Annotated in this window: 51 protein-coding genes, 3 pseudogenes and 1 riboswitch (2 of these 55 running past the window's edge); of the genes and pseudogenes, 23 read left to right on the forward strand and 31 right to left on the reverse strand. The window is 73.1% G+C overall.

What is annotated here, in order from left to right; genetic code table 11:
* The 6 genes from UO65_RS07035 to UO65_RS35620 all read right to left on the reverse strand — a co-directional run.
* Positions 1–418: the 5' portion of a DsbA family oxidoreductase gene (locus UO65_RS07035; RefSeq protein ID WP_035279884.1), read on the reverse strand. 272 nt of this gene lie to the left of the window's left edge; 418 of the gene's 690 nt are visible here — the first part of the coding sequence; it begins with the start codon at positions 416–418; its stop codon lies beyond the left edge, outside the window.
* Between the two features lie 177 nt (positions 419–595).
* Positions 596–1,351: a hypothetical protein gene (locus UO65_RS07040; protein WP_052020848.1), complete on the reverse strand. Its 756-nt coding sequence runs from the start codon at positions 1,349–1,351 to the stop codon at positions 596–598.
* A gap of 189 nt (positions 1,352–1,540) precedes the next feature.
* Positions 1,541–1,963 (reverse strand): anti-sigma factor antagonist, encoded by a 423-nt coding sequence (locus tag UO65_RS33125; protein WP_084175362.1) that lies wholly within the window; start codon positions 1,961–1,963, stop codon positions 1,541–1,543.
* A gap of 229 nt (positions 1,964–2,192) precedes the next feature.
* Complete coding sequence (locus UO65_RS07050) at positions 2,193–2,498, reverse strand: hypothetical protein (RefSeq protein ID WP_152552004.1); 306 nt, start codon at positions 2,496–2,498, stop codon at positions 2,193–2,195.
* 406 nt (positions 2,499–2,904) lie between these two features.
* Entirely contained in the window at positions 2,905–3,087 is a 183-nt protein-coding gene (locus UO65_RS07055; RefSeq protein ID WP_035279886.1) for a hypothetical protein, read from the reverse strand.
* Between the two features lie 175 nt (positions 3,088–3,262).
* Positions 3,263–3,406, reverse strand: a riboswitch (cobalamin riboswitch).
* Positions 3,407–3,774: 368 nt separating this feature from the next.
* Positions 3,775–3,975, reverse strand: coding sequence for a hypothetical protein (locus UO65_RS35620; protein WP_146241041.1), 201 nt, complete (start codon positions 3,973–3,975; stop codon positions 3,775–3,777).
* A gap of 386 nt (positions 3,976–4,361) precedes the next feature.
* Between UO65_RS35620 and UO65_RS07060 the strand changes: the two genes are divergently transcribed.
* Entirely contained in the window at positions 4,362–4,769 is a 408-nt protein-coding gene (locus tag UO65_RS07060; protein ID WP_152552005.1) for an STAS domain-containing protein, read from the forward strand.
* A 91-nt stretch (positions 4,770–4,860) separates the two neighbouring features.
* On the opposite strand, the gene UO65_RS38560 is transcribed toward UO65_RS07060, so the two are convergent.
* The gene (locus UO65_RS38560) at positions 4,861–4,995 is read right to left on the reverse strand and encodes a hypothetical protein (RefSeq protein WP_267880588.1); all 135 of its coding nucleotides are present in this window, start codon (positions 4,993–4,995) and stop codon (positions 4,861–4,863) included.
* A gap of 268 nt (positions 4,996–5,263) precedes the next feature.
* Between UO65_RS38560 and UO65_RS36625 the strand changes: the two genes are divergently transcribed.
* Complete coding sequence (locus UO65_RS36625) at positions 5,264–5,632, forward strand: DUF2238 domain-containing protein (RefSeq protein ID WP_110078611.1); 369 nt, start codon at positions 5,264–5,266, stop codon at positions 5,630–5,632.
* Positions 5,633–5,767: 135 nt separating this feature from the next.
* Here the strand turns inward: UO65_RS36625 and UO65_RS07065 are convergent, their stop codons facing one another.
* Positions 5,768–5,998: a hypothetical protein gene (locus UO65_RS07065; protein ID WP_035279888.1), complete on the reverse strand. Its 231-nt coding sequence runs from the start codon at positions 5,996–5,998 to the stop codon at positions 5,768–5,770.
* A 162-nt stretch (positions 5,999–6,160) separates the two neighbouring features.
* On the opposite strand from UO65_RS07065, the gene UO65_RS07070 reads away from it, so the two are divergent.
* Positions 6,161–7,441, forward strand: coding sequence for an erythromycin esterase family protein (locus tag UO65_RS07070; protein ID WP_052020850.1), 1,281 nt, complete (start codon positions 6,161–6,163; stop codon positions 7,439–7,441).
* A gap of 680 nt (positions 7,442–8,121) precedes the next feature.
* Entirely contained in the window at positions 8,122–8,334 is a 213-nt protein-coding gene (locus tag UO65_RS07075) for a hypothetical protein (RefSeq protein ID WP_035279889.1), read from the forward strand.
* A gap of 105 nt (positions 8,335–8,439) precedes the next feature.
* On the opposite strand, the pseudogene UO65_RS07080 reads toward UO65_RS07075, so the two are convergent.
* A pseudogene (locus tag UO65_RS07080) lies at positions 8,440–8,796 on the reverse strand (FAD-binding oxidoreductase); the annotation flags it as partial.
* 353 nt (positions 8,797–9,149) lie between these two features.
* On the opposite strand from UO65_RS07080, the gene UO65_RS37245 reads away from it, so the two are divergent.
* Positions 9,150–9,293: a hypothetical protein gene (locus UO65_RS37245; RefSeq protein ID WP_181399834.1), complete on the forward strand. Its 144-nt coding sequence runs from the start codon at positions 9,150–9,152 to the stop codon at positions 9,291–9,293.
* Between the two features lie 11 nt (positions 9,294–9,304).
* On the opposite strand, the gene UO65_RS07085 is transcribed toward UO65_RS37245, so the two are convergent.
* Complete coding sequence (locus UO65_RS07085; RefSeq protein WP_084175365.1) at positions 9,305–10,270, reverse strand: right-handed parallel beta-helix repeat-containing protein; 966 nt, start codon at positions 10,268–10,270, stop codon at positions 9,305–9,307.
* A gap of 114 nt (positions 10,271–10,384) precedes the next feature.
* On the opposite strand from UO65_RS07085, the gene UO65_RS07090 reads away from it, so the two are divergent.
* Positions 10,385–11,731: a Dyp-type peroxidase gene (locus UO65_RS07090; RefSeq protein ID WP_233427463.1), complete on the forward strand. Its 1,347-nt coding sequence runs from the start codon at positions 10,385–10,387 to the stop codon at positions 11,729–11,731.
* A 282-nt stretch (positions 11,732–12,013) separates the two neighbouring features.
* Entirely contained in the window at positions 12,014–13,156 is a 1,143-nt protein-coding gene (locus UO65_RS33130; RefSeq protein ID WP_146241039.1) for a cytochrome P450, read from the forward strand.
* 132 nt (positions 13,157–13,288) lie between these two features.
* Here the strand turns inward: UO65_RS33130 and UO65_RS07105 are convergent, their stop codons facing one another.
* From UO65_RS07105 to UO65_RS07140, 8 genes and pseudogenes are all read right to left on the reverse strand, one after another.
* Positions 13,289–14,455, reverse strand: a complete 1,167-nt coding sequence (locus tag UO65_RS07105; RefSeq protein ID WP_035279892.1) for a hypothetical protein — start codon at positions 14,453–14,455, stop codon at positions 13,289–13,291.
* 763 nt (positions 14,456–15,218) lie between these two features.
* The gene (locus UO65_RS07110) at positions 15,219–17,675 is read right to left on the reverse strand and encodes an ATP-binding protein (RefSeq protein ID WP_035279893.1); all 2,457 of its coding nucleotides are present in this window, start codon (positions 17,673–17,675) and stop codon (positions 15,219–15,221) included.
* Positions 17,676–18,371: 696 nt separating this feature from the next.
* Positions 18,372–18,614 (reverse strand): annotated as a pseudogene (locus tag UO65_RS07115) (transposase family protein); the annotation flags it as partial.
* Positions 18,615–18,849: 235 nt separating this feature from the next.
* The gene (locus UO65_RS07120; RefSeq protein ID WP_035279894.1) at positions 18,850–20,103 is read right to left on the reverse strand and encodes a UDP-glucose dehydrogenase family protein; all 1,254 of its coding nucleotides are present in this window, start codon (positions 20,101–20,103) and stop codon (positions 18,850–18,852) included.
* Positions 20,061–20,978, reverse strand: coding sequence for a glycosyltransferase family 9 protein (locus UO65_RS07125; protein WP_035279895.1), 918 nt, complete (start codon positions 20,976–20,978; stop codon positions 20,061–20,063). Before UO65_RS07125 ends, UO65_RS07120 begins: the two co-directional genes overlap by 43 nt.
* Positions 20,966–21,964: a glycosyltransferase gene (locus UO65_RS07130; RefSeq protein WP_324608956.1), complete on the reverse strand. Its 999-nt coding sequence runs from the start codon at positions 21,962–21,964 to the stop codon at positions 20,966–20,968. Before UO65_RS07130 ends, UO65_RS07125 begins: the two co-directional genes overlap by 13 nt.
* Positions 21,961–23,574, reverse strand: coding sequence for a carbamoyltransferase family protein (locus UO65_RS07135; protein WP_035279896.1), 1,614 nt, complete (start codon positions 23,572–23,574; stop codon positions 21,961–21,963). The genes UO65_RS07130 and UO65_RS07135 overlap by 4 nt, the downstream gene beginning before the upstream one ends.
* Before the next feature lie 58 nt (positions 23,575–23,632).
* Positions 23,633–24,544: an NAD-dependent epimerase/dehydratase family protein gene (locus UO65_RS07140; protein WP_035279897.1), complete on the reverse strand. Its 912-nt coding sequence runs from the start codon at positions 24,542–24,544 to the stop codon at positions 23,633–23,635.
* Between the two features lie 149 nt (positions 24,545–24,693).
* Here UO65_RS07140 and UO65_RS07145 point away from each other — a divergent pair, with 149 nt between their 5' ends.
* Complete coding sequence (locus UO65_RS07145) at positions 24,694–25,488, forward strand: STAS domain-containing protein (RefSeq protein WP_052020852.1); 795 nt, start codon at positions 24,694–24,696, stop codon at positions 25,486–25,488.
* Positions 25,489–25,548: 60 nt separating this feature from the next.
* Here the strand turns inward: UO65_RS07145 and UO65_RS07150 are convergent, their stop codons facing one another.
* The 6 genes from UO65_RS07150 to UO65_RS38565 all read right to left on the reverse strand — a co-directional run bounded on the left by UO65_RS07150 (position 25,549) and on the right by UO65_RS38565 (position 35,103).
* A complete protein-coding gene (locus UO65_RS07150; RefSeq protein WP_035279962.1) occupies positions 25,549–27,387 on the reverse strand; it encodes a CheR family methyltransferase in 1,839 nt (612 codons plus the stop codon).
* Between the two features lie 23 nt (positions 27,388–27,410).
* Complete coding sequence (locus tag UO65_RS07155) at positions 27,411–28,415, reverse strand: chemotaxis protein CheB (protein ID WP_035279898.1); 1,005 nt, start codon at positions 28,413–28,415, stop codon at positions 27,411–27,413.
* A 53-nt stretch (positions 28,416–28,468) separates the two neighbouring features.
* Entirely contained in the window at positions 28,469–29,605 is a 1,137-nt protein-coding gene (locus tag UO65_RS07160; RefSeq protein ID WP_035279899.1) for an AI-2E family transporter, read from the reverse strand.
* 103 nt (positions 29,606–29,708) lie between these two features.
* Entirely contained in the window at positions 29,709–31,952 is a 2,244-nt protein-coding gene (locus tag UO65_RS07165) for a hypothetical protein (RefSeq protein WP_035279900.1), read from the reverse strand.
* A complete protein-coding gene (locus UO65_RS07170; RefSeq protein ID WP_035279963.1) occupies positions 31,949–32,914 on the reverse strand; it encodes a nucleoside hydrolase in 966 nt (321 codons plus the stop codon). The genes UO65_RS07165 and UO65_RS07170 overlap by 4 nt, the downstream gene beginning before the upstream one ends.
* Complete coding sequence (locus tag UO65_RS38565; RefSeq protein ID WP_035279901.1) at positions 32,911–35,103, reverse strand: scabin-related ADP-ribosyltransferase; 2,193 nt, start codon at positions 35,101–35,103, stop codon at positions 32,911–32,913. Before UO65_RS38565 ends, UO65_RS07170 begins: the two co-directional genes overlap by 4 nt.
* Before the next feature lie 54 nt (positions 35,104–35,157).
* Here UO65_RS38565 and UO65_RS35625 point away from each other — a divergent pair, with 54 nt between their 5' ends.
* From UO65_RS35625 to UO65_RS36630, 3 genes are all read left to right on the forward strand, one after another.
* Positions 35,158–35,577 carry a hypothetical protein gene (locus UO65_RS35625; RefSeq protein WP_035279902.1) on the forward strand — a complete coding sequence of 140 codons (420 nt, stop codon included), beginning with the start codon at positions 35,158–35,160 and terminating at the stop codon, positions 35,575–35,577.
* A 15-nt stretch (positions 35,578–35,592) separates the two neighbouring features.
* Positions 35,593–35,973, forward strand: coding sequence for a hypothetical protein (locus UO65_RS35630; RefSeq protein ID WP_035279903.1), 381 nt, complete (start codon positions 35,593–35,595; stop codon positions 35,971–35,973).
* An 829-nt stretch (positions 35,974–36,802) separates the two neighbouring features.
* Positions 36,803–37,369, forward strand: a complete 567-nt coding sequence (locus UO65_RS36630; protein WP_161784436.1) for a hypothetical protein — start codon at positions 36,803–36,805, stop codon at positions 37,367–37,369.
* Here UO65_RS36630 and UO65_RS36635 read toward each other — a convergent pair.
* Positions 37,350–37,505 carry a hypothetical protein gene (locus UO65_RS36635; RefSeq protein ID WP_161784437.1) on the reverse strand — a complete coding sequence of 52 codons (156 nt, stop codon included), beginning with the start codon at positions 37,503–37,505 and terminating at the stop codon, positions 37,350–37,352. The two genes, UO65_RS36630 and UO65_RS36635, sit on opposite strands and share 20 nt — an antisense overlap.
* Positions 37,506–37,646: 141 nt before the next feature.
* On the opposite strand from UO65_RS36635, the gene UO65_RS07195 reads away from it, so the two are divergent.
* Positions 37,647–39,113: a protein adenylyltransferase SelO gene (locus UO65_RS07195; RefSeq protein WP_035279905.1), complete on the forward strand. Its 1,467-nt coding sequence runs from the start codon at positions 37,647–37,649 to the stop codon at positions 39,111–39,113.
* Between the two features lie 283 nt (positions 39,114–39,396).
* On the forward strand, positions 39,397–39,849 hold the full coding sequence (locus tag UO65_RS07200; RefSeq protein ID WP_052020853.1) for a CAP family protein: 453 nt from the start codon (positions 39,397–39,399) through the stop codon (positions 39,847–39,849).
* Between the two features lie 91 nt (positions 39,850–39,940).
* On the opposite strand, the pseudogene UO65_RS34405 reads toward UO65_RS07200, so the two are convergent.
* Positions 39,941–40,857: pseudogene (locus UO65_RS34405) on the reverse strand (TauD/TfdA dioxygenase family protein).
* Positions 40,858–41,118: 261 nt separating this feature from the next.
* Here UO65_RS34405 and UO65_RS07215 point away from each other — a divergent pair.
* From UO65_RS07215 to UO65_RS07250, 8 genes are all read left to right on the forward strand, one after another.
* Positions 41,119–42,294 (forward strand): ROK family transcriptional regulator, encoded by a 1,176-nt coding sequence (locus UO65_RS07215; protein ID WP_035279965.1) that lies wholly within the window; start codon positions 41,119–41,121, stop codon positions 42,292–42,294.
* Positions 42,295–42,302: 8 nt separating this feature from the next.
* Entirely contained in the window at positions 42,303–43,853 is a 1,551-nt protein-coding gene (locus UO65_RS07220) for an ABC transporter substrate-binding protein (protein WP_035279967.1), read from the forward strand.
* The gene (locus UO65_RS07225; RefSeq protein WP_035279908.1) at positions 43,850–44,809 is read left to right on the forward strand and encodes an ABC transporter permease; all 960 of its coding nucleotides are present in this window, start codon (positions 43,850–43,852) and stop codon (positions 44,807–44,809) included. The genes UO65_RS07220 and UO65_RS07225 overlap by 4 nt, the downstream gene beginning before the upstream one ends.
* Positions 44,806–45,609: an ABC transporter permease gene (locus tag UO65_RS07230; RefSeq protein ID WP_052020855.1), complete on the forward strand. Its 804-nt coding sequence runs from the start codon at positions 44,806–44,808 to the stop codon at positions 45,607–45,609. The genes UO65_RS07225 and UO65_RS07230 overlap by 4 nt, the downstream gene beginning before the upstream one ends.
* Positions 45,606–47,918 (forward strand): arylsulfatase, encoded by a 2,313-nt coding sequence (locus UO65_RS07235; RefSeq protein WP_233427464.1) that lies wholly within the window; start codon positions 45,606–45,608, stop codon positions 47,916–47,918. Before UO65_RS07230 ends, UO65_RS07235 begins: the two co-directional genes overlap by 4 nt.
* A gap of 10 nt (positions 47,919–47,928) precedes the next feature.
* A complete protein-coding gene (locus UO65_RS07240) occupies positions 47,929–49,524 on the forward strand; it encodes a dipeptide ABC transporter ATP-binding protein (RefSeq protein WP_035279909.1) in 1,596 nt (531 codons plus the stop codon).
* Positions 49,525–49,621: 97 nt separating this feature from the next.
* The gene (locus UO65_RS07245) at positions 49,622–50,797 is read left to right on the forward strand and encodes a vWA domain-containing protein (RefSeq protein ID WP_035279910.1); all 1,176 of its coding nucleotides are present in this window, start codon (positions 49,622–49,624) and stop codon (positions 50,795–50,797) included.
* Positions 50,797–51,384 (forward strand): class F sortase, encoded by a 588-nt coding sequence (locus UO65_RS07250; RefSeq protein ID WP_035279912.1) that lies wholly within the window; start codon positions 50,797–50,799, stop codon positions 51,382–51,384. The genes UO65_RS07245 and UO65_RS07250 overlap by 1 nt, the downstream gene beginning before the upstream one ends.
* Positions 51,385–51,495: 111 nt before the next feature.
* Here UO65_RS07250 and UO65_RS07255 read toward each other — a convergent pair whose 3' ends face one another.
* Positions 51,496–51,993: a MarR family winged helix-turn-helix transcriptional regulator gene (locus UO65_RS07255; protein WP_035279913.1), complete on the reverse strand. Its 498-nt coding sequence runs from the start codon at positions 51,991–51,993 to the stop codon at positions 51,496–51,498.
* 91 nt (positions 51,994–52,084) lie between these two features.
* Here UO65_RS07255 and UO65_RS07260 point away from each other — a divergent pair, with 91 nt between their 5' ends.
* Both UO65_RS07260 and UO65_RS07265 read left to right on the forward strand, forming a co-directional pair.
* Positions 52,085–53,005 carry an EamA family transporter gene (locus UO65_RS07260; protein ID WP_052020856.1) on the forward strand — a complete coding sequence of 307 codons (921 nt, stop codon included), beginning with the start codon at positions 52,085–52,087 and terminating at the stop codon, positions 53,003–53,005.
* Positions 53,002–53,646: an NAD(P)-dependent oxidoreductase gene (locus UO65_RS07265; RefSeq protein ID WP_035279914.1), complete on the forward strand. Its 645-nt coding sequence runs from the start codon at positions 53,002–53,004 to the stop codon at positions 53,644–53,646. Before UO65_RS07260 ends, UO65_RS07265 begins: the two co-directional genes overlap by 4 nt.
* On the opposite strand, the gene UO65_RS07270 is transcribed toward UO65_RS07265, so the two are convergent.
* The 4 genes in view from UO65_RS07270 to UO65_RS07285 are tightly spaced (at most 55 nt apart) and all read right to left on the reverse strand, a layout consistent with a single transcriptional unit that may run on beyond the window.
* Positions 53,647–54,174, reverse strand: coding sequence for an SRPBCC family protein (locus tag UO65_RS07270; RefSeq protein ID WP_035279915.1), 528 nt, complete (start codon positions 54,172–54,174; stop codon positions 53,647–53,649).
* Positions 54,171–54,533 carry a metalloregulator ArsR/SmtB family transcription factor gene (locus tag UO65_RS07275; protein WP_035279916.1) on the reverse strand — a complete coding sequence of 121 codons (363 nt, stop codon included), beginning with the start codon at positions 54,531–54,533 and terminating at the stop codon, positions 54,171–54,173. The genes UO65_RS07270 and UO65_RS07275 overlap by 4 nt, the downstream gene beginning before the upstream one ends.
* Before the next feature lie 55 nt (positions 54,534–54,588).
* The gene (locus tag UO65_RS07280; RefSeq protein WP_035279917.1) at positions 54,589–56,673 is read right to left on the reverse strand and encodes a tetratricopeptide repeat protein; all 2,085 of its coding nucleotides are present in this window, start codon (positions 56,671–56,673) and stop codon (positions 54,589–54,591) included.
* Positions 56,674–56,691: 18 nt separating this feature from the next.
* Positions 56,692–57,671: the 3' portion of a hypothetical protein gene (locus tag UO65_RS07285; RefSeq protein ID WP_035279918.1), read on the reverse strand. 211 nt of this gene lie beyond the right edge of the window; the window shows 980 of its 1,191 coding nt (coding positions 212–1,191); its start codon lies off the right edge, out of view; its stop codon occupies positions 56,692–56,694.

The raw sequence follows: 57,671 nt of genomic DNA on the forward strand, positions 1-57,671 counted from the left end.
CGATGTCGACGATCTCGTGCCGCAGCGAGACGCACCGGCTGTCGCGGAACAGCGCCAGCCGCAGCGCCATGTCCAACTCCTCTGCCGCCCGCGGGGACTGCTCCTTCGCCGCGTGCACGGCCTCGTTGGCGGGCGCGGTGGTCACCGGCCAGTCCGCCGGGTCGCCCTGCCAGTTCTTCCACCCCAGGTCCGGCTCCAGCGCACCCACCACCGGGATCTCCGAATCCAGGAACTTCTTCGGGATCGGGAAGGCGTTGACGTCCTCCAGCAGGAAGCACCGGTGGTCCAGGTGCACCCGGTCGACCAGGTCCAACTCGTCCCGGGCCCGCAACAACCTGACGATCGCCACCGTCGACCACGCGCACGCGACATCGGTGTAGACCACGATCGTCCCCGGTCGCACTTCAGGTCGTGGCATTGCCCCACCTTCCTCTCGAGCGTCCTCGGCGAGTACCCAGGTCGGCCGGGAAGGAACGCGAGTACCCCACATCGGGACTGGGCCCGCATCGAACCTGAGAGCCCGGGTAGTCGATCCTTCGGGGTGTGGTCCTGGTGGTGGGGCTGGGCCCGCGGTTGACGACCGCCCCGGGCATGCTCAGTCGGCCGCGGTCGTCGAGGTGCGCAGCGTGGCCCAGACCACCTTCCCCCCGGAGGGGGTCGCCGAGGTGCCCCAGGCCGCCGCGAGGTTCGCCACCAGGCCCAGCCCGTGGAGTGCCCGCGAACGCGCCTGCTCGACCGAACGTGGTTCCGGGTGGGCCGGGTCCTCGTCGTACACGGCGACGGAGAGGACGCCGCGGCGGTGCTCCAAGCGGACAGCGGGCGCCGACAAGGTGTGCTGGATGGTGTTCTGGACCAGTTCGGAGGCCAGCAACACGCCTTCGTGCAGGAACTCGTCCAGCCCCCAGCCTGCGAGCGTCTCGCGGACGAAGACGCGACCGATGCGCAGCGCGGAGTGGTCGTTGGGCAACTCGACCCCGGCCACCCGGCGTATGGGAGCGGAAACGGCGGCGAGTGCCTCGTCCGTGGTGGCGTGCACGTCGAGGAATCGGCGCAGGTGGCTGTCGGCGGCCACGGCGCCGCTGTCGGCCCCGCAGACCAGCCGCAGCACCACACCGGGCCAGTGCGCGAGCTGGTGCGCGACCGTCACGAACACCGACAGCGCGATCGGGTCCGCGCACTGCACCGCACACAGCTCGACCACCAGGGCGGTGGGCGCCTCCGCCGCGCACTTGAGCAGGTAGCCCTTGACCCGGGGATACTGCGCACGGTCGAGGCGCCCGCGCACAGCCACCACGATGGCGTCGCCCACAGCGCGGTGGCTCAGCTCCAACGGGACCGGACTGATTGCCATCCGGCCTCCTTCGGCTCACGGAATCGAACATCAACCACACGGTCGGAGCCAGTCGCCACCGCAGGCACTCCGGGGACATCGAGGGGAGTCGTCCGGCATCGACGCCCACCGCGCGGACCATGGCACCCGGCCGGACAACGCGGTCACACGAGCGGCAGCGTGACTCGGGTCAGGACGTCGTTCCGGCGCTCATCCACCCGGTCGTGGTTTCGTTCGACCGTTGACGTACCCACCCATGCCTGTCCGTCGAACACCTGCCGTCACGGTTTCCTCAACACACATGACCGGGAAGAGGCCGGTCACTTCCAAAGCCCGTCGAGGAGGGCTGCCCGAGGGGGACACCACCGCGAATCCCCTGCCGTTGTCCACGCAGCGTTGCCTGGTCTCCAGCAACATGGCCAGGCCGGTGGAACCCATGAACGACAGGGCGGTCAGGTCGATGACCAGCGCGCGGTCCCCGCTCGTGGCCGTGGCGGTGTCCAACGCCGTGTTCACCACCGGGGCGGTCACCATGTCCAACTCCCCGCTGATGTGCACCACCACGTGCGACGTCGTCTTGTCGACCCGAACATCGATCAGGTTCCCGTGCACCCCGGTCCTCTCTCGGCGCATTCGGCACTCACTCCGGTTCCCGCGCGGCTTCGTCGAACCCGCGAAGCCGCCGCGGTGTCCAGGAGCACCGCCGGGCACCCGTCCACGATCGGGCTACCCGCGCACAGGCGCGGGGAAACCGACGGAGCCCGAGACGTCCGACGATCCGCGTGAACCCTCTGCCCAGGTCCGCTGTCGCGGACACTCGACGGGGGAACGGTCGGTCACCGGGGTCGGCGCGCGCCGGGGCTCACCCGACGCCGTGGTCGGTGGCCTGCCGCCCCAACTCCCGCTCACCCATCTCCCGGACCGCGTCGGACAACGAGGGAAAGGTCGGGATACAGGTGTGCGCGCCGCTCAGCCGCACCACCCGCAGGGCCAGCCCGTCCGCGGCGACCAAGGCCAGCGCGTACCCCCTCGCACCGCGCGCGGCCGCGTCCTCGACGATCAGACCGAGACAGGACGCCGACAGGATTTCCACCGCCGACAGGTCCAGGATGGCGACCGGCTCCGGCAACGCCGCGAAGACGTCGCGCAGCCCCCTCTCAGCGGTCAAGTCCAACGCCCCGCGCAGCACCGCCACGCCGATGTCCGAACGGTAGGAGACCAGACGGGCGAGCGGCGCCGCGCCCGCCGCGAGGTCACGACCAAGGGGTGAACTGTGCTCCCCTCGCACAGCCGAGTGCGCCACATGCGGTCCGGCCCCGCGGCGGTCACCGGGTCCCGCCCCGGCGACGTGTCCTCGCGCGGCCTCATTGTCACTCTTTCGTGCATCCACGGCCGGGGCATACCCGCTCACCCGGAATCCACGTCTGTTGGGCCCAGACGGTCCATCCGTTCGGCACCAGCGCGCGGGGTCGCCCACCTGTGCGGACCGCAACGCTGGAACAGAACTCGCCGAGTACCAGGTGGGCGGGGTCGATCGTGAACGTCGAGCAGGACACGGCCGCTGCACCTGTTCTTCATGCTGGGCGGCGGTGGGGTGCCGGGAAGGCGGCGGCGACCCGGCCGACGAGGCAGGTGGCGAGTGCGCGGACGGCGTCGACGTCGGTGGAGCGGTCCAGTGCGGTGATGACGTGGTGGCTGCGGCTTCCGACTCGCAGTTCGTCCGTCCCGTCCTGAGAACGCAGGTCCACCTGGACCACGTGGGCACCCCTGTCCGAGATTACCGGTCGCGCGGGATCACCCCCACCACGGGCAAAGGCTCACCTCCGGCCTGGATGCCCTCGGCCCGCACGTCGGCGAGCGCGGCGCCTGGCCCATCTGGGTTGGGAACCGCCGGGCAAGGCCTCCTTCACCGAGGCCGTCGCCGGACTGACCGCCATCCGGATGAGGTGCGGAACGACCAAGCCCGCGAAGCCGGTACCATGCGGAACGCCTTCCCAGGCCGCTCGGTCCTGTGGCGCGTTGTTCCGCTGATCACCCTCACCACTGCGCGGCAGTTCCGAACTCGCACCGGATTCCCTCCGACCGCCGGAGGTCGAGCGGCCGAAGCTCCGCCACAGACACTTGCGGGCAGGATCGTCGACAATGCGGCCACAGCGACAGCGCGCACCGAGTTCTCCTTTGCACTCGCAGGGGCCCGACGCCAACGCCATCCCCACCTCGAGCGTGCCCGTTGACCATCGCGTAGCCGCGCCGCTGTTCAGAAGGGGACCCAACAGGTGATGTCCATGTCTCGGTCGGCCAACCGGGTGTGGGTCCGCCGCAGGGTCAGTTCGCGCTGGTGGATCGCCGCCCGCAGCACGTCGGCGGGACCGGGTCACCCAGGATCACCGAAACACCACGCCACCGGATGGAGCACGCCTTGCGTTCGACACCAAAGGGTAAGATCACACCAACGGGTTCGGCACAAGTGAGAATCGGCCAAATCCACGTGTGTTGAACCCGGGGCCGGCTTGGTGAATGCCGATGGGTACGGGCGTGCACGTCAGCGCGAGGCGTTCCGCGCGACGGCGCAGCAGAACCCAACCGTCGCTGGCGCTTTCGACGTCGAAGCCTTGCTCGAAGTACTCGTCGAGTGCACGGCGCATCGCCGCGCCTGCGGCAACGTACAAAACAGGGCAGGGTGCCCTCGGGGCAGGCCCGCTCAGCGCGGGAACCGCTCCGGGGGCCGACGAGGTCTGGGAAAGAGCGTCGCTCACGTCACCGACCATGACCCCTTGTTCCCACCGCGGGGCGCGGTGAAACCTGGATCGTCCGGACAACGGTGGCAGGGCGGCCGTGCAGCCGGACCAGCCCGCCCGGGCCCGAACCACGGCACACCCACAGCACATCAACGACCCGCGCTCCCCATAGACGCTGCGCCCTGCTGCCGTTGAGGTCGCCACGCGGATGCACCTCGAACAGGTGGGGTGAACAACGGCCCCCGCAGTGGACGAAGAAAGATTCATGTCTACGGTGACTCTCGAACGGGCGGTTGAGCAGACAGCCGTCGCCGTCGATGGCTTCCTCAACCGGAGAACTCCAGGTGAACGATTGTCTGCTCGACACAACGGTTGCACGGACCGCAGGATGGACCACCGTGCAGGTCAAGGGCGAGGTCGACCTCCTGACCGCGCCCGCCCTGCGGGCGGCCGTCTCCGACGGCCTCACCCGGTTGCCCTCACCCGCCGTCGTCGTGGTGGATCTGACCGGGGTCACTTTCCTGGGGTGCACGGGCATCGGGGTGTTGGTCGACGCTGGGCTGCGCGCCCGCGAACGCGGTGGTGCCATGGTCGTGTCCTGCCCCGGGGGAACCGCGTCTCGTCGGATCTTCACGCTCCTCGGACTCGATGGCGTTCTGACCTTGATCGAGAACCTCGATGACCTGGACGGGGTGATCTGAGCCACCGAGAGCAACCGGGCACCGCTCCTCTCACCCGGTGGCCGCTGCTTCCGATGTCGCAGCACCACCTGCGGGGCGACAGGTACGCCGACTACAACGTCGAGGAGGACCGGCGGGCGGTCGCGGTGACCTGCGGCCCCACCCGGCTGGTGATCAGGTCACGGGCGGCCTCGTCGCTGCCCGTGACCGCGCCGCCACCCTGGCGGTCACCGGCGCCGCCGTCCATGGAACTCGTCAGCCCCGCCGACCGGTCAGCACCGGTTCCCGGCCACATCTTCGAAGGGCGAGAGGCACTTCACCACAGGCGGCCGGTTCGGTTCAGGCGGGGAGGGTGGGTCGTCGAGTTTACGTTCCATGTCCAGGGCCAGGCGTTGCACTGCCCTCTCCCGATTTCCGCCGGTGGCATCGGCGGGGGATCGCAGCCCGCCTGCGCGCCACCGGGATGCCCGTGGCACCGGCGCCGCTGCGGCACTGAGGGGGCAAGGCTCTCGCTCATGCCGTTCGTACTGGCTTCGTACTGGCATGGAGGGATGCCGTTAGGGGTGTGCACGGACATGCCGACCACGAAGGTGTCCGCGCCAAGGCAGTGGTTCGGCCTTGAACGCAACCACTATGACCGCGTCGATCACGTCGTGCAGGGAGCGGTGTCCGCCGTCGTGGTGCGCGAGTTGTCGATCCGGTGCATTCGTCCCCTCGGTGTGGTGCGATCCGGGGCTGATCGCCCGACGACTCCGATGTGGACCGTACCCGTGGTGCTGCGTGCGCCGGGTGTCTGCCTGCTCAGCCACGAGGTGGTGGCCACCGACGGCATCGGTGGCACCACCTCGCAGACCGTCGAGCGGTACGGTGTCCCGACACTGTGAGGCGCCTGGTCGGCGCCACACCCGAGTGAACACCACCCGGCAAGGTGAGCATCGTCGCGGGCGCATCCGGCCGTCGTCCGCACCTTGTGCCCGCGGTCCATGTGGGCGGGACCGCGGGCACAAGGTGCGTCGCGGTCAGCCGTTGAGTCGTCGGGCGAGCAGTTCCTTGCCCTCTTCGGCGCCCTTGTGGCTCGCGCCCTGGGCGCGGCGGAAGAAGTCCGCCAGTTCGCTGTCGCCCGCGCGGTCGGCGTCGGCGATGTAGGTCTCCAGGCGCAGCGCGTTGCTCAGGCACGCCTCGACGAACCAGATGATGTTGTAGTCCTTGTCCTGCGTACCCGTCACCTGACCGCTCTCGTTGCCGGACATCCGTTCCTCCTCGTGGTCGGGGTTTCCTGCCCTGCGTGGTACCCGTCGGAGACGGGTTGACACCCATGCGCACGGGAGGAAGTGGGGCATCCGGCTGGTTTCCGCCGGAACGGTGCGGGTATGCGGTTCGGACACCGGCCGACGACCGCGAGGAGGACACCCATGTCCCGATACGGGGATGAGGTGGCGGCGCTGGCCGCGCCGCTGACCGATGCGGGCGATCTCGACGTGCTGCTGGATCGGGTCGGCGACGCGCGGGTGGTGATGGTCGGTGAGGCCAGCCACGGCACGCACGAGTTCTACCGGTGGCGTGAGGCGCTGACCCGGCGGCTGATCACCGAGAAGGGCTTCTCCTTCGTGGCGGTGGAGGGCGACTGGCCCGACTGCGGCCGGGTGGACCGGGCGGTGCGGTGCTCGCGGCACGCCCCCGAGGACCCGCGTGCGGCACTGGCGGCGTTCGAGCGGTGGCCGACGTGGATGTGGGCCAACGAGGAGGTCGTCGACTTCTGCCGGTGGTTGCGCACGCACAACAGCGGGCTCGACATCCACCGGAGGGTGGGCTTCCACGGCTTGGACGTGTATTCGCTGTGGGAATCGCTGCGCGAGATCCTGACCCACCTGCGCGAGCACGACCCCGCCGAGGTGCCCGCGGCCTTGGCCGCCTACCGGTGCTTCGAACCCTACGGCGAGAACGCGCGGTACTACGCGTCGGCCACCCGCCTGGTGCCCACCGGCTGCGAGAACGAGGTGGTCGACCTGCTGGTGCGGCTGCGGGGGCGGGCCGCGGGCGGCGGCGCGTTCGGGGCGTGGCAGAACGCCGAGGTCGTCGCGGGGGCCGAGCGCTACTACCGGAGCATGGTCCGCGGTGGGGGTGAGGCGTGGAACGTCCGCGACCGCCACATGGACGAGACCCTCGACCGGCTGCTCACCCACCACGGGCCGGGCGCGAAGGGGGTGGTCTGGGCGCACAACACCCACGTCGGGGATGCCCGCGCCACCGACATGGCAGTCCACGGCGAGGTCAACCTCGGCCAACTCGCCCGTGAGCGGTACGGCGCGGACCAGGTGGTGCTAATCGGGTTCGGCAGCCACCGCGGCACCGTCATCGCGGGCGACTCGTGGGGGGCGCCGATGCGCGAAATGCCCGTGCCCGCCGCCCGCCCCGGCTCCCTGGAGGACGTGCTGCACGCGGCCGCACCCACATCGGCCCTGTTCGTCTTCCCCCGCGACGACCGCCCCGACCTGCTCACCACCGAACTCGGGCACCGCGCCGTCGGCGTGGTGTACCACCCCGAACGCGAACACCGGGGCAACTACGTGCCCACCGTGCTCGGCGACCGCTACGACGCCTTCGTCTGGATCGACCGGACCCGCGCACTGCACCCGCTCCACACCCGTCAGACGGACGCACTGGAGCCGCAGACCCATCCGACAGGCACCTGACCGAACGTCCCCGGTGCAGAAACCCATGACGACAGGCCTGCCACCGACGCCACCGCTCGTGCCGCGCAATGCCCGGCGCCGTCCGCACCGTCGCCTCCCGCAGAGGCGACCCGGTTCGGCAGGCGAGGCGCCCCCCGCGTCCGCGCACCTGACACCGGTCGTCGGCGAACTCGCCGAACCAGACCTCGACCCCGACCGGCAGGCCTTCCGGTACCCCGAGCACCACCCGGGGGGCAAGCGGACCGGTCCCGGTCGGCGTGGTTCCCGCTCCTCGACCCCAACGTCCACAAGCCGTCACCTGCGGATCCCGATGGTGACAACCCGGGTGGTGAGTCGGCACGAGCCCGACCCACCACCCCCATGTGGAACACGCTCGAAAACGGGTAGACAGAGCTGACCGCTGATCGCGAACAGGAGCGCACAACATGGTCCAGCCGACCCCTCCACAACCGGCGCAACCACCCATCCCCGAGCCGATCCCCCGGCCGCCCGGCCCCGAACCCACCCCCGGCACGGAACCACCGGTCCCGCCGACGCCCGACCCGCCCGATCCGTCCCGACCTGAACCGCCACCCCCCAGCCGCTGACGCCTCATCTGCCCGGGTCGGCGAAGACATCTCCACGTCCGACTCGCTGTCGAGCGGCATGAGCACGGGGACAGCCCCCGCGAGGAGAACACCGTGCACGAGCAGCACAACGACAAGGCGGATGAGCGGGAGTCGATCGAACTCCACAAGCGTGCCCAACTCCTCGGCCTCGTCGACCACGACGAATTCTCACCAGACCAACTGCGCGCCGCGATCCGGGCCCGCGAACAGGGAGCCGATCCTCACCAGGCCCAAGGACAGGTGGAAGAAGGGACACCACGGACGACCGGCGACGCTCACGGGTGAGCTACTGCAAGGGCCGAGTCGGGCGGAAGGCAGGCCTGGTAGACTGGACGCGGACCAGTGCACTTCCGGCAGGCAGGGCGCACCGGTCGTCGGCCGACACCGCGATCAGTCCGGCGCGATCGGGTGGTCGATACCCGCGGCGAGCAGTTGCGCCAAGTGGATCCCCTCATGGCCACCGCTGTCGAGCTGGTGGACCTGGGTGCGGCAGCTGAACCCGTCGGCGAGCAACGGGGTGTCGGTGCCGGTGTCGCGCAGGCGGGGCAGGAGCACGCGTTCGGCGCAGGCCTCGCTGACCTCGAGGTGACCGCGTTCGAAGCCGAAGTTGCCCGCCAGGCCGCAGCAGCCCGAGTCCAAGCGGTCGACGTCGACCCCCGCCCGGCGCAGCAGTTCGGCGTCGGCGTCCCACCCCATCACCGCGTGCTGGTGGCAGTGCACCTGGGCCAGCGCCCGCGCAGCGGACCGTCGACGGTGGCCCCGAAGGCAACCAAGTTATACAAAAGAACGACCTACCGAGAGGCGGCGGTCAACTCCGCAGCGAACTCGGGCGCCCACGCCACGATCTCCGCGTCGCCCCTGACCACGGAGGATAACTCCGCCAGGCCCGCGAGGGCGGGGCGTCGGTTACCAGTGACCAGGTGGATCTCGACGCTGGGGTCCGTCCTGCGCACGGCGGCAGCAAGGGTATGCAGGGCGGTGGTGCGGCCCGGAGCCAGACGGACCGCACACCACCAGGCCTTCCCGGGCGGGTGGCCACCGACTCCAGCGAGGCCTGCAGGCCGATGACAGGGCGGCCATCGGCAGTGACAGGGAGCTCGGTGCGCTACTGGCTCGGTCCGGACGGCACCATGCACCGGGTCGAGGTCGCGGTGGCCTCCGAACCGGGCCCGGTCGTCATCGACTTCGACACGCACAGCCGCGCCGCGGTGCCCGCGCTCCCCGGCGCCGTCCCGCCGCGGTGACGGCCGCGGGCTCAGGACACCCGCACCAGTGCGCGGTCGGCCAGCAGCGACGCCGCGGGCACGGGGACCGCGGTGGGGTCGGGCAGCGCGGGGACGGCGGGAACCTCGCTCGCCCCGGCGGCCCCCGGGAGTTGGGGCTGCGCGGGCGGTGCGGCCACCTCGGTGAACGGGATGCCCCGGGGTGGGCGCGGACCGGTCAGCGCGCCGGAGGGGGACGGCGATCCGGGAGTCGCCGGGCACGGTGCGGCCGTCGTGAGCCCGGCGGGCGCGGTGCGCAGGTCCGCACCGCCGACGCAGTTGCCGTACCCCTTCGTCGCGGTGGGGAACACCCATCCCACGTCGACCCCGTTCGCGGTGAAGACGTTGTCCAGGACCTGGTCGCCGTTCGCCGGGATGTCCTGGGTCGCGGTGATCACCAAGCCCGCGTTCGCGTTGTCGGTGATCCGGTTGCGCAGGACCCGGTTGTCGCTGCCGCCGTCGATGCCCACACCGGTGCCCCACCCGCCGTCGGCCTGCTCGGGGGTGGCCACCTGCTGGTTGGCCGCGATCAGGTTGCCCGCGACGACCGAACCCCGCTGCGGCAGCAACTTCTCCTGGTGATCGGAACTGGTGGCGAGACCGACCCGGTTGCCCGAGAAGCGGTTGCCGACCACGTACACGTCACCGCTGGCGTTGGTGGCCTCGAAGCCGATCGCGTTCAACTCGGCGACGTTGTCGCGCACCACGACGCGGCAGGGCTTGCACTGCCCGAGGTAGATCCCCGAGTCGACGCTCCCGGAGGCGTAGGAACCCTCGATCACGCCGTTGCGCGCGGAGAACGCGTAGATGCCGTAGAGGCCGTTGCCGGTGGCGGTCACGTGCGAGACCAGGAACGAGTCCAGGAAGCACCGGCGGCCCTGAGCTGCGCTGTCGTCCTCACCGGAGCAGCCGGAGAGCGCCACCGCCGCGGCCCACACCCGAAGATCCACACGGAGCATGGGTCGAGTCTGGCACGGACACCGGACTGGTCCGCGCTCCCGGACGTGTGGCACCCTGCCTCGCGTGAGCCGCCGCCCGTCCCGCCGGACGTTCCTCGCGCCGCGGGTGCCGCGGTGACCACCGGTCTCATCGCCGGGTGCGAAACCCGTTCCGACGAACCGCACGGCAGACCCGCGCTCCCGGCCCCGGTGCCCGCGGCGGGCGAGCACCAGGCGGGGATCACCGAACCCCGGGACGCCCAACCCAACCTGCTCGTCGTCGTGGCGGACCTCGATGGCACCGCCGCGGTGGGCCCGGTGCTGGCCGAACTCGGCCGGACCGTCCTCGCGCTCACGGCGGGCACCGACCCGCGACTGCTCGGCCTCGCCCCGGGCGACCTCACCGTGACGATCGGGATCGGCCCCCGGATCGTCCGGTTGTGCGACCCGGCGCTGCCCGGTGCGACCGACCTGCCACCGTTCTCCCGCGAGGAGATCACCGATCGCGAGCGCGGCGGCGACCTGCTGGTGCAGGTGTGCGCGAGCGACGCCGTGCTGCTGTCGGCCGCGGCGTCCGCGCTCCTGGACCGAGCGGGTGTCCGCGAACGCTGGCGCCAGTCCGGCAGGCGCGGCCCGGGTGTCGCCCTGGCCGAGGACCGCACCGCGCCGCGGAACCTGCTGGGGTTCGTCGACGGCGTCGTGGGACCGCACACGCCCGCCGAGCGGCGACGGGACCTGTGGTTGGCCGGACCGCCGCCGGTGGCCGGTGGCACCATCGCCGTGCTCCGCCGCATGGAACCCGACCTGCGGCGGTTCGCCACTCTGTCCACTCCGGACCAGGAGGCCGCCATCGGCCGTCACCGCGACACCGGTGTCCCCCTGTCGGGCGGTTCCGCCGCTGCCGGGCCCGACCTCGGCGCCAAGACACCCGACGGCAGGTACCTCGTCCCCGCCGACGCCCACGCGCGCCGCGCGGACGCAGGCGCGATCGGTGTCGGCCTCATGCTCCGCCGCTCCTACAGCACCGACGAACCCGCGCCCGGCCTGCTGTTCGCCTGCTTCCAGAACGACCTGCGGACCTTCACCACCACCCTCACCCACATGGAGCGCTCCGACGCGCTCCCCCCTTCACCAAGACCACGGCGAGCGCGACCTTCCTGGTGCTCCCGGGGTTCGACCGGCAACGGCCGCTCGGCTCCACCCTGTTCCCCGGCGGCTGAACCGGGCGCCGAGAAGCCATCGCCTCCCGCACCGACGCCCGGCTGCCGCCGTGGACCCCGCGCGAACGCCGACGAGGTGACCGTGCTGGCCGCCGCGGCGACCCTGGCCCTGGCCACTGCGGGCACCGCCGCCGACCCGGTCGACACCGCCGACGACCTCCTCGACAACGGCATCGGGCTGCTCAGCGGCAGCGGCAACGGCCTTCTCGGCGGTGGCGCCGGAGGCGGTGGCCTTCTCGGCAGTGACCTCCTCGACGGCTGACCGCGCCACCGGAACCGGGGACTTTCACCCACCACCCCGGAGGGGCCTGCTGCCCGCAGGGCACCGTTCCCCACGATGCACCCGCCTCACCCTGTTGACTCTTGGTGATGACTGGATCACAATCGGTGCACCCCCGAGTGAGGAGCGGTGCAATGAAACTACTGAAGAAGCTCGTGCGTCGTCGTCGCTTTGCCTCGTCCGGTTACTACGCCTACCCGGCTGTGTGATCCGGTTCCACGCCCGGGCCGCCCGCGCGGGCGGCCCGGGGAGGACACCACCGGGGTGAGAGACCCGCGACGCGCGCTGGCCGCCGCGGCGCGGTCTGGCGATGGTGTGGTCGAACTGCACCCCGGCACGTGGCTCGTCACCGACCCCGCGACCACTGATCGGCTGTTGGCGAGCAGGCACGCGCTGCCTGCCAGGGTCGAGCAGGGGGCGGCCACGACATCTTGGGGTGTGGACGGCCTGCAACGGTGGATGGCGGCGCGACGAGCCATGCGCCCGTGGCTGACCCCGTCCGCGGCCGCCCGGTTCGCGCCTGCGATCAGCGCGCACGCCCGGAGCGCCGTCGTGCGGTGGGCGTCCGCGGCGGACATCGACGTGATGAGCGAAGGTTCCGGTCTGCTGTCGACGGTCAACACCCACTACATCCTGGGTCGGCCCTCCCCCACCCTCACCCGCCTCGTCGGGGAGGAGCTGTCGGCCGCGGAACGGGCACGCCCGCCGCTGTTGCGCCGACGTCGGCTGCTGCGCGCCCAGCTCGCCACCCTCACCACCGTCCACGACCACCTGCGCACCGAGGTGCCTCCCGCGGACCTCGTCGCCGCACTGGCCGACGCGGGTCTGGATGAACGGACCACCGCGTTGGCGGTGCGCACGATGTTGTTGTCGAGCCACCACGTCCCGGCCGCCGCCCTGGCATGGGCGCTGCACGAATTGTCCTCGCGCCCCGATCTCCAGGAACAGCTGCGCGGGGAAACCACCGCCCAGCGCGACCCCGGTGGCACCGATCTGCCGCTGTGCCGGGCCGTCGTGCGTGAAGCCCTGCGCCTGCACCCACCGGTCTGGCAACTGCGGCGCGTGCTCGACGCTCCCGTGCTCGACTTCCCGGCAGGTGCCGAATTGCTGTTCAGTCCCCACATCAACCAGCGGGACCGAGCCGCCCACCCCGATCCCGACCGGTTCGACCCGCACCGCCGCCACCCCGACTCCCACCCGCCCCCGGGGGCCTACCTGCCCTTCGCGCTGGGGCCCCGCTTCTGCCCCGGGTCCCACCTGGCCATCGCCGAACTCGTCGTCGTCATCGCCACCGTTCTCGACACCCACGTCGTGGTGCCCCACCACGCCCCCGCACCCGCACGGGGCACCCTGAACGCGCCGCGCGGCCTGAGGTTGACCTTCCTCCCGCACAGGCCACACCGGTGAGCGTCCACTCGTCCAGAAGGCAATACCGACGGCCTCGCCCGGCTGCCTTCGCCCGCTGCGCTGGTGGATCTGATCGCAGCCGCGGCCCCTCGGCAACAGCGGCGGCGAACCCGTACGAGCGTGCTCCGACGATCACCGCACGACGAGAACGGGAGCGGTGGACAGCCGCGCGGCGAGGGCGGCGTTCGCCTCGGCCTCCCGGGGTGTGCGGCGGCCGAGCCCGCAGGCCGCGGCGACCGCGTCGACGGGCCGACCGAGGACCTGTTCGACGAGTTCGAGCGCGCGGGCGGAGGCTTCCGGGTGGTGTTCGTCGACCAGGCCCGCGAAGAGTCGGATGTCACCGCGCAGGCGGCGCAGGACCTGGTAGTCCGACGGTTCGGTCGAGGGCGCGGTCTCGCCGTCGCACAGCGCGACGTGCACCGGCGGCATCGGGCGTCCGAGGCGGTCGAGGCGCGCGGCCAGGTTGTTGGCGAAGTCGACCAGTGGGCTCAGGTCGCGTGTGTCGGCGATCGGTTTGTGCGCGAGGTCTCCGTGGCACCAGCCGTGCAGGATGAGCGAGGTCTGCGGGGGCAGGGCGGCGATGACGCCTGCGAGCTGGCGGGTCAACAGCGCGGTCACCAGCGGCCACACCGCACGGGGCGCCCGGTCGTAGGCGACCATCACCGCGGGGCTCTCCAATTGGATGACGACGTGCTCGTCCTGCCGGTCGGCGAGTCGCTGGACCTGCTCGACCTCGGCGGTGATCGCGGCGGTGAATGTCGGCAGGTGCTTGATCGCGCCGCGGATCGCGCGCAGCGCCGCGGCCGGGGGCAGCAGGCGCATCACCGCGCTGGGGACGCCGAAGGCGAACAGGCTCAGGTCCAGCGGCGCGGGCATCGACACCTGGTGCGGGGGCAGGTGCGCGACACCGAGCCCACGGCGGGCGGCGATCGCGGCCGGGACCTCCTGCGCGCGTCGCGGGCCGACGTCACCGGGGTGGAGGGTCGCACCGCGGCGCACGCGGTACACCGGCATGCGGGTGTAGTCGGAGGAGTCGCCGTCGAGCACGAGTTCCAACGGGCCGCGGTCGCGCAGGCCCTCCAGCCACTCGATGATCCAGCGCGGATCGCGGTCACACGGCAGGGTTGTCAGCTGCGCGGGGGCGGTGTGGTCGAGCAGCCACCGCATGCCCGCCCGGTCCGTCTCCGACAGCGCGGGCGGCAGCGAGCCGACGAAGTGCACGCGGCGCCGGTCACCCGGTGTGGCGCCCGCGGTCTCCGCCGCACTCCAACCGCGGTGGTCCAGCGGCGACGTGGCCACTCCCCCGCCTGCGCCGGGTCGGGGGGTTTCTCCCCGGAAACCCCGTCGGTGGTCCGCCGCCACCGGCAGGAGCCGCAGCAGCCGCATGGCGATCCGGGGCCCCCGCCCCGCTGGTCGACGGCGGCGGGCACGGTCTGCGAGTGCGTGGGGGGCGGCTCCGACCACCGTCGCGAGAACGACTCCACCGAGTCCACTGTAGACTGATTTGCGCATGTGCTTCCCTGACCTCGGTCGTTGTCGGGAGGCGCACGGCCCGCGGGTGGGCGGTGCGCGATCACAGAAGGCGTCGCCACCACTTTTCAAGCAGCGACGCGACCGACGATAAACAAGCAGAAACACACCACGTAACCGTATTTAGCCTGCATTTTGTTGCCTCGAACAAACGACACAGAAGGGAGAACCCTCAATGTCCTGCGAACGTGCACGCGCAGACACCACCGCGCTACCCAGCGCACTTGCTCCGTCGATGGACAGATGCGAACACCGACACCTTTCCGCCCTCACTTCGATGACGCCGCGCGCCCCATTCGATACGAACGGTTTCCAGCGCGGCGACGGAGCGTCCGGTCCACGAGTGAACAAACCCGTTTGAGGGTTTCGATCGTGGGCCACTCAGTATTTTCCCGGATGGCAGGTTCCGACAGCACCACCGATGCCGCCAGTCGAATGACCTCGTCGATGTTGTGGACCTGATCGAGATCGTGGTCGACAATCCTGCTGCCCGACCCCGGGCACAGCAGACCGGCCGTCCCTCAAGCGGCTTTCACACCGCGTGGCTGACCTGGGTGGTGAGCCACGTGGCCAGGGCTGTCCGGTTGGGCAGCCCCAGTCGTTCGCGGATGCGGCGCACGTGCGACTCGACGGTGCGCGGGGACAGCCGCAGCACGTCGGCGACCTCGGCGTCCTTGAGGCCTTGGGCCACCAGCCGGGCCACCTGCCATTCGCGCGCGCTCAGCTTGCCCTGCCGCTCGACCGGGTCGACGCCGTCGGCATCGTCGGCATCGGCTTCGACGGTGCGCAGCAGGCGCAGTGCCGAGGCGACCGCCTCGTGCGCGCCCATCCGCTCCCCGGCGGCGGTGTGGTGTTCCATCGCGGACTGGCCCAACCCGACCACGCAGCGGGCGGTCGCCTCGCGCTGCACGCGCCACCACTGCGGCAACCCGCTCACGGTGACGCCGATGGACCGCAGCATCACCGCGACCGCGCCGAACAGCTCAGCCGCCTCCTGCCAAGCACCCGCCGCCGCGGCGAGGACCGCGGACTGGTGCACCGCCCACGTCCTGCCCCATGTGTCGCCCATTCGCTCCTGCGCCCGCAGGGCGGGCCGCAGGGCCGCCGCCGCCCGCCCGAGGCGGCCCTGGTGGTACTCGGCCACGGCCAGGCCGATACCCGCCCACGACGACGCCCACACCGCTCCCGCCGCCTCGGTCCCGCGGCGATGGACCACGGCCGACTCGACGGCGGACGCCGCCCCGCCGAACGATGCCACGAGGACCAGGAACAGCTCGGCCATCGCCTCCTCACCGGGGGCGTCCTGCTCCCGGGCCGCGGTCACCGCCCGCGTCAGCACCTCGGGCGCGCTGCCCGCCACCACCGCACTGGGGGACAGCCACAGCGAGACCCCGTGGGCGGTCAACAGCACCGGCGGCTCCGGGCCCCCCACGACCGCGTGCAGCCACCACGCCCGGTCCAGCAGTTCCCGGCCCAGGTCGCACCGGCCCTGGCACAGCGCCAGGAAGGCGCCCGAGGCCACCGCCTCCACCTCGACAACGCGGTGTTCCCCGGGGTGGTGGCGGGCAGTGGCGGCGAGGGCGTCGGCGATCTGCTCACGGTCCTCGCGGAGCCGCCCGGCCCAGATCCCCGCCCGGGTGCGGGCCCGATCGACCACCAGGCGCAGCCCGTCCCACACGGTGTCCGGGCTCGCCAGCAGCCTGCCCAGTGCCGCGGCCGCGTTCGGCCTGTTGGCGGTGAGGGTTTTGAGGACGTCCTCCTCGCGCGGGCTGTACCAGGTGTTCGCGGCACAGGCGGCCTGGGCGAGGTAGACGGCGGCGTGCGCGTCTCGAATCTGCTCGCGGGGGGTGCCCTCGGGCACCAGGGCCACGCCGTAGGCGCGGACCTGCTCCAGCATCCGCAGCCGCACCTGCCCGTGCCGCTGTTCGCGCACGAGCACCGATCGGTGCAGCAGTCGCCCGATCAGCGCGGTCATCCGGTCGCGGTCGACGCCGAGGGCACAGCCGAGGTCGTGGGCCTCCTCGGGGGAGAAGCACCCGGAGAACTGCGACAGCGTGGCCCACGTCGCGACCTCATCGGGGATGAGCAGCTCCCGCGCCCAGTCCACGACCGCCCGCAGGGACCGGTGGTGGGCTCGGTCCTCGCGCTCCTCGGTCCCCCGCAGTGCCAATGGGTCCTCGCGCAGCCTGCGCACGAGCTGGTCGAGGTTCTGGCCCTCCAGGTTGGCCGCGGCGAGCACGATGGCCAGCGGCAGCCCGTCGAGCAACCGGCACAGCTCGCGCACGGCGTCGTCGTGCGGGTCGATGTCCACGTCGTGGTCCGCGGCCAGGTGCGCCAGCAGCCGCACCGAGTCCGGCACCGCACCGGAGCCGTCGAGGCTGTCGGTGTCCAGCGTGGGCACCACCAGTGGGCGCTCCCCGCTCAGCAACAGGTGGTGGGTGCTGGTGGCCAGCACCCGCACCCCGTCCCCGGCGGCCAGCAGCCGCGGCAGGAGCGCGCGCACCGCGCCGATGACGTGCTCGCAGTTGTCCAGGACCAGCAGCACCCGCCGCCCGGCCAACCGGTGCGACAGCGCCGCCTCGACGCCCGCGTCGTCGGTGTTGTCCGGCACCCGCAGCGCGACCGACAACCGCGCCAGCACCCTGGCCCGCACCCGCGCCGGGTCCTCCCCCGGCCCGGCGCGCTCGACGTCGGCCAGGCCGACCAGGACCACGCCGTCCGGGTGCGTGCCCGCGTCGGCCACCCGGTGCGCCAAGCGCACCGCCAAGCGGGTCTTGCCGACACCTCCGGGACCGACCAGCGTCACCAACCGCCGAGTCGCCAGCAACTCCAGCCCCTGGGCCACCTGCTCAGCACGCCCCACGAACACGTCCAGCTCCGGGGGCAGCGCCCCGCGCCCGCCGTCCGGCAGGCAGGCCACCGACGGCCGGGGTGAGCCGAGTGCGCCACCCGGCCGCGGCCGCTCGTGGTCCGACGGCGGGCCCGTCACCGGCGGCTCATCGCGTTGTCGTCCGTCCGCTCCGCACGTCATCGCCAACCGACACCTCCGGCTCCCGACAGGAGCGGCCGAACTACCGACCGTAGCCATCGCCACCTCGAAATCACACGTCCCACTCAGACCCGAACAAATCTCTCAACCGCCGTGCAACCTGCAACAGCGTTTCATGGCAGTGCATTCTGGTGACGTCGCCGAGTATAGGCAGATGGTGGTCTCATTGGACAGATCACTGTGGACGGTCAGCAGAGCGAGCTTGGACGATCACAGAAAGTGACACTTGGTCTGACGTCAACGACACAGCAAGCGAAGACCCACCAGCCGCTTTCATGGGCACAAAGCCAAGGCAGGCAAGGGAACCGATCCTTCGCAGAGGACAGTCACACCTCTGGCCCCACGCCCGCCACCCAGGTGCCGCTGAACACGACGAGGCCAGGTTCACCCTTTCGCTTCAGCCAAATCCCCAACCGGTAGGGAAGTGGACCATGTCCAGGTGTGTCACCAGCGCGCAGGGTCCCCGATAGGACAGTGTGCCGCGATCGAGATCGAGCAGGCCCGCCCGATGCGGTGGCGTCCCAGCCCAACAGTCGGACGACGGTGTTCCCGCCCCGGTTTCCGCAGGACCTGCGATGCCGGTGCTGATCATGGTATTGGCCCCCCGGCACCGCGACCGACCGGCTCGATGCCGTGCGCACGGGGCGACACCCCGAACAGGGGGCCGATCCGGCGCATCCGCAGGTTCGTGCGCCAGTAGGTGGCCACCAGCAGCACCCGGTCAGCCAGGCCCAGCGCCCACTGCCTGCCGGGGCGGCCGTCGGCGATCTCCTCGCCTCCATGCACGGCCACAACCCGCACGAGCTTGCGGAACCAGGCGGGCCGCAACCCGGTGAACGGGAAGATCCACTCCGGGCTCGATGCTGAGATCACCTGCACAAGGACATGATCAAACACCTGCCACAGCGACCAACCACCGGGTTACGAGACAGCCTTCAAAGTCCCTTGCCGGTGGGCGATCAGGCGGTGATGTTCGACGATCCTGCGATCCGATGGGCTCTGGCCTCCCAGCTGGTCCGGGAGTTGAACGGTTGCACAGTTGTCGACCTGTGAGGGTGCGAGGAAAGAGTCGGCATGGCGATTGCTCCATTTTCGGAGGTTGTCGGCACCCCATTCACCTCACCGAAGCATTCCCCCACCGCACCACTCGCATCCCGGCTTCCCGGGCGGCCTCGACCGGCACAACGCACCGCGTGTCGACCAGTACCGGCAGCGCCATCGTCGGCTTCAGCTCCGCCCACGACAGCGCACCGAACTCCGGCCACTCGGTCAGCACCACCGCCGCCACCGCCCCCTCCACCGCGACCTCCGCCGACTCCACCACCTCAACCCCGTCAACCGCCCCACGCACACACGGGTCGTAAGCACGGACCACCGCCCCGGCGGCCACCAACCGCTCCACCACCCGCAGTGCGGGCGAATCCCGCAGGTCATCAGTTCCGGCCTTGAACGTCAGGCCCAGCACGCCGACCCGCGCCCCGCGCAGCGGACCGGTTTCGGCCATGACCCGCCGCACCACCCGATCCGCTTGCCGGTCGTTGGTCGACATCGTGGCCGTCAGCAGTGGGAAGTCCACGCCCGCCGCCTCCGCCGCGGCGGCCAGGGCGCGGGTGTCCTTGGGGAAGCACGAGCCGCCCCAGCCGGGGCCGGGGCGCAGGAAGTCGGGGCCGATGCGGGTGTCGGAGCCGATGCCCTCGGTCACCGCGGCGACGTCGGCGTCGAAGACCTCGCAGAGTTCGGCCAGGGAGTTGGCGTAGGAGAGCTTCATCGCCAGGAAGCAGTTCGCCGCGTACTTGACCAGTTCCGCCGTGGTCGTGTCGGTGACGATCGCGGGGGCCTCCGGGTACAGGGCGAGCACGGCGCGCGCGTCCTCCGGCTGGGTGGCGCCGACGACGATGCGTTGCGGGTGCAGGAAGTCCGCCACCGTGTGGCCCTCGCGGAGGAATTCCGGGTTCGACACGAGCTCGATCCCGGTCTCCCGGGACAGTGCTGCCGCCGTTCCCGGCGGGACCGTGGACTTGACCACCACCCGGCAGTCGCGGGGGCCGATCTCGGCCAGCACCGAGCGGACCGCTCCCAGTTCGGCGGCGCCGTCGGGGCCGGAGGGGGTGGGGACGCACAGGAACACGAACCCGGCTTCGGTGAAGGCTTCCGCGTTGGCGCCGGTGAAGCACAGCGCGCCGGAGCGCAGGCCGTCGGAGACCAGGTCGGGCAGGTCGGGTTCGTGGGCGGTGACCTCGCCGCGGCGCAGGGCGCTGACGCGGTCCGCGTCGCGGTCCGCGCACACCACCCGGTGGCCCAGGGCGGCGAAGCAGGCCGCCGTGGTCAGTCCGACGTAGCCCGCGCCGATGACGCCGATCGCGGCCATCCCGTCGCTCCTCTCGATCGTCCGGCCGGTTGCCCGGCCACCAGGTCGCGCACCGCGCCGAGCACTTCGGGCACGGTGATCCGCAGCAGGCCCGGGTCGGGTGCCGCGGCGAAGGTGTCGCCGGTGCCGCCGTGCCAGAGCACCCGGTGCGGGCCGGACCTCGGTCCCCACCGGGCGGGCGACACCGGGCCGAACAGCAGCACCGAGGGCGTGCCGAACGCCGTGGCGACGTGCGCGACCCCGGTGTCCCCGCACACCACGACCCGAGCCCCGGCGACCAGGTCGAGCAGCGCGCCCAACCCGCCTACCTGGGTGCGCGCGGCGCCGACCGCCGCCACCAGGTCCGCCTCGTCGGGGCTGCCGGTGACCACCACGTCCGGGCCGAGCTCCCCGGCCAGTTCGGCGTACCGGTCGGCGGGCCAGCGGCGGGAGCCGTGGCTGGCGCCGGGGTGCACCACGATCGCGCCGTTGCGCTCCCCGGCGGGCAACCGCAGGTCGTCGGGGTCGGCGGGGATGCCGTGGTGCGCCAGCAGGGAGCACCAGCGCAGCACCTCGTGCTGCTCGTCGTTCCACGGGTGCTCCGGGCCGTGGGTGATCAGCTCGCCGGGGTGGGTGGCGCGGAGCAGGTCGACGCTCTGCGGGCCGCGCCCGTGCAGGTTGATCGCCAGGTCGGGTTCGGCGTACTCGATCGGCACCAGGCCCGCCGTGGGCAGCAGCCGGTCGACGGCGTCGACCCGGTCCACCACCTCCGCCAGCCACCGCGGGGCGGCCAGGGTGATCTCCGCGTCCGGGTGGGCCCGGCGGACGGCGCGCAGCGCGGGGACCGCGGTGAGCAGGTCGCCCAGGCCCAGCGCGCGCAGGATCAGGATGCGCACCGCCGCACCCCCCGGTGCCGCAGCTCGCCGCGCAGGCGGTGCGCGCACGCCGCGGGTGGGATGGCCGCGCTGGTGGCGACCATCCGCAGCACCTCCTCCGGGGTGCGCGGTCCCGGGGCGATCCGCTGCGCGGCGAACGCGGCGGTGAGCCCGGCCCACACCCCGGCCAGGGCGAGCGCGGTGCGCCGGGCGCCGAGCAGACCGGCGAGCACCGCGCCCGCCCCCGCCGCCGTGGTCAGGGCATGCGCGCGCAGCCTGCCGGGGTGACCGCCGATGCGGTCGCGCCAGCCGGGGCCGAGCAGCCTGCGCATGAGCGCGTCGTCGGCGTTGCCGCGCTGCTGGCGCAGGCTCGCCCAGAAGTCGGACGGGCGCACCGGGTGGGTGGTGTGCCTGCTGCCCGAGACGATCCGGTGGCCCCGGTCCTGCACGCGGACCGCCAGCTCGGCGTCCTCCCGGTAGGCGCGCGGGAAGCGCTCGTCGAAACCGCCGACCTCGGCCAGCACCGAGCGGCGGTAGGCCATGTCCGCGGTGATCCACTTCGCGTCGGCCAGCCCGGCGGTGCCGCGCTCCCAGTCGGTCGGCGCCCGGTCCGGCGGCAGCGGCACCGACAGCCGGGCCTGCGTCGCCCCCACGTCCGGGTCGACGTCGAGGTCCTCGGCCAGCCGCGCCCGCCAGTCCGGCGGGGGGAGCACGTCGTCGTCGAGGAAGGCGACCCACTCCGCGTCGACCGCGCGCCAGCCCGCGTTGCGCGCGGCGGCGGGACCGCGACCGCCGCTGTGCACCACCCGCACGGGTGTTGTCATCCGGTGCGGCAGCGGCAGGTCACCGGGCACGGGCCGGTCGTCGACCACCACGACCTCCACCGGCTCCGGGCCGTCGCCGGTGTGCAGGGCGTCGAGCACCGCGCGCAGGCTCTCCCGGCCCACGGTGGGGACCACCACGGCATAACGGGCCATCGGAGCGTGGGTCATCGCGGCGCGGGTCATCGGCGCACCGCGAAGCCGCCGATGGCCAGCAGGTCGACCGGCGCGGACCCGAAGCACTCCAGGGCGTCGCGCGGGTCGTCCACCATGGGCCTGCCCGCGGTGTTCAGGCTGGTGTTGACCACCACCGGTACCCCGGTCCGCCGCTCGAACCCGCGCAGCACCCTGGCCATCAGCGGCTCGCTGTCGGCAGAGACGGTCTGCGCCCGGGCCGTGCCGTCCACGTGCACCACCGCGGGGATTCGGTCGCGCCACTCCGGGCGCACGTCGTGCACGAACAGCATGTACGGGCTGGGGATCGGGCCGCGCTCGAACAGTTCGGCGGCGCGGTCGGCGAGGACCATCGGGGCGACCGGGCGGAACTGCTCGCGGCCCTTGACGTCGTTGATCCGGGTCAGGTTCTCCTGGTGGCAGGGGTTGGCCAGCAGCGACCGGCGACCCAGGGCCCGCGGCCCGTACTCGCTGCGGCCCTGGAACCAGGCCACAACCTGGTTGTCCGCCAGCGCGGCGGCGACCTCCTCGGCGATGTCGTCGGGCCGGGTGTAGCGGACCTTCGCCGTCCGCAGCACCGCCTCGATCTCGTCGTCGGTCCAATCCCGGCCCAGGTCGGCGCCCGACATGGCCGCGGCGGGCTCGCCCTCGGTGGCGGCGACGTGCAGGGCGGCCCCCAGGGCGGTGCCCGCATCCCCGGCGGCGGGCTGCACCCACACCTCGTCGAACGGCCCCTCGGCGAAGATGCGGGTGTTGGCCACGCAGTTGAGCGCGACCCCGCCCGCCATGGTGAGCCTGCGCTGACCGGTGCGCTCGTGCAGCCAGCGGACCAGGTCCAGCAGCACCTCCTCCACCCGGACCTGCACGCTGGCCGCCAGTTCGGCGTGCTCGCGGGTCATCTCCTCCCCCGACTCGCGGCGCTTGGCCAGGGTGTCCCAGTCCACGGGGGTGACGGAGAAGCCGCCGTCGTCCTCGGCGCGGATCAGCTCGCGCATCAGGTCGAGGTGGCGGGGCTCGGCGTAGGAGGCCAGGGCCATCACCTTGTACTCGTCGCTGGAGCGCAGGAAGCCCAGGTGCTGGGTCAGGTCCTCGTAGAGCAGGCCCAGGGAGTGCGGCAGGTGCTGGGCGGCCAGCGTGGTCAGCCGGTGGTCGCGGTAGCTGCCGGCCAGGTGTGACCCGCACTCGCCGCGGCCGTCGGACACCAGCACCGCGCAGTCGCCGCCGAACGGCGCGGCCAGGCCCGCCGAACCCGCGTGCGCCACGTGGTGCGGGACGAACCGCACGATCGCCGGGTCCAGGCCGGGCAGCGCGGTCGCCAGGAACAGCGGCGCCCGCCGGGCGTACTCGGTGCGCAGGTCCTCCCACGGCACGTCCGACGGTTCGGTCAGGTCGGGGTCGTAGGAGTAGGCGACCGCGTCGAGGTCGGCGGGGGTGAGCCCGGCGTGCTCCAGGCACCAGCGGGCGGCCTGCTCCGGCTGCTCCCAGGCCGAGAACGGCACCGGGCGCTTGCCGTGCTTGCGGCGGGAGAAGCGCTCCTCCTCCGCGGCGGCGACGATCCGACCGTCCACCACCAGCGCGGCGGCGGGGTCGTGGAAGACGGCGTTGATGCCGAGGACGCGCACGGCGGTCTCCTTCTGGCTGTCGGGAACTGGTCGGCGGGTGTGCTGCGGGCTCGCCCGGTCAGCCGAAGGACCGGCGCAGGCCCTCGTCGAGCGGGATCTTGGGCGACCAGCCGAGGACCTCCCCGGCCAGGGTGATGTCGGGCTTGCGCCTGCGCGGGTCGTCGGTCATCGCCGCGACGTGGCGCAGCGGCGAGGAACTGCCGGTGACCTCGATGACCCGCCGCGCGACCTCCAGCACGGTGACCTCCTCGGGGTTGCCGAGGTTCACCGGTCCGGGGTGGTCGGACCCGGCCATCGCCAGCAACCCGGCCACCAGGTCGTCGACGTGGCACAGCGACCGGGTCTGCTCGCCGTCGCCGTGCACGGTGAGCGGTTCGCCCGCCCTGGCCTGCCGGACGAAGGTGGGCACGAGCCTGCCGTCGTCCGGGCGCATCCGCTCCCCGTAGGTGTTGAAGATGCGCACGATCCCGGTGTCGACGCCGTGCTCGCGGCGGAAGGCGGCGGTCATCGCCTCCCCGTACCGCTTGGCCTCGTCGTAGACGCTGCGCGGGCCGATCGGGTTCACGTTGCCCCAGTACGACTCGCGCTGCGGGTGCTCGACCGGATCGCCGTAGACCTCGCTGGTGGAGGCCACCACGACCCGCGCCCCGCTCCGGTGCGCCAGCTCCAGCGCCCGCAGGGTGCCCAGGCCACCGGTGAGCAGCGTGCCGACGGGCCTGGCCAGGTAGTCCACCGGTGAGGCCGGGCACGCCATGTGCAGCACCAGGTCCACCCGGCCGCCCACCGGCAACTCCTCGGTCACGTCCGCGACGACGACCTCCAGGCCCGGGTCGTCGGGCAGGTTGTCCAGCGACCCCGTGCTCAGGTCGTCCACGCACACGACCGCCACACCCCGGTCCAGCAGCGCCCGGCACACGTGCGACCCGAGGAACCCCGCACCACCGGTGACCGCCGCTCGCTCGATGCCCATGCCCGAGAGCTACCCGCCGATCGGCGCCGTAACCGGACAACCCCGGTTCGAGGAACGGGCGGGCCGCGCGCACCCCTGGCGGCGGAGGCTGCCGCCGGGCGTATCATCGGTGTTTCGGGGCCGTGGGTACCGTGGGCGGAGGAAACCGGATGGACGCCGTACCGGCCTCGCTGCGCATCGCCCAGGAGTCCGCGGGCACCGCCGTCGTGGTCCGGATCGCGGGTCCCCTCGACCGCTCGCACTACGCCGAGGTCCGACGCCACCTGCTCAAGTGCGCGACCGAGGCCCCCTCGGCCATCATCGTCGACGTGCGCTCGATGGAGTGCGCGGACCCGGTCGCGCTGTCGGTGTTCGTGACCGTGGCCGAGCAGGTGTCGAAGTGGCCCAGCGTGCCGCTGCGGCTGGTGTGCGGGCGCGACAGCCGGGCGGTCACCGCTGCCAGCCCGCTGCGCCGGTTCCTGGACGTGCACGCCACCACCGAGGAGGCGCTGGCCGCCGATTGCGGCAGCACCCGCGTGGTGGCCAGGATCGAACTGCCCAACGACCACTCCGCGATGCGCATCGGCCGCGGCTTCATCCGCGACACCCTCGTGGTGTGGGGACTGGACCGGGTCGCGCAGGACTGCCTGCTGATGAGCGCCGAACTGGTGCAGAACACGATCCAGCACACCCTGTCCGCCCCCACGGTCCGCCTGGAGCACCGCCGCGGCGTCCTGACCATCGCGGTGTACGACGACGACCCGACCCAGCCCCAGCACGCGGTGGACCCGGGCAAGGGCCTGTCCGGGACGCACGGGCTGGACCTGGTGGCGTTCCTGGCCACGGCGTGGGGCAGCGCGCCCACCCCCACCGGCGGCAAGGTCGTCTGGGCGACCCTGCGCACCGGGGCGCGCGAACCCGCCGGGCCCGGGTCTGACGGTGATCCGGACGCGGATCGGTCCTGATTTCGGCGCCGGGAGGCGGCCGGGACGCGGTGGGCCTGGCGGTCGTCGCGCGGCGGGCCGTCAGTCGTGGACGGGGTCCATCACCAGGATGGCGCCGCGGGTCTGCTCGTGCTCGTTGCGCAGGGAGCCGCAGGTCAGGCGCAGCCGGATCGACTGACCGCGGCGGTTCACCGCGTCCATGACGAGCACCTCGGTGAACGCCGGGTCGATGAGGGCGACCCCCAGCGCCTGCCGCAGGTCCGCGACCGGCAGGCCGACGTCGAGGTCCAGCAGGTGCCTGCCGGTCGTCTCGTCGTTGCGCAGGCCCCACAGCTCCTCGGCGCCGCGGTTCCAGGCGCGCACCCGCAACTCCAGGTCCACCACGACGATCCCCGACCGCAACGACCGCAGGACGTCGTCCAGGAACTCGCTGACGTGGTCGAGTTCGATGCTGCGCTCGCGGAGCATCTCGTTGATCGCCTGGAGTTCGTCGTTGGTGGACTGCAACTCCTCGTTGATCGTCTCCAGTTCCTCGTTGGTGGACTGGAGTTCCTCGTTCGTCGTCTCCAGTTCCTCCACGGTGGACTGGAGTTCCTCGTTCGTGGTCTCCAGTTCCTCGTTCGTCGACTGGAGTTCCTCGTAGGCCACCTCGAGCTGACGGTTGGCGTGGGCCAGCTCGTCGAGCAGGACGCGGGTGGCGGTGATGTCGTGGAAGGTGACCACCACGCCGACCAGGCCGTTGTCGCCGCCGGTCAGCGGCTCGACGACGACCCGGAACCAGACCGCCGCCATGCCGCCGCGCTGCCACTGCACGTCCTCGACGCGCACCGCCCGCCGCTGCACCCTGGCCACGTCCACGTGACCGCGCAGCTCGACCGGGCGGTAGGACACCTCCAGGTCGCGCAGCGGCTTGCCGATGTCGGCCTGCGACAGCCCGAACACCGCCTCGGCCCTGGTGTTCAGCAGCGCCAGCACGTCGTCGGCCGACACCACGAGCTGCGCCACCGGGGCCGCGTTGAAGGCCAACTGCCGCAGTTGCTCCATCTCGCCGAACCGGTCGTTGCCGATGTCCGGGGGCGCCTCGACCCCCACCGGTCCGAGTTCGACCCGCGAGCTGGGCGCCCTGCGGAAGATGCGCCGCTTCAACTCCACCGGCTCGAAGATCCGGCCGTGCGTCAGCAGCATCTCCGCCTTGCCGAGGAACAGCAGCCCCTGCGGCGCCAGCGCGAAGTGCAGCCTGCGCAGGATCTTCGACTGGGTCTCGGCGTTGAAGTACATCAGCGTGTTGCGGCAGGTGAGCAGGTCGATGCGCGAGATCGGCGCGTCCTGCACCAGGTCGTTGCGGCCGAAGATGACCGACCGGCGCAGGTCCTTGCGGAAGGCGAACTCGCCGTTGACCTGCTCGAAGTACTTCTCCAGCAGCGGCGGGGGGACCTGCGCCACCTCGGCGGCGCTGTAGACGGCCTGCCTGGCCTGGGCCAGCGCGTGCTCGTCGACGTCGGTGGCGTAGATCTTCACCCGGCGGCGGAACTGGTCGACGCCGAGTTCCTCGGCCAGCACCATGGCCAGGGTGTAGGCCTCCTGGCCGGACGCGCAGCCCGCGCTCCACGCCCGGATGGGGTCCGCCGGGGAGCGGGCCGCCACCAGCGGGCCGAGGAGTTCGGCGCGCAGGTGGTCCCACGCCTCCTGATCCCGGAAGAAGCCGGTGACGTTGATCAGGATCGTGTTGAACAGCGCGCTGAACTCGTCGGCGTTGGCTTGGAGGTGGTCGGTGTAGTCGGCGAAGTCGGCGATGCCGACCTGCGTCATCCGCTGCCGCACGCGCCTGCCGAGGCTGGTGCGCTTGTAGCCGGTGAAGTCGAAGCCGCGCGCCCGCTTCAGGTGTTCCAGCAACGCCTCGAAGGCCGGGTCCGCGTCCATCGGTCCGACCTGGTCCGGGCCGCTCACCCCGAACCGTCGGCGACCTGCACACCCGCGCCGAGGTACTTGCGCAGGGTGTCCATGGCGTGCGCGGTCTCGGTGAGCTTGCCGCGGTAGCGCTCGGCCACACCGGTGCTCCCCCGCTGGTCGGCCCGCTCGGCCATCTTCCTGGTGAGGCTCGCCTTCTCCTCCAGCACGCGCAGGGCCACCCACAGCGCCCGCTCCCACTCCGACCCCTGGGCAGCCAGCAGCGCTTCCGCGGTCCAGGCGTGCCCCACCCGGCAGCGGTAGCGGCCGGTGTCGCCGATGTCGGCGAGGCTGCCCTGGCAGTCCGGGCAGGTGTAACCGGAGGCGGGCCCGAGCACGTAGGCGTCCGGGTCGGGATCGGGCTGGACGTCGGCGGCGATCGTGTTCTCCCGTTCCGTGATTCCGGGCGGCATCGCACCCGCGGCGCCCACCTGCTCCCCCACGACCTCGGCGAGCACGGCACCGAGGGCGGACGCGGGCGCGACGTGGTCGGCGCGCACGGTGCGCAGGGCGTTGTCCGGCATCCCCCGGTAGAGCGCGTCCTCGGGGTCCTGCACGAGGACCTTCCCACCGCGCGCCGAGATCGCCACCAGGCCCGCGACCCCGTCGTCGAGCGTGCCGGAGAGCTGGACCCCGATGACCCGCGGCCCCAGCGCGATGGCGGCGGAGCGGAACAGGACGTCGATCGCCGGGCGGTGCCCGCTCTCGGTCGGGCCGTGGGACAGGGCCAGGGCGTTGTCGAGCACCAGGGTGTGGTGGTCGGGTGGGGCGACGTGGATGGTGCCGGGGCGCAACGGCTCCCCGTGCCGCACGACCCGCGCGGGCAGGGGCCCCGAGCGGTTCAGGATGGCGGCCAGCGAACTCGTCCCGCCCGCGGGCATGTGCAGCACGACGACCAGTGCCGCGGGCAGGTCCGGTGGCAACCCCGCCACCAGCGCCCGGAGGGCCTCGACGCCGCCCGCGGACGCGCCCACCACCACTGTGTCCCGTGCCCGCGTCATCCGACCTCCTGGGAGGAGGCTACCCACCGGCCCACACCGGCCGACCACCGCCGTCAGGCCGGGTCGGTCTTCGCGACGGGCTCGGCGTCGGAGTCCACAGCGGTGCCCGGGTCCACAGCGGCCGGTTCCGGGTCGCTGAGGCGGTCGCGCACGTGGTTCCACACCACGGCGATCATGGCGGCGACCGGCACGGCCAGCAGGCTGCCGGTGATGCCCGCCAGGCTGCCGCCCAGGGTCACCGCCAGCAGCACCACCGCCGCGTGCAGCCCCAGGCTCTCGCTCTGGATGATCGGCTGGAAGACGTTGCCCTCCAACTGCTGCACCACGACGATGATGGCCAGCACGATCAGCGCGTCGGTCAACCCGTTGGACACCAGCGCGATCAGCACCGCGACCGCCCCGGCGAACAGCGCCCCGACGATCGGCACGAACGCCGAGACGAACGTCAGCACCGCCAGCGGCAGCACCAGCGGCACGCCCACGATCCACAGCCCGATCCCGATGAACACCGCGTCCAGCAGACCCACCAGGGCCTGCGACCGCACGAACGACCCCAGCGTGACCCAGCACCGCTCGGTCACCGCGGGCACGTGCGTGGCCAGGCGCCCGGGGAGCTGCCGGGTCAGCCACGGCAGGAACCGGGGCCCGTCCTTGAGGAAGAAGAACATCAGGAAGATCGCCAGCACGGCGTTGAGCAGCCCGCTCGCCACGGCACCCACCCCGGTGACGGTGGCGTTGGCGATGTCCCCGGCGCTGTCCTTGATCCGCGCGATCCCCGAGTCCAGGGCCGAGGAGACCTGCTCGTCGGCGATGTTCAGCGGTGGCCCGGCCGCCCACTCCCGCACGCGCTGGATGCCCGCCACCACGCCGTCGGACAGGTCACCGGCCTGCTGCACCACCGGCAGCACGATCAACGTGCCGATGCCCGCCGCGACCAGCAGGAACAGCACGGTGACGACCGAGGCGGCCAGCGCGGGGCGCCACCGGTGCCCGCGCAGGAACCGGGCGACGGGCCAGGTGAGGGTGGTGAGCAGGAGCGCGATCACCAGCGGCCAGACGACCGACCACATCCGCCCCACGACCCACAGCACCACCACGGTCACCGCCAGCAGCAGCAACACGTCCAGCGACACGCGCGCCGAGTTGCGCAGCACGGTCCGGGTCTTCTCGGCGTTCAACGTGGCGCGCATCGGGTCATCCTAAACAGCGTCGTGGGCGGGCTCGCCGCACCAGTCGATCTCTGCGGTTCGAGCCGGGGTTCCATGGCAGGCGCGCGCCGAAACACGGTGATGATCACGCATTGGCGACCAACTGGTCACCGACGAGGTCGATGCCCAGCGAGCCGCCCGGGTTGACCAGGACCGCCACTCCCGGGAGGACGGTCAGCAGGGAGCGCAACGACATCGGCCGCACCGCCGTGCCCTCCGGGACGTGGCGCGGCGCGGAGTAGGCGGGCAGGACCCTGGCCCCGGTGGGGGCGATCAGCACCGCGAGGTCGCCGTCGGGGGCCAGGCCGATCAGGAACTCGTGGTCCAGGGCGGCCCGCACCGCCGCCTCGTAGGGCAGCCACTCGGCGGCCACGAACGCCAGGACCTCCTCGAAGGCGTTCTCCGGGCGGGGCAGGCCGCGGCGGCGGGGGCTGGGGCGGTAGTCCTCGTTGACCCAGGTCTCGCCGGTGAAGGCGCCGTCGGGGCCGATCTTGTAGGCACCGAGCAGGGTGGGGACGGGGACGCCGTCGATGTGGCGGGGGTCGACGTCCGGGTCGGCGCAGTACAGCCAGCCGCCGGGGGTCCTGGTGGCCTCGGCGCGCATGGCCGGGGTGATCGGCGGCAGGCCCGGGTGGGCGGCGAGGCGGGTCGGGTCGGGCAGCAGGGTCGGGTCGAACGCCCGGTACGCGGTGGTGGCCAGGCACTCCACCAGGTGGCGGTCGGGCAGGTCGTCGAGCCAGTTCCCGGGGAAGGCCCGGATCCCGTGGCGGGCGCCGAGCAGGGCGCCGACGGTCATCCTGGTCAGGTCGTCGAGGGGCACCCCCAGCGCGTCGAACGGCCGGTGGCCCAGCTTGACCACGACGAGCAGCGCCCGCTCCCAGGGCGTGCCCAGGCCCGCGAGCTGTTCGGCCAGCGGGGTGTCCTGCTCGCGCATCGCCACGACGTGCCCGAACGCGCCCAACTCCCGCAGCACCGCGGTCAGCTCGCCGCGGTCGGGGCGCAGCAGGAGTTCGAAGACCGGGCTGACGTCGTCGACCCAGTAGCCGCCGAGCTGCGGCCGGGCGGCCGAGGCGACCGCGCCGAGCAGCCCGGTCGTCTCCTTGACCTGCGGTCCGCCGGGCGCCGACCAGCGGTCGAGCCACCCGGCGGGCCGCAGCGGGAGACCGGTGCCTGCCAGGTCCGGCGCCCACCCGGCGGCCTTGCGCACGAGCAGGTCGGTGGCGTGCAGCAGACCCGCGGTCAGGCCGCGGTTCGTGCCCGAGACGCGGTCGCCGAGGGCGAAACCGAGGTAGGCGCCGACCACGCTGTGCCAGCTGTGGTGGGCGGGGCCGGGTGGGGCGATGGCGGAGAAGGTGGGCTCGTCCCAGTACCGGCCGCCCTCGGCGTCCCAGAACGCCTGGGCGGCGGGCGGGCGGGGACCGCGGCGGCCGCCCTGCTTCCACGCCCGGACCTCGCGCAGCTCCTCCCACTGCCTGCCCCCCAGCTCGAACCCGGCGGACTGGGCCCGGTCGAGCGCGTCGGCCAGGTCCGGGGGGAAGCCCCGGTGCCCCGTCGGCGGCGGCACGGCGGGTCCGGGGTAGCGGTCGAGGACCCGGAGCAGCTGCTCCCTGACCATCCGCGATTCCGGGGTCATCCCGGGGCTGATCAGGATCTCGTCGACCGGCACGTCCGTCAGGATCTGGCGCGCGGTCTTCTCCAACCACGCGTGCGTCCCGGGCGGCAGGTACGCGGGCGAGGTGTGGGCGTCGAGGCGGGTGGATTCGTCGCTGCCCGCGTTCGCCAGCCGCCCGTCGGGCGTGAGCGGCAGGTAGAGCTGGACGTCGAGGAGGGCGGCGACCTCCTCGGCGGTGTTGAGCCAGCCACAGCGGTAGTAGCCGAACGCCTTGTCGGCGGGGGTGTACGGCAGCGGCTCACCGCGCCACGCCGGGCCGCGCACGTACTTCGGGTTGCGGCGGAACTGCTCGGGGTGGTCCTCGCGCTGCCACCCGAGGATCGCCCCGATCGGCACGTCCACGTGGGCGAAGGTCTCCGCGTCCCACTCCTGGTCGACGTAGACCCCGGCCGCGGTGGGCGCGGGCCAGGACTCGGGAACCCCCGTGGACCAGCCGTCGGGGGGGACGTGGCGGCGCAGCGGGCCGCCGTCGTCGGGCACCTCCACGGCAGGCAGGGGCACCAGCGCGTCGTCGGGGTCGGTGAGGTCGTAGGGCACGTACCAGTCGCCGCGGATGAGCTTGACGTGCTCGGTCAGCACCGCCAGCCGGTCGGCGCCGGCGCCGTGCTGCTCGCGAATCCACGCCTCGGCGCGGGTGATGGCCTCGGCGCGGTTCATCGGGTGTCCTCCCGGTCCAGTGCGGTTTCGAGACCGCGGGTGAGCCAGCGCAGGAACGCCGGGTGGTTCGCACCGCCGCTGACCCGCACCCGGTGGCCCGCGGGGTCGACGGTCATCCGGCCGATCCCGTCGAGCAGCACCCGCTCGTGGAACAGGTCGACGTACGGCAGTTGCAACGCGGCGGCCAAAGCCAGCGCGTCGTGCTGGATGGTGCCGGGGTGGAAGCGGGTGAACCACCGGTCCAGGTGCGCGGCCACCAGCCGGGCCCAGGCCGGGCCCGCGGCGAGCGCGCGGTGCAGGTCGGAGCCCTCGGTGATCTCGATCTCCGGGGTGAAGGTGGTGTCCGACAGCACGAGCTTGGGCAGCTCGGCGGTGCTGACCAGGGTCGCCGCCGCCGCCGGGTCGACCCGGAAGTTGTGCTCGGCGCGGGACGGGTCGCGGTAGTTGATCGCCCCGCCCATCTGCGTCACCACCAGCCGGGCGCGCAGGTCCGACCGGGTGGTGAGGACGCGGGCGAGGTTGCTGGCCGGTCCGATGCCCACCCACCGCACCGGCCCGTCGGTGCGCGCGCACACCTCGGCGACAGCCTCGACGACGTCCCCGCCCTGCGCGGGCACGTCGTCGGGGACCAGGCCCTCGACGCAGTTCATCCTGGTGTTGCCCAGGTCGGCTCCGGCGACCACCGGCACGTCCGCGCGGCCGAGCAGGTCCAGCAGGTGCCGGGCGAACCGGGCCCGCTCCCCACCCAGTTCGTCCACTGTGGTCACCAGGGCGAGGGTCGGCTCGGCGGCGGCGAGGACCAGCGCCACGGCGTCGTCCGGGTCCCCGCCCGCGTCGGTGTCCACGACGAGCGGGGCGCCCACCTCCGAGGGCGGGAACGGTTGCCCGGCAACGGTTTGCGGCAGGCCGAACCGCGCCAGGTCGACCAGCGCCCGCCGCTCCCGGTTCAGTTCCCCGCTCACGACCGGCCCACCCCCGTCCGCGCGGCGCACTCGGTGCGCTCCCGGACCGGGGGCAGCGCGTCGAACTCCGCCCACACCCGGCGGCGGGCCTCCGGGTCGAGGTCGCGGGTCCGCTCCTCGACGTCCTCCACCGCGCCCTCGTCACCCCGGCGCACCAGGGAGTCCACCACCTCGCGGAAGCGCGGGTCCGGGTCGTCCCCGGCCACCCACGACCGCACCTGGTCGCGCCCGCGCTCGGCCCGGGCCGCCAACGCCGCCCGCCACGGCCCGCCCCCGGCCCGCCGCGCGGCGGCCTCCTCGGCCACGTCGACCACCGCGCGCGACAGTACGACCTCGGTGGCGTGCCGGTCGAAGCACCCCGGGTTCGGGGCGCGGGTGGCCAGGGCCGGGCTGTGCCCGTCGCGCCCGGGGAACACCACCCGGTGCCCGGGGTCCGCCGCCACCTTGGCCACCAGGTCGTCGTGCGTCCGCGCGGCCACGTCCACCACGGTGTACCCCCGGGCCACGTCGTGGGTGTCGGCCAGGGCCCGCCGCAGCGGGTCGGTGCTGCCCGACTCGGCGTCCACCTCGTCCACGGCCTGGTCGCGCCGCTCCCCCGGCGACCGCCCGTACCCGCCGTCGTCGGGGACGTCGGCGTGCGCGGTGTCATCGGTGTGGTCGGCGGAGAGCAGGCGCACCTCGGTGGCGCCCGCGGGCAACTCGGCCAGGCGGCCGGTCTGCGGATCGGCGAAGGCCACCCCGCCCGGGGTGTGCACGACCCGCACCACGTGCCCGATCGCGTGCCCGTCGGCGTCGGTGTACCGGAACGCCACCGCCCCGCGCGCCCCCTCGGGCGTCCGCGCCACCGCGGAGGCGACCGCGTCGAAGTCCCGGTGGCTGGTCCACACCCCGCCGAGTGCCTCCCGCACCCGCGACAACCGGCCGTCGGTGGCGACGTCCTCGGGTCGGGTGGGGGCGGCCTGGGCGGGTTCACCGTGGTGGCGCCGCTCGTCGGCGAGCATCGCCTCGACGCAGTTCGTGCGGTGGCCGTCGGCGGCGCCGCTGTCGGCGTGGTGGGGGTTGATGTCGCCGTAACCGGGGAAGTGCTCGTCGAGGAAGGCCTGCCGGGACTGCTCGTCGCCGACGCCGCTGTGCACGGCGGGTTCGGTCAGCGGGGGGCCGGGGCGCGCCAGGCCCTCGGGTTCTCCGGGTCCTTCGAGACCGTCGAGGGCGGCGCTGATGGAGCGTGCCGGGGTTGGCGGGGGCTCGGCGGGGTCCTGGTGGGCGGTTGTGTCGGCGCTTGTGTCGGCGCTGTCGGGCTGACGGGAGCCGTCGGTGGGCTGGTTGTCGGTGTGCTGGTCGCCGGTGGGCTCGCCGTCGGGGTCGAGCAGGGAGGGGTCGAAGCGACCGCCGATCGGGGTGTGGTCGCGTTCCGAGGCGCCCGGGTCCGGGGTGGGGTCGGCGGCGGGTGCGGGGTCGGCGGGCGCGTCCGGGTCGCGCCCCTCGGCGATGGCCCGTTCCCGCTCCTGCCGCTCCAACACGTGCTTGGGCGGGGCGACGGGCGGTGGGACGTGCCCCTGGTCGGGCTGTTCCAAGCCCTTGGGATGCGCCGGGGCATCTTCCCGGGCACCGCCGGTGTAGTGCGGATTGGGTTCGAACTCACCGAGGTAGACGTTGCCCCGGGCGTCGGCGAAGGTCTTGTGCCAACCCTCGACGTGGCTGAAGTGGATGCCACCGGGGAAGAGGACCTCCCCCTCCCTGTACTGCGTGCCGCTCTGGTCCCCCGCCCTGGCCTGGGTCTCCTCGGTGAGGGTGCCGCCGGGCGCCTTGACCCGGTAGACGTACCCCTCGGACTTCGCCCCGAAGCGCGCCGCGATGTCCACCGACTTCGAGGTGCTGACGTAGGCGTTGGTGGTGCCGAGGACGTGCTTCTTGATGTCGACGACCCCGTCCGGGTTCTTCAACCCGAACCCCTGCTCCCTCGCGATCTCCGACGGCGGCCGCGAGTCACCTCGGTAGAGCACATTCCCGTCGTCGGCCCAGTCGTCGACCTTCCTCTTGACCTGCTCCCAGCCGGAGGTGTCCGGCCCGATCGCCTCCAGTTGCACCCGGGGGTGCTCCCCCGGCCCCGGGGGGTCGTACCCGCTGAGGTCGTGGTCGCGCGGGGCGTGGTCGACCGGCACCGGCTCGGAGTAGTTCAGGTGCGGCACCAACTCCTTCCGCGCCGGGTAGGGCGGACCGGCCGCCTGCGGTGCGGGACCGGTATGCGCCTGACCTTGGTCGTCGCGGTGCGCGGGCCGGTCCGACGCGGTGCCGGGATCGGCGGGGCGACCGTTGTCGGGGTACTGGTTGGGATCGGCGGGACGCGGAAGCTGCTCCGCCTGCACACCGTGGTCCCGGTGCACCTGCTCGGCCGGGCGCTGGTGCTGACCGGTGGGCGCTTCGGGTCCGGCCGGGCGCCTGCGCCGGGCGTGCTGATCCGGCTCCAGGAAACGCCCCGGAGGGGGCTGCCTGCGGTCGGGCGGCTGCGGCGGACGGGGGTGCGCGTGGCCGGGCTGCGTCTGATCAACCGGGCGCTGGGGGTGCGGGCCGTGCTGACCCAGCTCCGGGAAGCGGCCCGAAGGAGGCTGCCGCCGATCAGGCGACTGCGGCTGCACCTGATCGGCCGGGCGCTGGGAGCGTAGGTCGGGGCGCGGGGCGTGCTGATCCGGCTCGGGGAAGCGGCCCGCAGGTGGCTGCTGCCGATCGAGCGGCTGCGGCGGACGGGGGTGCGACTGGCCGGGATGCGCTTGGTCGACCGGGCGCTGCGACCCCGGTGGCATCGGGGTGGGGGCGTGCTGCGAGGGGTTCGTCAGACCGGAGGCCGGTGGCGCGGGGCGCGTCGGGGCGGGCTCCTGTCCGCCCCGGTGGGGCAGCGGACCGGGGTGCTGGGCACCCTGCGGGTTCGTGGGCAAGCCGACCGGTGGCACGACTTGCCCGCCGTGCTGCGGGACCGGTGGCCGGAGCTGGTGGGGGCGAGCCTGGTTCGGGTTCTGCCCACCGGCCTGTCCCGGCGGGGGGAGCGGGTGCTGACCGGATGAGCGGTCCGGCGACCAGGCTGCCGCCTGGGGCGGACGAGGCGGAACGGGCGGTCGAGTGTCCTGCTGCCCCGGTCCGCCCTGCGGGCGTCCGTGTGGGGCGGGGGGCGGCACCGGACCACCCGCGCGCGGGGGTGCGGTGTTCGGATCACCGTTGCGGGCGCCCCCGCCCTGGTGACCGGGCGCGCGTGGAACGGGCGGCTGGGGCGCGTACCCGTTCTGGTTAGCCGGGCGGGCGGGTCCACCCTGCGCGGGCGGACCGGTGCGACGGTCGCCCGCACCACCAGCACCCGAGGTGCCGCCGGGAGCCGGGTTCCCACCACCCGGCCCGGGGCCTGCCGGACCCCGGGTACCCGGGCGAGCGGGCCTGTTCCCCTGCGGATCGGCACCACGGTTGCCCGACTCGCCTGCGGGAACATGTCCGCCACGGCTGTCCGCACCGGGTGCGGCCGTGCCGGGTGCGGCAGGCCCGCCGCCCGGAGTCCCCCCGGCCGGGGTCTGGCCGGAACGGGCCTGAGTGGGGGTGGTGGCGCGATCCGGAGAGCGGGAGGCCGCATCAGCCACCGCCGACCCCTGACCAGAACGGGCCGAAGCAGCCGAAGCACGCTCCGGCGGCCGGGAGCCCGGACCAGCCACCGGCGACCCCTGACCGGGGCGGACCGAAGCAGCGGCGGCACGATCCGGCGGCCGGGAGCCCGTGCCGTTCAGGGGTGGTGCCTGACCGGGACGGCCGGGCGGCGGGGTGGGGGCGGCCGGGGAGCGGGAGCCCTGGGTCGGGGTGGTGGGGGTGGGATGGGCGGAAGCGCGTTGGGCGGTCGGGGCCGTTGCGGGGGTGGCGGAACCCGTGGGGGCGTTGGTCTTCGCCGGGGCGTTCGCGCCTGCCGTGCCTCCCGTGGTGGGGCGGGCGGCGGTGCCGGTGGCGGTGGTGGGGGCCTTGGTCTCGCGGGCGAGGCGGTCCATGGTGCTCGCGGCGGACTGGTCGGTGGCGCGGGCGGTCTGGGCGCTGGAGCGGGCGTTGGTGCCCGCCTTCTCGGCGGCGTTGGCGGCGCCCTCGACGCTGGTGCGGGCGCGGGCCACGGCCCGGTCCGCCGCGCCCATCGCGACCTGGCCGAAGACGCCCGCGCTGGCGGCGCCTGCGCCTGCGGGGATCTTGCCGCCCACGGCGCCGCGCACCTGGCCCGCTCGGCCGACCATGCGGCCGCCGAGGGACTCGACGCTGTCCGGGTTCATGCCGGTGGTGCCGGGGCCGCCGATCCCTCCCGGGCCCGGGGTGGGCCTGCCGGAGGTGGACGAGCCGCCGGGTGGGCCGCCGGTGTGGTGGGTGGAGCTGTGGTGGGTGGAGCTGCTGTCCGAGCCGGTGCCCCTGTTGCGGCCGGGCATCAGCGGGGCGGGTGGGTGACGTGGCCGGGGGTGGGTTCGGCTTCTCGCGGGGACGTCCACGCCGTGGTGTGGACCACATTCGCGCTCGACACCTCGCGCTCGGCGTCGGTCACCCACTTCTCGACGTCGCGCAGCCACATGTCGGACGTGTTCACGTTGAACCGATCCTCCCCCCGGAAGCCCCGGCGGGGAGCTTACAGCGGGGGTCCGGGGCGCTGGTGCGGCGTACCGGAGTGGACTGTCGGCCGCCGCCGCGTCGTCTGCCCCCGGGGCGGGCACCGCGTACCGTTGGGCGGGTGACCACCGCACCGCTGTCGACCGTGACCCTGGGCGACGAGTTCGCCCGCACGCTTCCGGAGATGGCCCTGCCCTGGCAGGCGGACGTGGCGGCCGCACCGGAACTGCTCGTGCTCAACGAGGCCCTGGCCGCCGAGTTCGGCCTCGACCCCGGGTGGCTGCGCGGGCCAGAGGGGGTGCGGCTGCTCGTCGGGAACCTGGTGCCCGAGGGGGCCGCGCCGGTGGCGCAGGCCTACGCCGGGCACCAGTTCGGGGGCTACTCCCCCCGGCTCGGCGACGGGCGGGCGCTGCTGCTCGGCGAACTCGTCCACGCCGACGGGTTGCCGCGCGACCTGCACCTCAAGGGGTCCGGGCGGACACCGTTCTCCCGGGGCGGGGACGGGTTGGCGGCGGTCGGGCCGATGTTGCGCGAGTACGTCGTCAGCGAGGCGATGCACGCCCTCGGGATTCCCACGACCCGGTCGCTGGCCGTGGTGGCGACCGGGACGCCGGTGCACCGGGAGGGCCCGCTGCCGGGGGCCGTGCTGGCGCGGGTGGCGAGCAGCCACCTGCGGGTGGGCAGCTTCCAGTACGCCGCCGCCACCGGGGACGTGGACCTGCTGCGCAGGCTCGCCGACCACGCCATCGCCCGCCACCACCCCGACGCCGGGGCGGCCGAGCGGCGGCACCTGGCGCTGTTCGAGGCGGTGGTGGCCGACCAGGCGGCGCTGGTGGCGCGGTGGATGCTGGTGGGCTTCGTGCACGGGGTGATGAACACCGACAACATGACGATCTCCGGTGAGACCATCGACTACGGGCCGTGCGCGTTCATGGAGGCCTTCGACCCGGCCACCGTCTACAGCTCCATCGACCACCAGGGCCGCTACGCCTACGGCAACCAGCCCGCCATGGCGGAGTGGAACCTGGCCCGGCTCGCCGAGGCCATGCTGCCCCTGTTCGCCGACGACCAGGAGCGGGCCGTCGAACTGGCGGTGCAGGCGCTCGGGGAGTTCCGCAGGCAGTACAACGACGCCTGGACGGCCGGTATGCGGGCCAAGCTGGGCCTGCCCGACAGCCTCGACCCGGCGGAAACCGCGCCGCTGGTCGACGACCTGCTGGTCCTGCTGCGGGACAACCACGTCGACCACACCTCGTTCCACCGCCGCCTCGCCGCCGCCGCTCGCGGGGACGCCGAGCCCGCGCGCGGGCTGGTCCTCGACCTCGCGGGGATCGACGGCTGGCTGGACCGCTGGCGCGCGTTGGAGCCGGACGCGGAGGCGATGGACCGGGTCAACCCCGTCTACGTCCCCCGCAACCACCTCGTCGAGGAAGCGCTGGCCGCCGCGACGGGTGGTGACCTGGAACCGTTCCGGCGGCTGCTGGACGCGGTGGGCGCTCCCTTCGACGAGCGGCCCGGCCTCGACCGCTACGCCGAACCGGCACCGCGGGACTTCGGTTCGACCTACCAGACCTTCTGCGGGACCTGAGCCCCCGGTTGCCTCCGGGGCACCGCTTCCAAACGTCCTCAATGGAGTGGTTTGCCCAGGTCAGCCTCCACACGATGGGGTGACTCCCCCGGCGGGTGCCGAGCTGCCGACGCACCATCGGATTGTTGTCGCAGTTCGCAATTCGGTCGGGGAACGACAGGAGGCTGTCATGAGGCGTGCACGTGCTTTGCTGACCGGGGTTTCGGTGTGCCTGGCGTTGACGGTGGTGACGGATGCCGCCCAGGCAACCGGTGCGCCGCAGGCGGAAGACCGGGGAAGCGCAATGGCGAAAGACGCGTTCAGCGATGAGGTCGTCGCCGCGCACAACGCGGCCAGGGCTCGCCACGGCGCCCCTCCGGTGTCGTGGGACCCCTCCATGACCGCCGCGACGCAGCAGTACGCGAACGCGTGCCGGTTCAAGCACTCCAACAGCCAGGGCAAGTACGGGGAGAACCTCTACGCCAGCTCCGACCCCAAGGCGGGCATCAGGGAGGCGGTGGACTCCTGGATGGCCGAGGCGTCGAAGTACAACTACAACAGCCCCGGGTTCTCGGCCGCCACGGGGCACTTCACCCAGTTGGTGTGGAAGTCGAGCACCAAGGTGAGCGCGGTCGTCGTCCAGTGCGGGGCGGGCACGATCATGCAGCAGGCGAGCAGGTTCGTCGTGGTCCGCTACACGCCCGCGGGCAACTACCCGGGCCAGTTCCCGCAGAACGTGGGCCGTCCCGTCAAGTGAAGCGCTGACGGGTCGCGAGCCCGTTGTCGGTCCACTTCGGATCAGTCCTCTGCGGACGGTTCGAGCGGACCGACAACGGGCTCTCGCGCGCTCAGAGGTTGGAGAAGTGCGAGGCGTCACCCGTGCGCGGGGTGCTGCGGGTGCCGTCGACGCTGATCGGGACGTCGCCCGCGAGGTGATGCGGTGCAGGCGGCGCGGGTGGTCGTCGTAGTCGGCGATGGCGTAATGCTGGGTGGCGCGGTTGTCCCAGATGGCCACGTCGCCTTCCCGCCACTGCCAGCGGACCGTGTTCTCCAGGCGGGTGACGCGGGCCTGGAGCAACTGGAACAGGGCGGCCGACTCGGTGGAGGACAGACCGATGAACCGCTTGACGAAGTGGCCGAGGACGAGCGCGCGCTCCCCGGTCTCCGGGTGCACGCGGACCACGGGGTGCTCGGTCTCGAACAGCTCGGAGACGAACTCGGCGCGGTACTCCTTGGACTTGGTGTCCACACCGCCGATGCGGGTCTCGTCGATGTTGGCCGCGTAGTCGTAGGCGTTGGTGTGCACCGCCCACAGGCCGTCCACGAGCGCCTTGAGCGACGGCGGCAGGGTTTCGTACGCGGCGGCGGTGTTGGCCCACGTGGTGTCGCCGCCGTGCGGCGGCAGGTGCAGGGCGCGCAGGATGCTGACCGACGGGATGCGGTCGACGAAGGTCACGTCGGTGTGCCAGCTATTGGCCTTGCCGTGCTCGGAGTCGATCGGCAGCACGTTCGCGTTGCGCACGCCCTTGACCGTGGGGTGCGCCAGCGTCGGTTCGCCCAGCAGCGCGGCGAACGCGAGCTGGCCCTCGTCGTCGAGGTGGTGCTGGTCGCGGAAGAAGATGACCTTGTTGGCCAGCAGGGCCTGCCGCACCTCGGCGACGGTCGCCGCGTCGAGGTCGCCGCCGAGGCGCACGCCGTCGACCCGGGCGCCGATGACACCGCCCAGCTTGGTCGCGGTCACCGCGTTCTGCGTTTGCAGGGTCACTGGAACCCCTTTCACGGGTTTGGTGGGATGAGCTGACCGTACGAACGCGCCGTCGCACCGGACAAGGCTTCTTGCCGCACTGAAAATAAGTACGGGCCGGGATTCCACATTGCGGGCAGCGTTGACTTCCGGGGCGGTCGAACAGAGCCTTCCTGCTTGTCCGGGTGCCGCAGTCGCCGCCCGGTGACCCACCCGACCGCGTGTGCGGCGGTTCGCCTCCCCCGTGAACGGAAGGGAGGCCGCTGCCCGCCCGCAGAGACGATCGAGGCCGTCCTGTCCAGAAATGCCACCGCCGCGGGCGTGCTCGCCGTGATCCGCCGCGCCGGTCCCCTCTCGCGCGCCGCCATCGGCGAGCGCACGGGCCTGAGCCTGCCCACGGTGAGCCGCAGCGTGTCCGCGCTGATCGGCGTCGGCCTGGTGCGCGAGCACCCCGAACTGGTCCCGGTGGGCAGCATCGGCAGGCCGAGGGTGCCGCTGCACCTCGACGACGGGGTGTTCGCCGTCGGCGGTGTCCACATCGGAGTGAGCACCACCACCTACGGCCTGGCGGACCTGCGCGGCGCGATCATCGCCTCGCAGGAGCTGCCGACCCCGTCCGGTGACGCCGAGGACGCCCTCGCGCACATCGCCGGGAAGCTGCGGGCGTTCCTGCGCCGCTTCCCGCGCCGGGTGGTGCTCGGGGTCGGGTTGGCCAGCGGTGGCCAGGTGGACACCGAGCGCGGTCTGCTCGACCACGAGCGGCTGGGCTGGCGGTCGGTGCCCGCGGCGGAGGCGCTGCGCCGCGCCACCGGGCTGCCGGTGCTGCTGGAGGGCCACGTGGCCGCGATGGCCAGCGCGGAGCTGGTGTTCGGCCGCGGCGCGAGCGCGCCGAGCCTGCTGTACTTCTACGCCCGCGAGGTCGTCGGCATCGCCCTGGTGGTCGAGGGCAGGCTGCACCGCGGCCCGTGGGGTGGCAGCACGATCGCGCACCTGCCGGTGGGCGGGTCGGCCGAGTGCCCGTGCGGCGCGCTGGGCTGCCTGGAGGCCGAGGTGTGCGACCGCACCGTGGCCGAGCGGGCCGCGGCGGCGGGGGTGGTCGACGAGGCCGACATCCGGCTGGTGCGCGCCGCTGCGGCCGGGGGCGACAGCCGGGCCGTGGGGCTGCTCACCGACCGCGCGCACACCATCGGCCGCGCCGCGGCCATCCTGCGCGACGTGCTCAACCCGCACGCGGTGGTGCTCGGTGGCCAGGCCGTCACCGAGGACCCCGACCGGCTGCCCGACCTGCTGCGCAGCTTCCGCGACACCACCACCCTGCCCGGCCCGGCCGACCTGGTGTCGGTCACCCCGTTCGGCCCTGCGGTGCAGGCGGTCGCCGCCTGCACCGGGCTGCTCACCCGAGTCTTCGAGAACCCCTTCGACTTCGTCCGCCCCACCCGGAAGGCACCGACCCCGTGAACTCCCCCTTGCGCAGACGCGCAGTCCTGCGCGGCGTGGCCGCGACCGCCCTGCTGCTGGCCACCGCCGCCTGCCAGTCCGCTGTGGACGCCCAGTCCGGCGGCGCGGGCAGCACCCCGAAGCAGGGCGGTGTGGCCGAGGTCGGGGTGAACGTCGACCTCGTCCCCGGCAACGTCCTGACCAACAGCAACGTGTCCATCACCACCGTGGTCGGCCTGGTCTACGAGCCGCTGATCCGCTACGGCAAGGACGACCTCAAGCCGCAGCCCGCGCTCGCCACCGAGTGGACGGCCGCACCGGACGGCACCTCGCTGACGCTCGAGCTGCGCCGGGGGGTCAAGTTCCACACCGGCCGACCGTTCACCAGCGAGGACGTCAAGTTCTCCCTCCAGACCTACGCCGACCCGAAGTGGAACGGACAACTGCGCAGCACCGCCACGGCCATCACCGCCATCGAGACCCCCTCCCCCACCGAGGTCACGCTTCGGCTGGCGCACCCGGTGAGCAACCTGTTCGACCTGCTCGACACCGCGCCGATCCTCGACAGCGAGACCGCCGCGGACATCGGCACCGGCAAGCGGTTCGTCGGCACCGGGCCGTTCAAGTTCGACCAGTGGCGGCCCAACACCGACCTGACCTTCTCCCGAAACCCGGACTACTGGGGCGGCCCGGCGCACCTCGACGGCGTGCACGTGCGGGTCATCCCCGACGGCCAGTCGCTGCTGTCGGCGCTCAAGTCGGGTCAGGTGCAGCTCGCCCGCGGCGTCGGCTACCGCGACGCGGAGTCGGTGGCGAACACCCCCGGCGTCACCGTCAAACCGCTCGACCGCGGCGCCGAGTTGCAGGCCTACGTCGGGATCAACGTGTCGGTGCCCGGCCTGGACGACCCGAGGGTGCGGCAGGCGATCGGCTTCGCCCTGGACCGCGAGCGGATCATCAAGAAGGTCTTCCGGGGCGCGGGCTACCCGACGTCGCTGCCGTGGCCCAAGGGCAGCCCCGCCTTCGACGCCGCCCGCAACGGGCACTTCACCCACGACCCGGCGAAGGCGCAGGCGCTGCTGGCCGAGCACGGGCAGCCGGTGCCGATCGTGCCGCTGACCTACGTCGGCACCGACAACGTCGCGGCCTCCGTGGCGCAGATCGTGCAGAATGACCTCAGCCGGGTCGGCATCACCGTGGAGCTGCGGCCGGTGGACTCCACGCAGTTCGTCAAGCAGCTCATCGGCGCCCAGTTCCCCGGCCTGTGGACGACCACTCACTCCTGGGCCCAGTTCACCCCGTCCACCCTGGCGGTGAGCGCGTACCCGTTCAACGCCCGCCGCAACGCCTCCCACTTCACCGCCGACACCTACACCGCCGCGGCGGACGAGGCGTGGCAGGTGCCGGTGGGCGGTGACACCCCGGCCGCGTACGCCGAGCTGTCGAAGCAACTGCTCGACGGTTCGTTCCTGACCGAGATCGGTGTGGTGTTCGAGCAACTGGTGCTGCGGGACGCGCTGCACGACGTGGACTACACCCGCAGGCGCGAACTCGACCTGGGCAAGGCGTACCTGTCGTGACCCGCTACCTGCTGCGCCGCGTCCCGTCCGCGGTGGCTGTGCTCTGGTTGGCGTCGGTGCTGGTGTTCCTCGTGCTCCGGGCCGTGCCCGGGGACGCGGCCAGCGCCCTCGCCGGACCGGACGCCACCCCCGACGTCGTCGCCGCCATCCGCCACGACCTGGGGCTGGACCTGCCGGTGGCAGAGCAGTACGCGCGGTGGGTCGGCGGGCTGCTCTCGGCGGACCTGGGCCGGTCGTACCTCGTCGGCGGCGACATCGCCGACCTGGTCGCCGACGGCCTGGCGAACACGCTGACCCTGACCCTGGCCGCGCTGCTGCTCGCCGTGCTGGTGGCGCTGGTGCTGGGGCCGCTGTGGGCGGTCTCGCGCGGCGGCTGGCTCGACCGGGCGCTGACCGCCTTCCACACCGCGGCGGTCGCGCTGCCGACCTTCGCCACCGGGGTGCTGCTGATCCTGGTGTTCGGGGTGGTGTTCCGGCTGCTGCCCACCGGCGGGGTGCCACCGGGCGGGCTGCTCGACCGGGTCGACATCACCGCCCAGTACCTGCTGATGCCCGCGGTGTGCCTGGCCCTGCCGGTCTCGGCGGTGCTGACCGGGTTCCTGGCGGAGACGCTGCGCGCGGAACTGCGCCAGGACTACGTGCTCACCGCGCTGGCGGCGGGCGTGTCGCGGCGGTCGGTCGTCTTCGGGCACACCCTGCGCAACGCCCTGCCGGTCACCATGACCGCGCTGGGCCTGCAAACCGGCGCGCTGCTGGGCGGGGCCGTGCTGGTGGAGTCGATCTTCGCCTGGCCGGGGCTGGGGCTGCTGGTGGAGCAGGGCATCACCCGCCGCGACTACCCCGTGGTGCAGGTGCTGCTGATGCTGTCGGTGGCGGTGTTCGTGGTCATCCAGCTCCTGACCGACGTGGCGCACGCGTGGCTGGACCCGCGCGTGCGGTTGGGGGGTGCGCGATGAGGCGGCTGCCCGCCCAGGCGGTCGTGGGCGGTGTGCTCGTCGGGCTGGTCGTGGTGGCCGGGCTGCTCGGGCCGCTGCTGGTCCCGCACGACCCGTACACCCAGATCGACGGCGCGAACCTGCTCGGCCCGTCCGCCGCGCACCCGCTGGGCACCGACGAGCTGAACCGCGACATCCTCGCCCGGCTGCTCACCGGCATCCGGGTGGACCTGCTGACCAGCTTCGTCGCGGTCCCGCTCGGCGCGCTGCTCGGCTGCGCGGTCGGGGCGCTGGCCACGGTGAACGCGGCGCTGGACGTGGCCGTGCAGCGGGTGTTCGACGTGCTGCTGGCCTTCCCGCAGCTCATCCTGGCCATCGGCCTCGCCGCGGTCATCGGCCCCGGTGCCACGTCGGTCGTGCTGGTCGTGGTGCTGGTGGAGATCCCGGTGTTCGGCAGGCTGCTGCGCGCGGCGGTGCTGCGGGTGCGCGAGGCCCAGTTCGTCACCGCGAGCGAGGTGGCGGGCGGCGGGCGGGGCTGGGTGCTGCGCACGCACGTGCTGCCCAACTGCCGAGGGCCGGTGCTGGTGCAGCTCGCCCTGTCCATGTCGGTGGCGGTGTTCATCGAGGGGGCGATGAGCGTACTGGGCATCGGCGTCACCCCGCCGAACCCGTCGCTGGGGTCGCTGCTGGCCACGTCCCTGCGCTACCTCGACCTCAACCCGCTGTTCGCCGTCGGTCCGCTGGTGGTGATCGCGGCGCTGGTGCTCGGCTTCGGGCTGCTGGCGCGCGGTGCGGGCAACCCGGCCCTGGAGGCGGCATGAGCACCCCGATGAGCACCCCGCCGCACGCCCGCGGCTACACCGGCTTCCCCGGCCGGGTCGGGCGGACCTTCGCCGAGTCCCGGCCCGCCTGGCCCGCCGAGCCGGGCCGGACGGGCAGGCCGAACGTCGTGGTCGTGCTGGCCGACGACCTCGGCTACGCCGACATCGGTCCGTTCGGCGGCGAGGTCGACACCCCGGCGCTGGACGCGCTGGCCGCCGGCGGGCTGCGGCTGACCAACTACCACACGACCCCGCTGTGCTCGCCGTCCCGCGCGGCGCTGCTCACCGGGCTGAACCCGCACCGGGCCGGGTTCGCGTTCCCGGCCAACTCCGACCCCGGCTACCCCGGGTACTCCTTCCAGCTCCCCGACGACGCCCCGTCGCTGCCGGAGTCGCTGCGCGCGGCGGGCTACGCCACCCTCGCGGTCGGCAAGTGGCACCTGACCAGGGACGCGGCCAGTCACGACGCGGCCGACCGGTCGTCGTGGCCGCTGCAACGCGGGTTCGACCGGTACTTCGGCAGCCTGGAGGGGCTGACCAACCTGCACCACCCGCACCGGCTGGTGTGGGACAACAGCCCCTATGACGTGGCGGACTACCGCGACGGGTACTACCTCACCGACGACCTGACCGACCGGGCCATCGGCATGATCGACACGCTGCGCGCGAGCGACCCGGACAAGCCGTTCTTCCTGTACTTCGCCCACCACGCCATGCACGGCCCGCTCGGCGCCACCGAGGCCGACCTGGTCCACTACCGGGGCCGCTACGACGAGGGCTGGGACGTCATCCGGGAGCGGCGCTTCGCCAAGCAGCTCGCCGAAGGTCTGTTCCCACCCGGCACCACCCTGCCGCCGCGCAACAGCGAACCGGGCCGGGACGTGCCGCCGTGGTCGGAGGTGCCCGCGGACCGGCGGGAGTTCTTCGCCCGGTACATGGAGGTGTACGCGGCGACGCTGCACGCGGTGGACCGCAGCGTCGGCCGGATCGTCGGGGCGCTGCGCAGGCACGGCGAACTCGACAACACCATCATCGTGTTCACCTCCGACAACGGCGCCACCGCGGAGGGCGGCCCGGAGGGCACGCGCAGCTACTTCAGCCAGTTCGTGCACGTGCCCGGCGTCCCGTCCACCTGGGACCGCGACGTGGCCAGGGACCTGGACCTGCTCGGCGGCCCGCAGGCGACCGTGCACTACCCGCGCGGCTGGGCGCAGGCGTCGAACACCCCGTTCCGGCTCTACAAGTTCGACACCTACGCGGGCGGGGTCCGCACACCGTTCCTCGCGCACTGGCCCGCCGGGCTGGAACCGGGCCTGCGCCACCAGTACACCTACGTCACCGACGTGGCACCGACACTGTTGGAACTGGCGGGCGTGCCCCGGTTGGAAGCTCGCCACGGCGTGCCCGCGGTCGAGGAGGACGGGGTGAGCGTGGTGCCCGTGCTGCGCGACCCGGAAGCGGCGAGCCCGCACACCAGCCAGTACACCGAGACCGGTGGCAACCGCGGCTACTACGCCGACGGGTGGAAGGTCGTCACCCGGCACGTCCCCGGAACCGCCTACGACGACGGCGAGTGGGAGCTGTACCACGTGGCGGAGGACCCGACCGAGATCGAGAACGTCGCCGCCGCGCACCCGGACAAGCTCGCCGAACTGGCGGCGGCGTGGGAGCGGGCGGCGTGGCGCAACACGGTGTTCCCGCTGACCGACCACGGCCCCGCCGCGCACCTGCGCCGCCCGTCCGACGAGCGGTTCAGCCGCCCGGTGACCCTGTACCCGGGGACGCCCACGCTGGAGCGCTACCGGTCCGCGCAACTGGTCCAGTTCCGCGACTTCACCGCCACCGCCGCCGTCGACTTCCACCCGGGTGACCGGGGTGTGCTGTTCGCCCACGGCGACCAGGGCGGCGGGTACGTGGTGTTCGTCGACCGGGACGCGGTCCACCTGACCTACAACGCCTACGGCAAGCCGTTCCGCTCCGAGCCGCTGCCCCTGCGGGGCGATGACGTCGAGGTTCGGCTGACCGCGCGGGCGCTGCCGGACTTCGAGTGGGCACTGACCCTCACCGCGGGCGACTCCGCTGCCTCGGTCGGGCCGGTGCCCCAGTTGATCGGCTTGGCCCCCTTCACCGGCATCAGCGTCGGCGCCGACCGCGGCGGCCCGGTGGACTGGGACCTGCACACCGCCGAGCGGGCGTTCCCGTACACCGGCGCGCTGCGGCACGTGCGCTACGAACCCGGCGCGCGGGCCGCCTACGACCCCGCCCTCCTCGCCCGGTTGTGGGCCGAGGCCGAACGCGTCTACGACTAGGACTCCCGAGATGACCGACAGCGTGCTGACCGTCGACGGCCTGACCGTCGACTTCGGACCCACCCCGGCGGTGCGGGGGGTGGGGTTCCGGATCGACCCGGGCGAGGTGGTGGCCCTGGTGGGCGAGTCCGGGTCGGGGAAGTCGGTGACCGCCCGAGCCGTGCTGGGCCTGCTGCCCGGCACCGCCACCGTCCGGGGCAGCGCCCGCCTGGGCGAGCGGGAGCTGATCGGCGCACCAGAACCGACCCTGCGCCAGGTCCGGGGCCGGGAGGTGTCCATGGTCTTCCAGGACCCGGCGACGGCGCTGAACCCGGTGTTCACCATCGGCAGGCAGCTACGCACTACCCTGCGCGCCCACCGCCGCCTCACCCGCGCCCAGGCCGACGCCGAGGCGGTGCGCCTGCTGGACCTGGTCGGCATCCCCGACCCGGCCGCGCGCACCCGCCACTACCCGCACCAGCTCTCCGGCGGCCAGCGCCAACGCGTGGTCATCGCCATCGCCCTGGCCAACGACCCGCGGCTGATCATCGCCGACGAGCCCACGACCGCACTGGACGTCACGGTCCAGGCGGAAATCCTGGCTCTGCTCCGCGACCTGCGCGACCGCCTGGGCACGGCCATCCTCCTGATCACCCACAACATGGGCGTCGTCGCCGAACTCGCCGACCGGGTCGTCGTCCTGCGCGACGGCCTGGTCGAGGAGGACGCCCCCGTGCACCGGCTGTTCAGCGCACCGGCCCGCCCGTACACGCGCCTGCTGCTGGACTCCGTCCCCCGCCTGGGCCACCGCCCACCGGCCACCCCGGTCACCACCGACACCGACGCCCTGCGCCTCACCGACCTGGTCGTCACCTACCCCGGCGGCCGGGGCCGCCCGGATTTCCGCGCCGTCGACGGTGTGACCTTGCGGGTCGGCCGGGGCGAGGTGGTCGGCCTGGTCGGCGAGTCCGGGTCGGGCAAGTCCACCATCGGCCGGGTCGCCGCGGGCCTGCTGCGCCCCACCTCGGGCTCGGCCCGACTGCTCGACGAACCGCTGGAAGAGCTGTCCCGGCGCGACCTGCGCGCCGCCCGCGCCCGCCTCGGCTTCGCCTTCCAGGACCCGGGCAGCTCCCTCGACCCCCTGTTGACGGTCGCCGAGTGCATCGCCGAACCCCTCCGCATCCACGGCGTGGACGGCGCCACCCACCGCATCCCGGAACTCCTCGACGCGGTCCGCCTCCCCGCCACCCACGCCACCCGCAAACCCACCGAACTCTCCGGCGGCCAACGCCAGCGCGTCGGCCTGGCCCGAGCCCTCGCCCTGCACCCGGACCTGCTGGTCGCCGACGAACCCACCAGCGCCCTCGACGTCTCGGTGCAGGCGGCCATCCTGGAACTGCTGGCGGACCTGCAACGGGACCTCGGCTTCGCCTGCCTGTTCATCAGCCACGACCTGGCCGTGGTGGATTCCCTGGCCCACCGGGTGATCGTGCTGCGGGCGGGGAAGGTCGAAGAGGAAGGCCCGCACGACGAAGTGCTCCGCAACCCCAGGGCCGACTACACCCGCCGCTTGGTGGCCGCCGTCCCCGCCCCCGCCCCACCCCTCACCGCCGCCTCGACGCACTGATCCGGGGCAACACGGAAGTGATCACCCGATCGAGCGGTTTCCCCGCGCGCCGCCCGGTCGTTGGACGGGTGCAGTTCCTACGACGTGAGGACACGGGATGCGAAGGTTCGGTGCCGCGGTGGCCGCCGTGCTGGTGGTGGCGGGTGGTGCCCCGGCGGGCGCCGTGGACGGCACCCTGCCCGGTGGGATCGGGATCGCGGTGGACATCGAGGCACCGCTGCCGGACACGGTGATCCCCAAGGGCAGCACCACGGTCGTCGGCACGGCGTCGGTGGGCACGGGCGCGGTGCCGCCCACGACGTCGGTGACCTACGTGCTGGACGGGTCGGGCAGCCTGACCGACGCCGGGTTCGCCCAGGAGAAGGCCGCCGTCGAGCGGTTCCACCGGGAGTACGCGCTGAACCCCGCCTACGGGATCGGCAGCGTCGGCCTGGCCACCTTCGCCACCGACGGGCGCAGCATCGACGTGGACGCGGCGCCGGGGACCCAGCTCGCCGTCGCGCCCGCCGCCGACAACGACGGCAGCGGCACCCCGGACTTCCTCGAAGCGCTGGGCGCCATGCCCTACCTCGACGGCAGCACGAACTTCATCGCCGGGCTGCAACGGGCGGCGGAGGTGTCGGCGGCGACCACGGGCACGCGCAAGCTGGTGCTGTTCCTGTCCGACGGTCGCCACAACGTGGGCACCGGCGGTGAGGCCGAACGCATGTTGGCCGACCTGCCGGAAGCGGTCGACATCCACACCTTCGGGTTCGGTCCCGACGCCTCGTGCCAGGGCGGGTCGGTGTCCCTGGAGCGGATCGCGCTGGCCACCGGCGGCACCTGCTCGATGTCGGGGTTCGCGGACCTGGGCGAGGCGCTGTCGCGGCTGCTGGCCTCGGAGCTGCACCACCTGACGCTGACCGTGGACGGCGGTCCGGAGCTGCCGATCACCGACATCACCCCCGCCCTGCCCCAGCCGGGGCCGAAGCAGGTCCGCTACACCGTGCGGACCCCGCCGCTGGACGTGGGCAACCACCCGCTGTGCGTCACGGCCCACGGCAGCGACTACGCCGGGCCGGGCAAGGTCACCGACTGCACCAACGTGATCATCCTCGCCCCCACCACCACCCCCGGCCCCACCACGACCGCGAGCCCACCCGCCGCCACTCCCCCGACCAGCGCCACCAGCCCCGGTGCCCCGCCGCCCGCAGCGGCACTGCCCGGCAACAGCCAGGTCAGCGCCATCCCGCGCGGCGGTGTGGCCACCGGCGGCGGGACGGTGGTCCCGTGATGACCCGCGGCCGGGTGCTCATCGGGGCGCTGGTGGGCGCGCTCGTCGCGGGCCTGCTCACCGCCGGTCTGCTGTGGTCCCCGGACGTCATCGGCGGCCACCCCGTCGGCCGGACCAACGCCACGCCACCGGCGGTGCCCGCCGCCGCGCCCGTCGAGGTGCGCATCCCCGCCCTCGGCGCCCGGTCCAGCCTCATCCCCCTGGGCCTCAACCCCGACGGCACCGCCGAGGTCCCCTCCCTCGACCGCCCCGCGCAGGCGGGTTGGTACAAGCACGGCCCCGTCCCCGGCGACCCCGGCCCCGCCGTGCTGCTCGGCCACGTCGACGGCCACGGCGTGCCGGGGATCTTCCACGACCTGGCCACCCTCACGCCGGGCGACCGCGTCGAGGTCACCCGGCACGACCGGAGCACGGCCACCTTCACCGTCCGCCGGGTCGACCGCGTCGCCAAGACCGACTTCCCCACCGAGGCCGTCTACGGGGAGACCGGCAACCCGCAACTGCGCCTGATCACCTGCGGCGGCGCCTTCGACCGGGCCACCGGCAACTACGCGGACAACGTCATCGTCTACGCCGACCTCGCCTGAGCCGGGAGCGGTCCCGACCCGGCTGCAGGCGCCTCGCGCTCCCGGCGCCTGATCAGTTTCGCCCACACCGCTCACCGGGACCACCACCGACGTGGGTGGTCGCTGCGCCCGTCAGTCCCGGTTCTCGCTGTCGTGCAGCAGGGCGCGGAGCAGACCTTCGAGGTGTCCGCGCTGGGCGGCCGTCATGGCGGAGAGCAGGCGTTCCTCGTTGGCGACGTGGTCGCGCAGGGCGGCGTCGACGACCTCGCGCCCCCGTGGCGTGAGCGCGACGCGGATCGTGCGGCGGCTGCGCGGGTCCGCCTCGCGGGTGATGAGGTCCTTGGCCAGGAGCCGGTCGAGCCTGTTCGTGATCGCGCCGGAGGTGACCATGGCGCTGTCGGCGAGCTGCCCCGCCGTCAGGCCGCGCCCGTCGACGTCCGCGCGCAGCAGGGTCGCGAGGAGGTCGAACTCCCCCGGGTGCAGGCCGTGCCGGGTGAAGACCTCCTGCAACTCGCGCTCGAACCGGCGGGTGAGCCGGGAGAGCCTGCCCAGCACACCCATCGCGCTGACGTCGATGTCGGGACGCGCCCGCGCCCACTGGGCGATGACGCGGTCGACGCTGTCCTCCACCACACACCTCTCAACGTTGAACTGTTTGACGTGGGCGAGGCTATCACCGTATGGTCCTCAGCGTTAAACAGTTCAACGTTAAGGAGTTTTCGTGGACCGGTTCCGGATCACGTTGCTCACCGCGATCGCACCCGCGGTGTGGGGAACGACGTACGTCGTGACGACCGAACTGCTGCCACCCGGGCACCCGCTGTTCGCCTCGCTGGTGCGGGCCGGGCCAGCGGGGCTGGTCGCGATCGCGTTGACCCGCGCGCTGCCCACGGGTTCCTGGTGGTGGAAGTCCGCCGTGCTGGGCGTGCTGAACATCGGGGCCTTCTTCCCGCTGCTGTTCGTCGCCGCCCTGCACCTGCCCGGCGGCGTGGCCGCCACGCTCGGGGCCGCGCAACCGCTCGTCGTCGCCGTCCTCGTCGTGGTTGTGCTGCGCGAGCCGTTCTCCGCGTGGCGCCTGTCCTGGGGGCTCGTCGGGATCACCGGTGTCGCCCTGGTCGTCCTGCGCTCCACAGCGGCGCTCGACGCGGTGGGCGTGGTCGCCGGGCTGGCGAGCGCGGTGTCCATGGGGGTCGGCGTCACCCTCACCAAGAAGTGGGGCAGGCCCACCGGGGTACCCGCGATGGGCCTGGCCGGGTGGCAACTGACAGCCGGAGGTCTGCTGCTCCTGCCCACCGCGCTGCTCGTCGAGGGTGTCCCCCCGGCCGTCGACAGCACAGCGCTGGCGGGCTACGCCTGGCTTGGGCTCATCGGCGGGCTGCTCGCCTACACCCTGTGGTTCAGCGGCATCGCCCGCCTGCCGGTCGCGTCGGTCGCCGTGCTGGGACTGCTCTCACCCCTGGTCGCCGCGACCCTGGGAGCAGTCCTGTTGGACCAGACCCTCGGCGCGGTGCAGGTGGTCGGGTTCGCCCTCGCCCTGGCGGCGATCGCCGCGGGCCAGATCACCCCCGGCAGCGCGACACCCCCGACCACGGACACCGACCACATCGCGGTGTCCACCGCACAGACAGGGAGAGCGCGATGAGGATCGCCGTTGTCGGGGCAACAGGGATGGCGGGCTCCCGCATCGCCGCCGAGGCGGTCCGGCGCGGGCACACCGTCTCCGGGTTCTCGCGATCAGGCGGGAGTGGCGGAACGGTCGAGGGAGTCACGGCGGTCACCGCCGACGCGACCGACCCGGGAGCCATGGCCCGCGTGGCGGCCCGGCACGACGTCATCGTGCTCGCCACCAGGCAGGCCCCCGGGGCGGAGGACGACGTCACCTCGCCGGTGACCACCGTCCTCGACGCGGCCCTGGGCTTCGGACGCCGGGTCGTGGTGATCGGCGGCGCGGGCCCACTCCGCAGCCCCGACTCGGACCGACTCGTGGTCGACGACCCGCGCTTCGTCCCCCCGCGGTGGCGGACCACCGCGCAGGCCAGCGTCGACCAGTTCAACGCCTGCCTGGCCCACCCCGCGAACTGGACCTACCTGAGCCCGCCCGCGCTGTTCGAACCCGGCGAGCGCACGGGCGCGTACCGGCGCGGCGGGAACCGAATCCTGGTCGACACCGACGGGACATCGCAGATCTCAGCCGACGACCTCGCCGTGGCCGCCCTCGACGAGATCGAGGACCCCGAGCCCGGGCTGCGCCACTTCACCGTCGCGCGGTGGACGCCGCCGTGATCACTCCTGTTCGGACTCCGACTGACGGCCGGTCGCGGCGGCGAGACCGGCGTAGTGGGCCTTCATGGACGGGTAGTAGTCGTCGAAGTCCGGCGCGGGCGACCCGTCGCGGGAGGCGGTGAGCAGGTCCAGGTAGTACTCCCAGCCCGGGCCGACCTCGCCGATCGAGTCCTCGTCGTCCAGGTGGTGCACGAATCGCAGCTCGGTCGTCCCCCGGTGCTCCGAGAGCAGCAGTTCCAGGCGCCAGGAGCCGAACTCGTCGACCGAGGACACGGCCAGCCGCCGCGGCGGTTCGCAGGCGTCGATGCGCAGGTCGAACCAGGGCTCCTCGTCCTCGAACACCATCCGCACCTTGACCGTCCGCCCGGGTGCGCCCTCGCCCTCCCAGGGGCCGAACCAGCGCGCGGTCCGCTCGGGCTCGGTGATGCTCGCCCACACGTCCGCCACGGGGGCGCGGAAGGTGCGGGGCAGCACCAGGTCGCTTCCGACGGCGGTGCGGAGCAGTCTGCCGGTGGGCACGGGGCTCATGCGGTGTGTTCCTCTGCGTGTTCGGTGGCTCGGCGGGCGGCGCGCTCGCGCCGGGTCCGGTGGACTTCGGTCGCCAGGGCGTCGAGGCGCTGCTGCCAGCCGGAGGAACGCGCGAACTGGGCCAGCCAGTCGACGACCTCGGTGAACTTCTCCGGGTCGAGCACGTAGAACCGCTGCCTGCCGACGAGTTCGTCCCGGACCAGGCCGCTGTCGCGCAGCACGCGCAGGTGGCGGGACACGGCGGGCCTGCTGATCGGGAACCGCGCCGCGATCTCCCCCGCCGACAGCCGCTCGTGCCGCAGCATCACCAGGATGTCCCGGCGCACGGGGTCCGCTATCGCACCGGCGACCTCATCCACGGCGGAAGCGTAACCCAGTGGTTACGCTTCCGCAAGCGGGTCCACGCCCGTCGGGTCAGCGGCACACCGCCGTGCGGCAGCGGTCCAGCGCCGAGGTCACGTCCTCGTCGTCGGGGGCGGATTCGGCGGCGACCACCAGGTCGGCGAGGGCGTTGTCCCAGCGGGCCGCCGCCTCGTGCAGCAGGGCGCGGTTGAAGCGGACAGCGGGGTCGTCGGGGGCGAGGGCCACCGCGCGGTCGAGGTCGGCCAGGGCGGCGGGGTTGTCGCCGAGCTCGTGGGCCGAGGCCGCCCGGCCGACCAGCGCGCCGAGCAGGTCCGGGTCCGCCGCGAGCGCCCGGTCGAACGCGGCCGTCGCCGCGGCGTGGGCGTCCTCCTCCGCCAGCACCTGGGCCACGACGAGGTGCAGGTGGGCGTTGTCGGGGTCGATCGCGAGGCCGTGTTCGGCGTCGGCGCGGGCGCGGGTCAGGTCACCGCGGTCGAGGTGGATGCCCGCGCGGTTGACCCGGGCGTCGACCATGTCCGGGTCGAGGTCGAGGACGTGGTCCAGGACGGCCAGGGCGGCGTCCACCTCGTCGAGGTCGAGCAGCAGCTCCGCCCGGTTGTACTGCGCCTCCGGGAACGGCGGCCCGAGGCGGATCGCGGTGTCGTAGTCGGCCAGCGCCTCGGCGTCGCGGCCGAGCGCGTGCAGCAGGTTGCCGCGGTCGATGTAGTGGTCGGGGTGGTTGGGGTCGGCGGCGATGACCTGGTCGAAGCACTCCAGGGCCTCGTCGGTGCGGCCGAGCTTGGCCAGTAGCTGGGCGCGGTTGTGCACGAGGACCGACCGGTGCAGGGCGTGCGTACCGGGTTCGATGGTGCGGTCGAGCCACGCGGCGCCCTCGGTGACCAGCCGCAGCGCCTCCTCCAGGTTGCCCAGGTGCATCTCCACCAGGGCCAGGCCGTTCTGGTGGAACACGGTGGAGAACACCTGGTTGTCGCCCTCGTCGGCGAGCAGCCGGGAGAACGCGATGGCCTGCTTGATCAACCCCTTGGCGCGCAGGTGGTCGCGGCGCTCGCGGTGCCGGGTGTGGATCATGGCGCGGGCGTAGGCGGCCTGCATGTGCGCGCGCGGCAGGTCGGTGAGGGCGATCAGTTCGTCGTAGATCGCCTCGGCTTCCCCGGCGCGGCGCAGCATCAGCAGCGAGGTGGTCATCTTGGTGCTGAACACCCACCACCGGCCGAAGGACTCGGCCGGGTCGAGCAGCGCCCGGCCGCGCAGTCCGAAGTCGACGGTGGCGTGGTAGAAGCCCATGTCCACGCAGTGGTTTATGGCCTCGTCCAGGGCTTCGAGCCCGGCGCCGCGCGGGTCGGTGCCGCGTTCGCGGTGCAGCGGCACGGCGCCCAGCGCGTGCGTGGGCTCGCCACCGGCGGTGAGGGCGTCGGCGCGGCGGTCGTGCAGCTCGGCGCGGACGTGCTCGGGCAGCCGGTGGTAGGCCGCGACCAGTTCCGGCAGGTCCACCGCGCAGTCCCCGTCGACGTAGCGGGTGGCGGCGGCGAGGTCGTCCAGGCCGGAGGGGGCGGGCGGCGGGGCGGGCACGGGGATCTCGTCGGCGTGCTCGCGCAGGACCCCGGTCAGCGGCCCGCCCGGGTCCTCGCCGCTGTCGCAGACCACGACGGTGAGCAGCGCCGGGTCGGTGCGGCGCACGAGGGCGGCGAGGAACTCCAGGTCGGTGTGGTCGGCGTCGACCACCCGCACCACGAGCGAGCGCGGCCCGCCGCCCAGTTCGCGCAGCCGGGCGTGGACGAACTCCACGACACCGTGCCCGAGGCGCTGGGTCCGCACACCGGAGTAGAAGCGGGTGCGCTCGGCGGGAACCGCCAGCGAGGTCAGGGTTTCGCGCGGCAGGTCGACCGCGGCGCGCAGTTCGGGCGCGGTCGAGAGCAGTTCGACCTGGTGGCGCTCGACCAGCGCGGCCGAGGCGCCGGGGGCCAGCGCGCGCACCAGTTGCCCGGTGGCGGTGAACGGGCCGCGCAGCCGCCTGCACGCGTCCAGCGGGGCGACCACGGCTCCGGGCAGCGGCGCGGGCAGGCCGTCGGCGAGCAGGCCGGGGAGTTCGGCGGGGTCGATCGTCCGGGGGAACCGGACCCACAGGTGTCGGGACATGGGTGCCTCCAGGGCGGGTCAGGCGGAGCGCTCGCGGCGGGCGAGGACCCCGGCGAGGACGAACTGGCCGAAGGTGAGCACGAGGAACGCGACGGCGTCGGCCAGGCCCAGCGCGCTGGGCTCGTGGGCCACGCGGTCGACGACGATGTCCACGGTGAGCAGCACCGCGGGCACGATGGCGAAGGCCACGCTGGCCAGCACGAACGCGTACCCGGCGAGCAGGAACCACATGTACCAGCGGGCGACCTCCCGGTCGCGCGGGTGCCAGTCGGACTCGTCGACCGGGCGCGCGGGCCCGCGCAGCAACCGGGCGAACCGGGCGCGCAGCATGGCGAAGGCTACCGTTTGCAGGTCGAGGCAGCCCAGCGCGGTGCACACCAGGTAGTACAGGTCGGTGCGCAGGAAGAAGTAGAACTGCCACACCAGCCGCATGAGCGTGAAGAACGCCAACGACAGGCACACCCGCCCGGCGAACCCGGCGTCCCCGCCGATCGGGTCGCGCAGCGCGGCGGCCACCAGGGTCAGCCCGGCGACGCACACCGCGTCCGCGACCAACCCGGCGAGGATCGGCAGGTACCGCTGCCTGCGCGGCACCGCGACCAACCCGTCCAGGGAGGTCTCGAACACCACGAAGATCAGCCTGCGCCCCACCCGCAGCGACGAGGGAATGCCCAACCGCCGACCGGCGAGCGCGTGGAACGATTCGTGCACCAGGATCAACGGGATCTGCCCCAGCAGGGCCAACAACAGCACCGCCACCAGCGACGGCGTGAAGAACACGTGCGAATAGCTCGGCGCCACCTCCGGAACGGCGACCATCACCACGATTCCGGCAATGACGACCGCCGAATAGAGCAACCAGGCGACCGGGGAGAACAATGCCACCCCCAACCGCCGCCACCGCACCGGCGCGACCTCGGCGGCGGTCTCCCCGTCGCGCACGATCATGCCGAATTCGTCGAGCACCTCCAGGAATTCGGCGAGGTCGACGCTCTCCC

The organism is Actinokineospora spheciospongiae (genome assembly GCF_000564855.1).
Taxonomy (GTDB): domain Bacteria; phylum Actinomycetota; class Actinomycetes; order Mycobacteriales; family Pseudonocardiaceae; genus Actinokineospora; species Actinokineospora spheciospongiae.

Coding starts and splice junctions, on each gene's coding strand:
- UO65_RS07040 (WP_052020848.1), bottom strand. CDS start 1,351: ATGGCAATCAGTCCGGTCCCGTTGGAGCTGAGCCACCGCGCTGTGGGC.
- UO65_RS33125 (WP_084175362.1), bottom strand. CDS start 1,963: ATGCGCCGAGAGAGGACCGGGGTGCACGGGAACCTGATCGATGTTCGG.
- UO65_RS35620 (WP_146241041.1), bottom strand. CDS start 3,975: ATGCGCCGTGCACTCGACGAGTACTTCGAGCAAGGCTTCGACGTCGAA.
- UO65_RS38560 (WP_267880588.1), bottom strand. CDS start 4,995: ATGGACGGCGGCGCCGGTGACCGCCAGGGTGGCGGCGCGGTCACGGGC.
- UO65_RS36625 (WP_110078611.1), top strand. CDS start 5,264: ATGCCGTTCGTACTGGCTTCGTACTGGCATGGAGGGATGCCGTTAGGG.
- UO65_RS07065 (WP_035279888.1), bottom strand. CDS start 5,998: ATGTCCGGCAACGAGAGCGGTCAGGTGACGGGTACGCAGGACAAGGAC.
- UO65_RS07070 (WP_052020850.1), top strand. CDS start 6,161: ATGTCCCGATACGGGGATGAGGTGGCGGCGCTGGCCGCGCCGCTGACC.
- UO65_RS07085 (WP_084175365.1), bottom strand. CDS start 10,270: ATGCTCCGTGTGGATCTTCGGGTGTGGGCCGCGGCGGTGGCGCTCTCC.
- UO65_RS07120 (WP_035279894.1), bottom strand. CDS start 20,103: ATGGCCGCGATCGGCGTCATCGGCGCGGGCTACGTCGGACTGACCACG.
- UO65_RS07130 (WP_324608956.1), bottom strand. CDS start 21,964: ATGACCCGCGCCGCGATGACCCACGCTCCGATGGCCCGTTATGCCGTG.
- UO65_RS07140 (WP_035279897.1), bottom strand. CDS start 24,544: ATGGGCATCGAGCGAGCGGCGGTCACCGGTGGTGCGGGGTTCCTCGGG.
- UO65_RS07145 (WP_052020852.1), top strand. CDS start 24,694: ATGGACGCCGTACCGGCCTCGCTGCGCATCGCCCAGGAGTCCGCGGGC.
- UO65_RS07150 (WP_035279962.1), bottom strand. CDS start 27,387: ATGGACGCGGACCCGGCCTTCGAGGCGTTGCTGGAACACCTGAAGCGG.
- UO65_RS07155 (WP_035279898.1), bottom strand. CDS start 28,415: ATGACGCGGGCACGGGACACAGTGGTGGTGGGCGCGTCCGCGGGCGGC.
- UO65_RS07160 (WP_035279899.1), bottom strand. CDS start 29,605: ATGCGCGCCACGTTGAACGCCGAGAAGACCCGGACCGTGCTGCGCAAC.
- UO65_RS07165 (WP_035279900.1), bottom strand. CDS start 31,952: ATGAACCGCGCCGAGGCCATCACCCGCGCCGAGGCGTGGATTCGCGAG.
- UO65_RS35625 (WP_035279902.1), top strand. CDS start 35,158: ATGCGCCTGACCTTGGTCGTCGCGGTGCGCGGGCCGGTCCGACGCGGT.
- UO65_RS07200 (WP_052020853.1), top strand. CDS start 39,397: ATGGCGAAAGACGCGTTCAGCGATGAGGTCGTCGCCGCGCACAACGCG.
- UO65_RS07230 (WP_052020855.1), top strand. CDS start 44,806: ATGAGGCGGCTGCCCGCCCAGGCGGTCGTGGGCGGTGTGCTCGTCGGG.
- UO65_RS07235 (WP_233427464.1), top strand. CDS start 45,606: ATGAGCACCCCGATGAGCACCCCGCCGCACGCCCGCGGCTACACCGGC.
- UO65_RS07240 (WP_035279909.1), top strand. CDS start 47,929: ATGACCGACAGCGTGCTGACCGTCGACGGCCTGACCGTCGACTTCGGA.
- UO65_RS07245 (WP_035279910.1), top strand. CDS start 49,622: ATGCGAAGGTTCGGTGCCGCGGTGGCCGCCGTGCTGGTGGTGGCGGGT.
- UO65_RS07250 (WP_035279912.1), top strand. CDS start 50,797: ATGACCCGCGGCCGGGTGCTCATCGGGGCGCTGGTGGGCGCGCTCGTC.
- UO65_RS07265 (WP_035279914.1), top strand. CDS start 53,002: ATGAGGATCGCCGTTGTCGGGGCAACAGGGATGGCGGGCTCCCGCATC.
- UO65_RS07270 (WP_035279915.1), bottom strand. CDS start 54,174: ATGAGCCCCGTGCCCACCGGCAGACTGCTCCGCACCGCCGTCGGAAGC.
- UO65_RS07280 (WP_035279917.1), bottom strand. CDS start 56,673: ATGTCCCGACACCTGTGGGTCCGGTTCCCCCGGACGATCGACCCCGCC.